The sequence below is a fragment of the Thermomicrobium sp. genome, from assembly GCF_053493975.1.
The window spans coordinates 1-47448 of sequence record NZ_JBRBZA010000025.1 but is presented as its reverse complement, the minus strand read 5'-3'; the positions used below and the strand labels follow the sequence as shown (position 1 = coordinate 47448).

The 47448-nt window shown below is 64.2% G+C and carries 38 protein-coding genes; 20 read left to right on the top strand and 18 right to left on the bottom strand.

The features are described from left to right. The 8 genes from ACWIVK_RS05220 to ACWIVK_RS05185 all read left to right on the top strand — a co-directional run. A partial coding sequence (locus tag ACWIVK_RS05220) for a complex I subunit 1/NuoH family protein (RefSeq protein WP_448575524.1) occupies positions 1-783 on the top strand: 783 nt, incomplete at its 5' end. Positions 784-805: 22 nt separating this feature from the next. Continuing rightward, entirely contained in the window at positions 806-1531 is a 726-nt protein-coding gene (locus tag ACWIVK_RS05215; protein ID WP_448575523.1) for an NADH-quinone oxidoreductase subunit J family protein, read from the top strand. After that, the gene (nuoK, locus tag ACWIVK_RS05210) at positions 1528-1836 is read left to right on the top strand and encodes an NADH-quinone oxidoreductase subunit NuoK (protein WP_448575522.1); all 309 of its coding nucleotides are present in this window, start codon (positions 1528-1530) and stop codon (positions 1834-1836) included. Before ACWIVK_RS05215 ends, nuoK begins: the two co-directional genes overlap by 4 nt. Before the next feature lie 12 nt (positions 1837-1848). Next, on the top strand, positions 1849-3750 hold the full coding sequence (gene nuoL / locus ACWIVK_RS05205) for an NADH-quinone oxidoreductase subunit L (protein ID WP_448575521.1): 1902 nt from the start codon (positions 1849-1851) through the stop codon (positions 3748-3750). 21 nt (positions 3751-3771) lie between these two features. Next, the gene (locus ACWIVK_RS05200; protein ID WP_448575520.1) at positions 3772-5346 is read left to right on the top strand and encodes a complex I subunit 4 family protein; all 1575 of its coding nucleotides are present in this window, start codon (positions 3772-3774) and stop codon (positions 5344-5346) included. A gap of 14 nt (positions 5347-5360) precedes the next feature. Beyond that, complete coding sequence (locus ACWIVK_RS05195; protein WP_448575519.1) at positions 5361-6848, top strand: NADH-quinone oxidoreductase subunit N; 1488 nt, start codon at positions 5361-5363, stop codon at positions 6846-6848. Between the two features lie 25 nt (positions 6849-6873). Continuing rightward, on the top strand, positions 6874-7803 hold the full coding sequence (locus ACWIVK_RS05190; protein ID WP_448575518.1) for a GNAT family N-acetyltransferase: 930 nt from the start codon (positions 6874-6876) through the stop codon (positions 7801-7803). A gap of 41 nt (positions 7804-7844) precedes the next feature. Further along, the gene (locus ACWIVK_RS05185; RefSeq protein ID WP_448575517.1) at positions 7845-9038 is read left to right on the top strand and encodes a class I SAM-dependent rRNA methyltransferase; all 1194 of its coding nucleotides are present in this window, start codon (positions 7845-7847) and stop codon (positions 9036-9038) included. A 31-nt stretch (positions 9039-9069) separates the two neighbouring features. Here the strand turns inward: ACWIVK_RS05185 and ACWIVK_RS05180 are convergent, their stop codons facing one another. The 3 genes from ACWIVK_RS05180 to ACWIVK_RS05170 all read right to left on the bottom strand — a co-directional run bounded on the left by ACWIVK_RS05180 (position 9070) and on the right by ACWIVK_RS05170 (position 11845). Continuing rightward, on the bottom strand, positions 9070-10272 hold the full coding sequence (locus tag ACWIVK_RS05180; RefSeq protein WP_448575516.1) for an aminotransferase-like domain-containing protein: 1203 nt from the start codon (positions 10270-10272) through the stop codon (positions 9070-9072). Continuing rightward, complete coding sequence (alaXM, locus tag ACWIVK_RS05175; protein WP_448575515.1) at positions 10269-11024, bottom strand: alanyl-tRNA editing protein AlaXM; 756 nt, start codon at positions 11022-11024, stop codon at positions 10269-10271. The genes ACWIVK_RS05180 and alaXM overlap by 4 nt, the downstream gene beginning before the upstream one ends. A 146-nt stretch (positions 11025-11170) precedes the next feature. Beyond that, entirely contained in the window at positions 11171-11845 is a 675-nt protein-coding gene (locus ACWIVK_RS05170; protein ID WP_448575514.1) for a phosphoribosyltransferase, read from the bottom strand. Between the two features lie 103 nt (positions 11846-11948). On the opposite strand from ACWIVK_RS05170, the gene ACWIVK_RS05165 reads away from it, so the two are divergent. Next, positions 11949-13610 carry a ribonuclease J gene (locus ACWIVK_RS05165; protein ID WP_448575513.1) on the top strand — a complete coding sequence of 554 codons (1662 nt, stop codon included), beginning with the start codon at positions 11949-11951 and terminating at the stop codon, positions 13608-13610. A gap of 13 nt (positions 13611-13623) precedes the next feature. On the opposite strand, the gene ACWIVK_RS05160 is transcribed toward ACWIVK_RS05165, so the two are convergent. After that, positions 13624-13977 carry a hypothetical protein gene (locus ACWIVK_RS05160; RefSeq protein WP_448575512.1) on the bottom strand — a complete coding sequence of 118 codons (354 nt, stop codon included), beginning with the start codon at positions 13975-13977 and terminating at the stop codon, positions 13624-13626. Between the two features lie 24 nt (positions 13978-14001). After that, the gene (locus ACWIVK_RS05155; protein ID WP_448575511.1) at positions 14002-14532 is read right to left on the bottom strand and encodes a metal-dependent hydrolase; all 531 of its coding nucleotides are present in this window, start codon (positions 14530-14532) and stop codon (positions 14002-14004) included. A gap of 80 nt (positions 14533-14612) precedes the next feature. On the opposite strand from ACWIVK_RS05155, the gene queC reads away from it, so the two are divergent. The 3 genes from queC to ACWIVK_RS05140 are packed head-to-tail and all read left to right on the top strand — an operon-like array spanning position 14613 to position 18927. Then, entirely contained in the window at positions 14613-15293 is a 681-nt protein-coding gene (queC, locus tag ACWIVK_RS05150; protein ID WP_448575510.1) for a 7-cyano-7-deazaguanine synthase QueC, read from the top strand. A gap of 47 nt (positions 15294-15340) precedes the next feature. Next, entirely contained in the window at positions 15341-16444 is a 1104-nt protein-coding gene (ychF, locus tag ACWIVK_RS05145) for a redox-regulated ATPase YchF (RefSeq protein ID WP_448575509.1), read from the top strand. Positions 16445-16464: 20 nt separating this feature from the next. Beyond that, positions 16465-18927, top strand: a complete 2463-nt coding sequence (locus tag ACWIVK_RS05140) for a YfhO family protein (RefSeq protein WP_448575508.1) — start codon at positions 16465-16467, stop codon at positions 18925-18927. Between the two features lie 190 nt (positions 18928-19117). Here ACWIVK_RS05140 and ACWIVK_RS05135 read toward each other — a convergent pair whose 3' ends face one another. The 3 genes from ACWIVK_RS05135 to sucC are packed head-to-tail and all read right to left on the bottom strand — an operon-like array spanning position 19118 to position 21811. Then, positions 19118-19765 carry a class II aldolase/adducin family protein gene (locus tag ACWIVK_RS05135; RefSeq protein ID WP_448575507.1) on the bottom strand — a complete coding sequence of 216 codons (648 nt, stop codon included), beginning with the start codon at positions 19763-19765 and terminating at the stop codon, positions 19118-19120. A gap of 19 nt (positions 19766-19784) precedes the next feature. Then, positions 19785-20660, bottom strand: a complete 876-nt coding sequence (gene sucD, locus ACWIVK_RS05130; protein WP_448575506.1) for a succinate--CoA ligase subunit alpha — start codon at positions 20658-20660, stop codon at positions 19785-19787. 14 nt (positions 20661-20674) lie between these two features. Continuing rightward, the gene (gene sucC / locus ACWIVK_RS05125; RefSeq protein ID WP_448575505.1) at positions 20675-21811 is read right to left on the bottom strand and encodes an ADP-forming succinate--CoA ligase subunit beta; all 1137 of its coding nucleotides are present in this window, start codon (positions 21809-21811) and stop codon (positions 20675-20677) included. Positions 21812-21908: 97 nt separating this feature from the next. Between sucC and ACWIVK_RS05120 the strand changes: the two genes are divergently transcribed. From ACWIVK_RS05120 to ACWIVK_RS05105, 4 genes are all read left to right on the top strand, one after another. Next, a complete protein-coding gene (locus tag ACWIVK_RS05120; protein WP_448575504.1) occupies positions 21909-22046 on the top strand; it encodes a hypothetical protein in 138 nt (45 codons plus the stop codon). A gap of 186 nt (positions 22047-22232) precedes the next feature. Further along, a complete protein-coding gene (locus tag ACWIVK_RS05115) occupies positions 22233-23915 on the top strand; it encodes an FAD-binding protein (RefSeq protein WP_448575503.1) in 1683 nt (560 codons plus the stop codon). Between the two features lie 211 nt (positions 23916-24126). Next, positions 24127-25164, top strand: a complete 1038-nt coding sequence (locus ACWIVK_RS05110) for a thiamine pyrophosphate-dependent dehydrogenase E1 component subunit alpha (RefSeq protein ID WP_448575502.1) — start codon at positions 24127-24129, stop codon at positions 25162-25164. Beyond that, the gene (locus ACWIVK_RS05105) at positions 25161-26180 is read left to right on the top strand and encodes an alpha-ketoacid dehydrogenase subunit beta (protein WP_448575501.1); all 1020 of its coding nucleotides are present in this window, start codon (positions 25161-25163) and stop codon (positions 26178-26180) included. The genes ACWIVK_RS05110 and ACWIVK_RS05105 overlap by 4 nt, the downstream gene beginning before the upstream one ends. 71 nt (positions 26181-26251) lie before the next feature. Here ACWIVK_RS05105 and ACWIVK_RS05100 read toward each other — a convergent pair whose 3' ends face one another. Beyond that, the gene (locus ACWIVK_RS05100) at positions 26252-27127 is read right to left on the bottom strand and encodes a universal stress protein (RefSeq protein WP_448575500.1); all 876 of its coding nucleotides are present in this window, start codon (positions 27125-27127) and stop codon (positions 26252-26254) included. 173 nt (positions 27128-27300) lie between these two features. On the opposite strand from ACWIVK_RS05100, the gene ACWIVK_RS05095 reads away from it, so the two are divergent. Next, entirely contained in the window at positions 27301-28362 is a 1062-nt protein-coding gene (locus ACWIVK_RS05095; protein WP_448575499.1) for an Ldh family oxidoreductase, read from the top strand. A gap of 57 nt (positions 28363-28419) precedes the next feature. Here ACWIVK_RS05095 and ACWIVK_RS05090 read toward each other — a convergent pair whose 3' ends face one another. From ACWIVK_RS05090 to ftsY, 8 genes are all read right to left on the bottom strand, one after another. Next, the gene (locus tag ACWIVK_RS05090; RefSeq protein WP_448575498.1) at positions 28420-29415 is read right to left on the bottom strand and encodes a hypothetical protein; all 996 of its coding nucleotides are present in this window, start codon (positions 29413-29415) and stop codon (positions 28420-28422) included. Between the two features lie 64 nt (positions 29416-29479). After that, positions 29480-29971: a redoxin domain-containing protein gene (locus tag ACWIVK_RS05085; protein ID WP_448575497.1), complete on the bottom strand. Its 492-nt coding sequence runs from the start codon at positions 29969-29971 to the stop codon at positions 29480-29482. Between the two features lie 34 nt (positions 29972-30005). After that, positions 30006-33158 carry a diguanylate cyclase domain-containing protein gene (locus ACWIVK_RS05080; protein ID WP_448575496.1) on the bottom strand — a complete coding sequence of 1051 codons (3153 nt, stop codon included), beginning with the start codon at positions 33156-33158 and terminating at the stop codon, positions 30006-30008. 267 nt (positions 33159-33425) lie between these two features. Further along, positions 33426-36797, bottom strand: a complete 3372-nt coding sequence (locus tag ACWIVK_RS05075) for a vitamin B12-dependent ribonucleotide reductase (RefSeq protein ID WP_448575495.1) — start codon at positions 36795-36797, stop codon at positions 33426-33428. Positions 36798-37173: 376 nt separating this feature from the next. Beyond that, the gene (locus ACWIVK_RS05070; RefSeq protein WP_448575494.1) at positions 37174-37839 is read right to left on the bottom strand and encodes a response regulator; all 666 of its coding nucleotides are present in this window, start codon (positions 37837-37839) and stop codon (positions 37174-37176) included. Beyond that, complete coding sequence (locus tag ACWIVK_RS05065) at positions 37836-38903, bottom strand: HAMP domain-containing sensor histidine kinase (RefSeq protein ID WP_448575493.1); 1068 nt, start codon at positions 38901-38903, stop codon at positions 37836-37838. The genes ACWIVK_RS05070 and ACWIVK_RS05065 overlap by 4 nt, the downstream gene beginning before the upstream one ends. A gap of 24 nt (positions 38904-38927) precedes the next feature. Next, entirely contained in the window at positions 38928-40394 is a 1467-nt protein-coding gene (ffh, locus tag ACWIVK_RS05060; RefSeq protein WP_448575492.1) for a signal recognition particle protein, read from the bottom strand. Positions 40395-40396: 2 nt separating this feature from the next. Continuing rightward, positions 40397-41359: a signal recognition particle-docking protein FtsY gene (gene ftsY / locus ACWIVK_RS05055; protein ID WP_448575491.1), complete on the bottom strand. Its 963-nt coding sequence runs from the start codon at positions 41357-41359 to the stop codon at positions 40397-40399. 258 nt (positions 41360-41617) lie between these two features. Here ftsY and radC point away from each other — a divergent pair, with 258 nt between their 5' ends. Continuing rightward, complete coding sequence (gene radC / locus ACWIVK_RS05050) at positions 41618-42328, top strand: RadC family protein (RefSeq protein ID WP_448575490.1); 711 nt, start codon at positions 41618-41620, stop codon at positions 42326-42328. A gap of 502 nt (positions 42329-42830) precedes the next feature. Here radC and ACWIVK_RS05045 read toward each other — a convergent pair. Then, positions 42831-44939 (bottom strand): N-acetylmuramoyl-L-alanine amidase, encoded by a 2109-nt coding sequence (locus tag ACWIVK_RS05045; RefSeq protein ID WP_448575489.1) that lies wholly within the window; start codon positions 44937-44939, stop codon positions 42831-42833. A 186-nt stretch (positions 44940-45125) separates the two neighbouring features. Between ACWIVK_RS05045 and ACWIVK_RS05040 the strand changes: the two genes are divergently transcribed. Next, entirely contained in the window at positions 45126-45923 is a 798-nt protein-coding gene (locus ACWIVK_RS05040; RefSeq protein ID WP_448575488.1) for a DUF2085 domain-containing protein, read from the top strand. A gap of 16 nt (positions 45924-45939) precedes the next feature. Continuing rightward, a partial coding sequence (locus tag ACWIVK_RS05035; protein WP_448575487.1) for a glycoside hydrolase family 15 protein occupies positions 45940-47448 on the top strand: 1509 nt, incomplete at its 3' end.

Sequence of the window (47448 nt, the reverse complement as noted above, 5' to 3'; positions counted from 1 at the left end):
CCGCTCCTCTCCTTCGCGCTCGCGCCGCTCGGTGCGGCGGTCATCCCGTTCGGTGACACACTGCGGCTTTTCGGAATCGAGATTCCCTTGCTGGTCGCCGACATCAATGTCGCTGTCCTCTACGTGCTGGCGCTCGGCTCGGTGGGGGTCTATGGGATCATTCTCGGTGGGTACGCCTCCGGGAACCGGTACTCGTTGCTCGGCGCACTCCGCTCGACAGCCCAGGTGATCAGCTATGAACTGGTGCTGGGACTCTCGCTCGTCGGAGTTTTCATCTTCTCCGGCTCACTGAGTTTGCAAGAAATTCTGCGCGAGCAACAGCGCATGCTCGTGCTCGGTCCGCTCACGCTGCCGAACTGGTACATCCTGTCGCAACCGCTGGCCTTCGCCTTGTTCCTGATCGCGGCGGTCGCTGAGACCAACCGGGCCCCCTTCGACCTGCCGGAGGCGGAGACGGAGCTCGTGGCTGGTTACATCACCGAATACTCTGGTTTCCGCTTCTCGTTCTACTTCTTGGCAGAATACATCAACATGATCGTCGTCTCGCTCCTCGCGGCCACGCTCTTTTTGGGTGGGATCGATGGGCCTTTCGCTGATGGGGTGTGGTGGCTGGCGCTCAAGGCGCTCTTCTTCCTGTTCTTCTACGTTTGGCTGCGCGCCACGCTGCCGCGCTTCCGCTACGACCAACTGATGGGACTAGCCTGGAAGGTGCTCTTGCCGCTGGCGCTCCTCAATATCGGACTGACCGGTTTGGTGCGTCTGTGGGGCATCGGCGCGCTCTGAAACAGGAGAGGGAACGTTTTCGATGTCGCTCGAGGTCGCAGTGTTCTCCTTGCTCGCGGTGGTGAGCGTTCTCGGCGCGCTCGGGGTGGTGCTCGCCCGGAACCCGGTCCACAGTGCGATCGGGTTGGTGCTCTCTTTCCTCAACGTGGCTGCGATCTATCTCGTCGCACGCGCCGAGTTCCTGGCTGTCGTGCAAGTCATCGTCTACGCCGGAGCGGTCATCGTGCTCGTCGTCTTCGTCACCATGCTGGTGCATCCGGACGATCTCCCGGAGTTCCACGGACGTCGCCCGCTCCGCCTCGCGACCGGTCTGGTGCTCGGTGCGGCATTATTGGCCGAAGTCGCCGCAGCCGTCCTGGCACGGGGTGTGCGCGGGGCACCGGGACCGTGGACGGATGAAGCGGTGGCTGCGGTCGGGGGCAATACGCGCGCGCTCGGTCAGGTCCTGTACGTCGATTACATGCTGGGGATTCAGCTCACGGCTTTGCTGCTTCTGGCCGCGACGATCGCAGCGATCGCGTTGGCTCGTCCCGAAGCGATCGGTGAGCGGATAGCCGCAGCGCGCCGGGTTCTCACCATCTCGCTGGCGCATCCGCGTGGTCTCGACCAACCGGAACTCCCGTTGGCGTTGCCTGGAGCTCAGGACGGTCGGGTCAAATCGGCCGGGGGAGGTCGAGCGATCGTTTTGGCTCGCTCGGCAGACGAGTTCACCGAGCAACCGGCCTGGGGCGAATGGAGGGCGCGATGAGCGAGCTCTCGGCGACGCACTACCTCCTCCTGAGCGCTGCGCTCTTCATCATCGGCATGGTCGGAGTCCTGACGCGACGCAACGTGCTCGTCATCTTCATGTGCATCGAGTTGATGCTCAACGCAGTCAACGTGAGCCTGATCGGCTTCGCGTGGGAGCTCCACCAGCTCACCGGCCAGGTCTTCGCCTTGTTCGTCATCGCGATCGCTGCTGCCGAGGCGGTCGTGGGTCTCGGCATCGTCATGGCGCTCACGCGCCGGACCGATACGGTCGACATCGACGAACTCCGCCAGCTCCGCGAGTGAAGGGGAGGAATGATGGAGCGAACAGTCGGCTGGCTGGTCATCATCCCTCTCGCACCGCTGCTGGCTGCCCTCGTCAACTTTCTCGTTGGTCGCTGGTGGATTCGCCAGCGAGCGCATTGGCTGGCGGTTCCCGCCGTCGGCCTGTCCTTTCTCGTGAGTCTCGTCGCGGCAGTCGAGGTGCTCGGACAGCACCACGTGCTGCGCCAGCCGCTCTACACCTGGATCGCCGCCGGTGACTTCCGTGTCCCGGTCGAGTTGGTCATCGACGAGCTGACCGCCGTGATGCTCCTCGTGGTGACGGGGATCAGCTTCCTCGTCCACGTCTACTCGATCGGGTACATGGCGCACGATCCGGGCTATTACCGCTTCTTCGCTTGGCTACCGCTGTTCGTGTTCTCGATGGTGATGCTGGTTTTGGCCAACAACTTTCTCGTCCTGTTCGTCTTTTGGGAAGCCGTCGGACTCTGCTCGTACCTTCTCATCGGCTTCTGGTTCCGGCGTCGGTCGGCGGCCGATGCAGCGAAGAAGGCCTTCATCGTCAACCGGATCGGTGACTTCGGGTTCGCGCTCGGCATCATGCTGATCTTTACCAGCCTCGGGACGCTCGAGTACCACGCGGTCTTCCGGGCTCTCCCCGAGCTCTCGACCGGTACGGTCACGGCGATCGCACTGCTCCTCTTCACGGGGGCGATCGGGAAATCGGCCCAGCTCCCGCTCTTCGTCTGGCTTCCCGATGCCATGGAGGGGCCGACCCCAGTCTCAGCGCTCATCCATGCCGCGACCATGGTGACGGCTGGTATCTTCATGGTCGCCCGCGCACACCCGATCTTCTTGGCCTCACCGCTCGCGATGGGAGTGGTCGCGACCATCGGTGGGCTCACGGCCTTCGTCGCGGCGACGATCGCAACGACCCAATTCGATATCAAGCGCGTCATCGCCTATTCGACGGTCAGCCAACTCGGCTATATGGCGATGGCTCTGGGAGTCGGCGCCTGGATTCCCGCCATCTTCCACTTGTTCACGCATGCCTTCTTCAAGGCGCTCTTGTTTCTGGGTTCGGGTGCCGTGATGCATGCGATGCATGACGAGCTCGACATGCGGCGCATGGGCGGACTCAAGCGCTGGATGCCGCTCACGTACTGGACGTTCCTGATCGGCGCGGCCGCCAATGCAGGGATCGTGCCGCTCGCTGGCTTCTGGAGCAAGGACGAGATCCTGGTCGGTGCCTGGGTCGCTGGAGTGCCACTCTTGTCTATCCTCGGCTTGGTCGCTGCCTTCTTCACCGCGCTCTACATGTTCCGCGCGGTCTTCCTCACCTTCCACGGGAAGCCGCGCTTCGATCCCCATGAGATCCATCCGCATGATCCGCCGAAGACGATGGCGCTGCCGCTCCTGATCCTCGCGGTCGGTGCCGTCCTAGCCGGATTCGTCGGGGTGCCCCCCGAGAATGGGTGGATCCACCATGCGCTCGAGCCGGTCTTCGAGGGAGCAAAGCATCACGAAGTATCGCTTGCGCTCACGCTCGGTATCGCCGGCGCTTCGACGTTCGTCGCACTCGCCGGTCTCTGGCTCGCGTCTGCTGCCTACGTGCGGGCAGCGATCGATCCAGCTGCGGTCGCGGCGCGACTGGGCCCGCTCTACCGGTTGGCTGCGAACGGCTGGTACTTCGATCTCGTCTACCAGCGAGCCATCGTCCGCCCGCTCGACGCGTTCGCGACTTGGCTGTGGCGGAACGTCGACAGCGCGATCATCGACGGTGCGGTGAATGGAGTTGCCCGGACAGTCGCTGCCACAGCCCAGCTCTGGCGACGGCTCCAGACGGGGTTGGTCGCCAACTACGCTCTCGCCATCGCCTTGGGGACGGTCCTGCTCGTCGGGATCTATCTCGCATTCGGGAGCACCCTGTTCCGGTGAGCGCGCAGGGAGGAACGATCGATGGACAATCTTCCGCTCCTGAGTCTCGTTACCTATAGTCCGCTCGTTGGGGCAGCGATCCTCTTTTTCTGGGGCGGCGCATCCCCGCGTGTGGCACGCTGGATCGCCCTCCTCGCGAGTTCCGTCTCCTTCGTCTTGTCCGTCGTCATGCTGGTCGCTTTCGATCCCCGAGAGCCCTCTCTGCAGTTCACCGAGACGTTCGAATGGCTGCCGGAACTGGGAATCGCCTACCGCCTGGGGGTCGACGGCATCAGCGCGCCCCTGGTCGGGTTGACGACACTGCTGACCGTGATCGCGGTTCTCGCCTCTTGGGATCCCATCCGGCACCGCGTGCGCGAGTACTACATCACCCTCCTGCTCCTCGCGACCGGCATGCTCGGGGTCTTCGTGAGCCTCGACCTGTTTCTCTTCTATGTCTTTTGGGAAATCGTCCTCATCCCGATGGCGCTCATCATCGGTGTCTGGGGGAGCGCCAATCGGGTGTATGCGGCGGTGAAATTCTTTCTCTACACGCTCGCTGGGAGCTTGTTGATGCTGGTCGGGATCGTCGCGCTGTACCAGGAGTATTTTCGCCAGACCGGCATCCGCACCCTGGACGTCGTGCAGCTGGCGCAGGGGCAGTACAGCGAGACGTTTCAGTTCTGGACTTTCCTGGCCTTTTTCCTCGCTTTTGCCATCAAGGTCCCGATGTGGCCCTTCCACACCTGGTTACCAGACGCACATGTCGAGGCGCCGACTGCTGGCTCGGTGATTCTCGCTGGTGTGTTGCTCAAGATGGGGGGCTATGGCTTTCTCCGTTTCAATCTACCTCTCTTCCCCGATGCGACACGACTGTGGGCTCCGTCGATCGTCGTGCTTTCGGTCATCGCCATCCTGTATGGTGCGCTGATGGCACTCGTCCAACAAGACTTCAAGAAACTGGTGGCGTATTCCTCGGTGAGCCACATGGGATTCGTCACCTTGGGGATCTTCGCGCTCAACCAACCCGGACTCAGTGGTGCGATGGTGGTGATGCTGAGTCACGGTTTCGTCACCAGCGCGCTCTTCCTCATCGTCGGTGTCCTCTACGAGCGAGCGCATACGCGTGACCTCGCCGCGTTCGGTGGGCTGGCGCGCAACATGCCGGTCTTCGCTGCCTTCTTCGGCCTCTTCTCGCTGGCGTCGCTCGGTCTTCCCGGACTGAGCGGATTCGTCGGCGAGTTCCTGGCGCTGCTCGGTGGATTCCGTGCCTATCGTTGGGCCGGAGTCTTGGGAACAGCGGTCGTCATCCTGGCCGCTTGGTACATGCTCCGGGTTTATCAGCGGGTCGCGCTCGTGCGTGCACCCGGTGAGCCGCCTGATCCCGACGATCCGGAACGTCGGCTCGCGCTCGCGCCTGGCCTACCACCGATCGCTGGCGGGAGCGATGGTCCTCATGCCTATCCCGATCCGCGGACGTTCCCAGACCTCACCTGGCGCGAAGCAGTGACGCTCCTGCCGCTCGCGCTGTTGACGATCTGGGTCGGCGTCTACCCGCTCCCACTGCTCGAGGTGCTCGAGCCAGCCCTGGCGGCTCTCGTCGCGCATGGGACCTAAAGGGGAGGTCACCGATGTCGCTCCGCTTGGCTGCTCCCGATTGGTCGCTCCTCGTCCCGCCCCTCATCGTCGTGGGCACGATCGTCCTGTTGCTGATCGTAGACGCTGTGCTGCGGCGTCCGCCGGCTCGCCTGCTGCTCGCGCTCGCCTTCGCTGGGCAAGTGCTGGCGCTCGCCTCTCTCTGGACCATCGACTGGGCGCAGGGCGCAACGACCTTCGGACAGAGCTACCGCGCTGACTGGTTCGCGTTGGCGGTCGCGCTCGTGGCGCTCATCGCTGGTGCGCTCTCGGTGCTCGTCTCGGCCGGGTACACCGAGTCGGGACTCGATCCCGAGGGAATCGGGCAGGCCGAATATCTTTCCTTGTTGCTCTTCTCGGTTCTCGGCACCATGCTGGTGGGCGCTGCCGGGGACTTCATCGTGCTCCTCCTCGGCTTGGAAATGAGCGCTGTGGCGGTCTATGCCCTCACGGCGTTCGCTCGTCGGCGCGTGACCAGTGTCGAAGGTGCGCTCAAATACTTCCTCCTCGGTGCGTTCGCCAGTGCCATCCTGCTTTACGGTATGGCCTGGGTGTACGGCTCGACCGGCAGCATCGTGCTCCGCGACGTCGCCGAGACGCTGCGGACTGTCGTCATGCCTGGACAGCCGCTGGATCCCGCTTTGCTCCTGGCGCTCCTGCTCCTCGCTGTCGGCCTGGGGTTCAAGATCGCAGCCGTCCCGTTCCATATGTGGACACCGGATGCCTACCAAGGTGCTCCGACGCCTGTCTCCGCCTACATGTCGGTGGTTCCCAAACTAGCCGGCTTTGCCGCGGTCGCACGGGTGCTCGTCCAGGGTCTGCAACCGCTCAGTGAGCAGTGGACGGGGCTCCTGGGTATTCTCGCTGCGATCACGATGATCTATGGGAACGTCGTCGCGATCGCCCAGCGTGACTTGAAGCGGATGCTCGGCTACTCGGCGATCGGTCATACCGGCTACATGCTGGCGGGCCTCGCTGCCTTCACGACCGGTCAGGCGGGGGATCGGAGTGTCGGCAGTGTCCTTTTCTACCTCTTCGCCTACACCTTCATGAACATCGGAGCCTTTGGAGTCATCGCCTGGTTACAGGAGCGTGGTCTCGGCACGACGCTCGACGATATCGCCGGTTTGGCCGGGCGGGCGCCGCTGGCTGCTCTCACGATGGCCATTTTCATGCTCTCCTTGATGGGTATGCCGCCCCTCCTCGGTTTCTACGCCAAGTACTACGTCATTCTCGCATTGATCGAGGCCGGTCAGCTTTGGTTGGCGGTGGCGATCGTGGTCATGAGCGCGGTGTCCGCTTTCTTTTACTTGCGCGTGGTGACCAGGATGTATTTCGAGGAGCCAGCCGGAGTGTGGCAACCGGCACGGACGCCCGTTTTAGGTTTGGGACTCGCGCTCACGACGCTCGCCACGCTCGTTCTCGGCTTGGTCTCCGGCCCGATCCTCGATCTCGTGCAACGTTGGCCTGCGGCACTCGCCTGACGAGATCCTGCCGAACACGACGCGCATGAACTGGACGCTCGAACCCTACGATGTGACGCAGGCTGCTGCGGTGGCCGCTCTTTGGAATCAGGAGTTCGGCCGCCAGCTGCCACTGTCACCCGCGTTGCTCGCTCTCCGCTGGCAGCCGGCTGACCGCGAGCTGACAGTGGCGCGGATCGCCCGATGGAGGGACCGGGTACTCGGGGCGCTCCTGGTCCGCTTCCCGACGAGCCCGTGGTACCCCCTTGGAACGGCTTTCGTCACCCTGCTCGTCGTCGATCGCGCGATGCGTCGTCGCGGCATCGGTCGCGCGCTCCTCGACGACGCCACGGCGATCGCCCGGAGCCACGGTTATCGTTCCCTCGTCTTCGGTGGGGGGCCAGGGCATCTGGTTCCGGGGATTCCGGCCGATGCTCCCCTGGAGACCTGGCGGTTCCTCCGGCGTGTGGGGGCACTCCCTCGCGAGATTTTCCACGATCTTCTCGTCGATCTCGCTCTTCCCTTACCAGCGGTATCCCCGCAAGCTGGCCTCCGTCTCGAACCTGCACCGCGCGAAGCGATGCTCGCTTTTCTGGCTCAGGAATTTCCCGGCGAGTGGGAGTCGGATGTCAGCGATGCCTATGATGCTGGTGCCACTGTCCTCGGCCTCTACCATGCTGAGACGCTCGTCGGTTTCGCAGCCATCCACTCGCCGGGGCAGTGGCCGCCACCACCGAGCCTCTTTTGGGCAGAGAGCTTGCCCGGTGCAGTAGCCGGCTTGGGTCCTCTCGGTATCGCGCAAGCCTATCGGCGTCGAGGGTGGGGACTGACACTGGTGATCGGCGCGTTGGAACGGCTGCGAGCGACCGGTGCTCGTTGGACGATCATCGATTGGACTGACCTCGCACCGTTCTACGGCCGAGCCGGAGCGCATCTCTGGCGGACCTATCAAGTCGCTGAGCTCGCGTTGACCTGAATCGCTCACAGTTTTGCCTCGGATCGGAACAGGATACGATCATGGCGACGCCGAAGGTCTTTCTTCAGCCTGGTCACGACAAGCCGGTCCGCCGTCATCATCCCTGGATCTTTTCCGGAGCAGTGGCGCGCATCGGTGGACAGCCTGACGATGGCGATATCGTCGAGGTCTACAGCAGCGAGGGCGAGTGGCTGGCGCGCGGTTACCTCAATCGGCGTTCCCAAATCGTCGTGCGTCTGCTGACGTGGGAGCGGGAAGAGGCGATCGACGAAGCCTTCTGGCACCAACGAATCGATCGTGCCGTCCGGGCCCGCGCCTCGCTCGGGCTCGAGAGCGTGACCGATGCCTATCGTCTCGTCTTCGCCGAGAGCGACTGGATTCCAGGGCTCATCGTGGATCGCTATGCCGAGTTTCTCGTCCTGCAGTGCTTGACGCTCGGCATCGAGCGTCGCAAGGAACTCCTCGTTCGCCTTCTCGCTGAGCGGTGCCGACCCGCTGGGATCTTCGAACGGAGCGACCGCGACATGCGGGAGAAGGAAGGCCTGGCTCCCGCGGAGGGCGTGCGCTGGGGGGACGAACCTCCGGACCGTCTCGTCATCCACGAGTACGGTCACCGATTCCGCGTCGATGTCCGGCACGGGCACAAGACCGGGTTCTACCTGGACCAGCGCGAGAATCGACGGCGGACCGCCGCGTATCTGGCCGGTCGCCGCGTGCTCAATGCTTTCTCCTACACTGGGGCCTTTGCGGTGTGGGCGCTGGCTGCGGGTGCTCGACACGTCGTCAATCTCGATTCGGCTGCCGATGTTTTGAGCGAAGCAGCCGTCAATCTCACCCTCAACGGCTTTCCAGACTCGTCGTTCGAGTGCGTGGAGGGCGATGCCTTTCGCGTCTTGCGAGCGTTCCGCTCGAGTGGTCGCCGCTTCGATGCGGTGATCCTCGATCCACCGAAGTTCGCTTTTTCCCAGGCGCATCTCCAGCGAGCGACGCGCGGGTACAAGGACATCAACCTGCAGGCGCTCCATCTCCTCGAGCCTGGCGGGATCTTGGCGACCTTCTCCTGCTCCGGCTTGGTTTCGGCCGATCTCTTTCAGAAAATCGTCTTCGCTGCTGCTGAGGATGCCGGGCGAGAGGTCCAGATTCTGGAGCGGCTGGCCCAGCCACCCGATCATCCCATTCGGCTCTCCTTTCCCGAAGGGGAGTACTTGAAAGGGCTGATCTGTCGCGTCTGGTAGCGGGCGGAGCGGCTCGGGCCCGCGAGCAGCCTCAGCGTCCGCTCACCTCGACGATCGCCTCCCGGAGGACGCGCCCCAACCGCTCTGCGCCAGTCAGGAGCTCCTCGCGGGAGAGCGTGGTGAAGCCCAAGCGAAGGCTCGGGCTCGGTCGATGATCAGGGTAGAACTCCGATCCGGGCACGAAGGTCACCCCAGCAGCAGCGCAACGCGGCAGCAGACTGGCACTCTCTGTCACGCTGCGTAGGGTGATCCAGAGGAAGAATCCACCACTCGGCAACGACCACGCTGCGCGTTCCCCGAGTTCGCGCTCGAGCGCTTCGGCCAGCAGCTGGCAACGCTCCGCATAGATCCGACGCGCTCGAGCCAGATGTTCCTCGTACCAGGGGCTCGTGATGACGGCCGTGATCGCTCGCTGGAGCAAGCGGTCCGACTGGATATCGGCTGCTTCTTTGGCGTCGATCAAGAGCTTCATCAGGTGCACTGGCGCGACCAGCCAGCCCACACGCAAGCCAGGAGCCAGCGTCTTGGAAAAACTCCCCAGCGAGAGCACCTCGTCCCAGAAGGCGCGCAACGGAGGCGGTGGCGGTGTTTCGTACCACAGATCGCCGTATGGGTCATCCTCGACGATCGGGACACCATGCTGCGCGGCCAACTCCACGACCGCGCGGCGCCGCTCGAGCGTCATCGTGACACCGGTTGGATTCTGAAACGTCGGCACGGTATAGAAGAGTTTGGGACGCGGTGAGCGGGCCAGGGCCGCTGCCAATTCGTCGAGGACCACGCCTTCCTCGTCCAGGGGAATCGCCTCGATCCGAACGCGATACGGCTCAAAGACCTGCAGGGCACCGAAATACGTCGGTCCCTCTACGAGGACCCGATCCCCCGGTTCGAGCAACGCACGCGCGACCAGATCGATCGCTTGCTGCGCACCCTGTGTGATCAAGATGGTATCGGGATCCACCGTCGCTCCTCGCTGTGCCATTCGTGCAGCGATGGCTTCGCGCAATGCCCGGTGGCCCTCGGTCTCTCCGTACCAGAGTCCGGTCGGTTCCGTTCGCCAGGCTCGGGCGAGCGCTTCGCCGAGTGGCTCGGCCGGCAAACACTCGAGCGGAGGTGCCCCGCCAGTGAAATGGATGACATCGGGTGGTGTGGGGAGCGACGAGAAATCCGTCCGGATGCAAGGGCGGAACGCTCTAGCCCGCTCGGCCAATATGGTCGACCAATCGATCCTCACGATCCCTCCGTCCGCTCGTTCTCGGCCCGATCGACGAGGGCGATCTCGATCCGTTTGTTGCTGCGTCCCTTCGAGCGGGTGCCGATGACGCGAATACCGCCGATTTCCCGCGTATTGCGGACATGCGTTCCACCATCTGCCTGGAGATCGAGTCCGCTGATCTCGACGACGCGGATCGACTGGATGCTCGGCGGGAGCAAATTGACCTTGGTTCGGATCAAGTCCGGTATCCGCTCCGCCTCAGCACGCGGAATCGTCCACCAGCGGACAGGGAGTCCACGGGCGATCACCTCGTTGGCCAGTTGTTCGATGCGTGCGACTCGTTCCGGGGCCAGATCCTCGAGTTCGAAGTCCATCCGCGCTTTGTCCACATCCAGGTTCGCACCGGTGACCAGAGCACCGAACTCGCGGAAGACCACTGCGGAAAGAACATGCAAGGCGGTGTGAAAGCGCATCAGCCGGTAGCGTCGCTCCCAATCCAACAGACCCCGCACGGACGTGCCTACCGGAGGTGGTTCACGATCGAGGAGATGCACGATCTCGTCCGCAGTCGCCCCGCGTCGCAGCGAGACCACTCGCCACGACCGACCATCGGCGCTCACCAGCTCACCGGTATCGTGCGGTTGTCCACCACCACCTGGGTAGAACGCGGTGCGATCGAGGATGACACCCTGATCCGGCGTCACCGCGAGGACAGCCGCCGTGAACTCGCGGACATAGCTGTCGTTCGCGTACAAAAGCTCCGTCGGCATCCCGACCGGCCTCCCTGCCGCGATGATAGGGTCCACGAGCGGCCACGTCAAACGGCCAGCGATGTCCAGGCGCGGTGCGCGATCGTCGCCCCGCTGACGGGAGTTTCGCTGCCGATTCGTTGCGAAGAGCCGAGCGAGCGCGCCGTTCACTGTTCGCTCATCGCCGCTGAGCCATTCGGCTCGGCTCGCTCCTCACGGGCACGCTCGAGCAACTCGAGCACCTCTTCATCGGTCGCCTGGTGAAAGTCTTCGTACCAAGCACCGACTCCATCGAGCGGTTCGGGCGCGATGAGTACCTCGACGCGATCGACTTCACGGCGCAGGCGCTCGACCGTGGACGGTGGCGCGACCGGCAAGGCCACGACGATCTGCCCCGGATGCTGTTCCCGCACGGCAGCGATCGCTCCCAGCATCGTGAAACCGGTAGCGACTCCGTCGTCGACGAGGATCGCCGCTTTCCCGGTCAAGTCAGGGAGCGGTCGTCCTCCCCGATAGAGCTGGCGTCGGCGCTCGAGTTCGGCCATCAACTTGGGGATCATCCGCTCGATATATTCGCGTGTCGCGACACCCAAGCGGATCTCCTCCTCGTTGACCGAGACGAAGCCGTTCTCAGCGACCACGCCGATCGCATATTCGGGGTTGAAGGGTGCACCGATCTTGCGCGTGAGGATGACGTCCAAAGGGATGCGCAGCGATCGCGCGATCTCGTAACCGACCAGAACTCCACCGCGTGGCAACGCGAGAACGATGGCCGGTGTCCCAGCCAGATCACGCAACCGTTCCGCGAGTTGCCGGCCAGCTTCGAAGCGGTCTCGAAACATCGCCCACCCCCACCAGTTCGTCCGATCGTCGCACTAGGCTATGATTGACACAATCGTGCGGCGACTTCTTCGTGCGCCGCAAACAACAACGGAGGATTTGTCGATGGCCAAACCGCGTCTTCGGATCATTCCGCTCGGCGGCGTCGGTGAGATCGGTAAGAGCATGACTGTTTACGAGTATCGCAACGATTTGATCGTGATCGACGCCGGCGCCAAATTCCCCGAGGAAGATCTCCGTGGAGTCGATCTGATTATCCCCGATGTCGGATACATCAAGCAAAGGCTGAACAAGTTGCGCGCCATCCTGCTCACCCACGGGCATGAGGACCATATCGGTGGGATTTCCTTCATTCTCAATGAATTCAGGAGTATCGCTCCGGTACCGATCTATGGCTCGGAACTCGCGATCGCCTATGCGCGTGCCAAGCTGGAAGACTATAGCGATCCCAAGCTGGCGGACTTCCGGGTCGTCGAGCCGCGCACGCGTTATCGCCTCGGCCATCACTTCGAGGTCGAGTTCATTCCAGTCACCCACAGCATTCCGGGTAGCTACGCCATCGCGCTCAAAACCCCGCTCGGTTGGGTGGTCCATACTGGTGACTACAAGTTCGATCCGACTCCACCGCTCGGCCCGCGGACCGACGAAGAGCGCCTCAAGCAGATTGGCCGGGAAGGTGTGCTGGTTCTCTTGTCCGACGCTGTCCGCGTCGAACGTCCGGGTCGTACTCCTTCCGAGGCGGTGGTCAGCGAGACGCTGGACCGCATCATCGGTGCAGCCGAGGGTCGGGTGGTGCTGACCACCTTCGCCTCCAACATCACCCGGATCGATCAAGCGATCCGGGCAGCGCATCGCCATGGGCGCAAGGTGGCCATCTCCGGACGGAGCATGGAGCAGAGCACTCGCATCGCTCAAGAGCTCGGCTATCTTCACCCACCCGATGGCGTGTTGGTGCCGGTCGAGATCGCGATGACGCTCCCGCGCAAACAGGCGATGCTCCTGACGACCGGTAGCCAGGGAGAAGCGACGGCGGCCCTGGCGCGGATCGCGAGCAGCGATCACCCGCATATTCGGCTCACACCTGGCGATCTCGTCATCTTCTCAGCTACTCCCATCCCCGGTAACGAGCAGACGGTGAGCGAGACCATCGATCAGCTCTTCCGGATGGGGATCAAAGTGATTTACCCCGATATCGAGCCGACCGTCCATGTCTCCGGACACGCGAGCCGCGAGGAACTCAAGCATATGCTTCGCCTGCTGCGGCCTCGCTTCTGTGTTCCCGTCCATGGAGAGTACCGTCACCTCGCGCTTTACCGGGAACTCGCTCTCGAACTCGGCTATTTGCCAGAGCGAGTCGTCATTCCCGAACTCGGGTCGGTCCTCAGCTTCAGCCGGGACGATGTCCGGCGCGAGGGAACGGTCGATTGTGGGCCTGTCCTCGTCGACTTCGTCACGCCGACGCATGCCGTTTTGCGCCGACGGGACGAGGTCGCTTCCAGTGGTGTGATCATCGCCGCCTTCGTGATCGATCGCGAGACGGGGAAGCTCATCGCCGGACCCGAAGTGACCGCTGAAGGACTGAACGGCAAGGTGAGTCCGGAAACCCTCGCCAAAGTGACGGAGGAGTTCAAACGGTTCCTCGCCAAGCAAAAGGGCGGCTTCAGCCACGGTTACCTAGTCAGCCGGACCAAGAGCGTGCTCGGTCGGCAGCTCTATCGACGGGCCAAGTTCCGTCCACTGATCTTGCCGCTGATCAGCGAGCTGTGAGCGTGCTCGGCGGCTAGCGGAGCCGTGCGATCAGAACGTTGACGACGACCAACGCGGCGACGATCAGCGCCGCCAACGCCGTGCTGTTGGCTCGCCCCAACCGGTTGCGCAAGAGCACGGTCAGAAAGAGCGCTGCGAGCGCCAGGTACCCGGTGATCGGATGCCAAATGCTGATGACTTCGGGCGCTCTGATGTAGAGGATCGTACCCAGAACCACCTGGAGCGCGATCAGTGCGTGCGCGATCCCGACCAGCCACATCGGCAGTCCATTTTTCTGCCGGCGCAGCCATGAGCCGACGGCAAGGAGCAGATAGACGACGGCGAGCGATTCACCGAGCATCCCATGAATCGTGACGATCGTTCCCATCGTTCCTTCCTTTCCCTGCCTATTCTATCGCTCGGCGGATTGGCTACGCCGAGCTCCCCACCAACCCAGCGCACTCATGCCAGCCAGCAGCGGGATCATCCACTCCTCGGGGACACTGATCGAGCGTTTGGGTGTCAGGAGGGGAGCCCCACCGGTGGCGAGATCGCGGACGAGATGAGCACCGAGCCCGAGTCCTAGCCCCAGCCCGAGCGCTCGGTCTCGCTGCATCGTCACGAGCGCGAGCAGACACGCCACCGCTGCCGAGTGTGTCGCAGGGCGGGAGGGCATCGTCATGCAGGCGGAAAGACGCAGCGAACGCGCAGCTGCGACGTGATCGAGATCGAGGACGAGGGAACCGACGAGTGCCCCGGCGAGCAAACGACCGGGAGCCGGCAGCTGCCCGGCGATCGGCAGGGCGGTCGCTACTCCCGCTGCCGCGTGCGAGGCAGCATCGCTCATGCCGCGTCGCCACGATCCAGGCGGCGCCGCCGACCATGCGCGATGCGCGATCAAGGCGATACCCCAAGCGAGCAGCGTCGCGAGCCAACGCCGCATGCTCCTGACTCCCTCTTTCCCCGCCCGAGCATACTCGATGGAGCGGACAGGCGGTTCGGTCTCGCCGAGGAGGGTGAAGGGTGGAACCACGCAAGCGACCACAGCGCGCGGTCGTTCTCCTGTCGGGTGGACTGGACAGCACGACACTGGCCTATTTGCTCGATGCCTACGGCTTCGTCCTCTACGGGCTCTCCTTCCGCTATGGTCAGCGCCACGAACGGGAACTGGAAGCAGCGCGAGCCATCGCGGAGAAACTCCGTTTCGCCGAACATCGGGTCGTCACGCTCGATCTCGCGCAGTGGGGTGGATCGTCTCTCGTCGGTTCGGGAGAAATACCCAGTCAGCCGACACGTGGAATCCCTTCCACCTATGTGCCGGTGCGCAACCTCGTCTTCCTCGCGATCGCTCATGCCTATGCGGAAGCGATCGATGCCGATGCGGTCGCGATCGCGGTGAGTCAAGTCGACTACAGTGGGTACCCGGATTGTCGCGGAGAGTTCCTCGACGCCTATCAGCAGGCAGCGGATCTGGCATCGCGGCGCTTCGTCGAAACGCGGCGACGGATTCCGGTCTTGGCTCCGTTCCTCGATGTTCCCAAGTCAGCGATCGTCCGGCTCGGCCTCCGGCTCGGTGTCGATTACGCCGAGACGTGGTCGTGCTATCGTGGCGGTGAGCGTCCCTGCCAAGAGTGCGACTCGTGCCGTTTGCGGGCGCAGGCATTCGCGGAGGCAGGGGTACCTGATCCCTTGCTCCAGCGCTGATTTCTGATGCGTGGTACAACAAGGCCCGGTGCGAGGAGGGGAATCGCATGCCAGTTCAGCTCGTCTTGATCGGGCTTCCCCAAAGCGGAAAAACCACCGTCTTCAATGCTTTGACCGGTTTACAGGCGGCGACCGGAACCTTCAGTGGTGCCGAGGACGAACCGAACCTGGCCACGGTCAAAGTGCCGGACCCGCGACTCGACGAACTCACCCGGCTCTTCCGACCACGCCGGACCGTGCCAGCGGAGATCCAGTACTGGGACGTCGCTGGTCTGGCCAAGGGAATCCATGAGCGAGGACTCGGTGGACGCCTGCTCGGGATTCTCCAGCAGGCCAGTGCGCTCGTCCATGTCGTTCGGGCGTTCCACGATCCAGCGGTCCCGCACCCAGAAGGATCGGTCGATCCGCTCCGCGACATCGCGACGATCGATATGGAGCTCCTCTTCACCGATCTGGCGATGGTCGACAAGCGGTTGCAGCGGATCCGCTCCATGATCCCGAAGCTGCGCGGCCCGGAGCGAGAGGCGCACGAACGCGAAGGAGCAGTGTTGGAGCGCTTGCATCGTGCCCTGAGCGAGGGGAAGCCGATCCGGGCGATCGAACTCCAGCCGGACGAGGAAAAGCTGCTCCGCGGTTTCGGTTTCTTGACGCAGAAACCCATGCTCGTCCTCCTCAATCTCGGGGAGGAGCGATTGGCCCAGGCGGAAGAACTGCTGGCAGCTGCCAGCCAGCAGGTGAGCGGCCCCGGTGTTGCCGTCGAAGCGCTGCCGGGCAAGCTGGAGGCGGAACTGGCTCAGCTCGCCCCGGAGGAGGCGGCTGCCTTCATGCAGGAACTCGGCATCGACGAGCCTGCCCGGAATCGCGTGATCCGGACCTCGTACCGGCTGCTGGGACTCATCTCGTTCTTCACGGTCGGACCGGACGAAGTGCGTGCGTGGACCATCAAGCGCGGTGCCACAGCAGTCGACGCTGCTGGTGCGATCCACAGTGACCTGGCGCAGGGATTCATCCGGGCCGAAGTCGTCCACTACGAGGACCTCGTCCGCGTGGGTGGATTGACCGAAGCGCGCAAGGCCGGGCTCCTCCGTCTGGAGGGGCGGAACTACGTAGTTCAGGACGGCGATATCGTCCACATTCTCTTCAATGTCTGATCGCCGGGAGGGCGACGGTCGTGGATGTCGACCTTTCGCCGCGAACCAGCGGACTCGTCCCGCTGTGGCTCGTAGCCGGCGTGGGGTTGACCTGGCTGGCGGTGACGATCAGCTTGTGGCGACGGCGGCCGTGCTTGGCCGCTGAGCTCGCGGCGTTGGGAGCACTCTTCCTCAGCTGGGTCGCTTTCTTCTGGCGACCGCTCCTGACTGCTGCACAGGTGCCGCGCGGTGGTGGCGACCTGAATTCGTTCTTCTTTCCCCTGCATGCCTTCGCCGCGCGCGTCGTCCAACAGGGGGAGATACCGTATTGGAACCCGACGCTCTTCAGCGGTTTGCCCCACTGGGCCAATTACCAGGCTGGCGTGCTCTATCCACTGAACTGGGTCATGTATCTCCTCGCGCGTCCCTTCAGTTACGGCGCGCTCGAGCTCGTCGTGCTCGCTCACTATCTCGTCGCCAGTTTTGGTGCCTATGCGCTCGCCCGGCTCGGGCTGAGACTCCCACGGATTGCGAGTCTCGTCGCGGGAATCGTCTTTCCGTACAGCGGATTTCTGGTTGCTCATCTCGGTCATTATTCGATGCTGGCTGCTGCGGTCTGGATTCCCTGGCTCTGGCTCGGGCTCGCGCGCAGCGTCGTCACGTCGCGTTGGCGCTGGAGCGTGCTGACGGCCAGCGCGACGTTCTTGCTCTGTACGGGCGGGCACCAGCAGACCGTTCTCTACGGTCTCGGCGCGAGCGCTCTCTGGTGGCTGGCTTGTTTCGTCCGCTGGCGGGCGAGGGAGCTGGCCGCGATCGTCGCTCGCGATCGAGCAGTAGAGGACGTGGAGGTCTGGCGGCGTACCGGGAAACTTCTCGCGGACGCTGCGCGAAGCGGACTGTCGGTCGCGAGCGGTGTGCTCGCGGCAGCACCAGCGTTCCTTCCGTCCCTCGATCTGGCCCGGCGGTCGGTGCGGGCCGGTGGCCTGGGTTACGAGCAAGCGAGCGAGTTCTCCCTCCAGCCGATCGCGCTCGTGAACTTCTTCTTGCCGCGGCTTTTCGGCGACAATCCCACCAACTGGTGGGGGCCCTGGGCGAGCGGCGAAGTCTGGGCGTATGCTGGGGTGGTGACGCTCTTTCTGGCGAGTCTGGCGCTCGCGCTCAGTCGAGAGCCGCTTCGCTGGGCACTCGCCGGGATCGGGTTGGTCGCCTTGCTCCACGCGCTGGGGCCAGCGACACCGCTGCACGGCTGGGTGTATCGCTTCGTCCCGTTCGCGGATCTTCTCCGTGCGCCAGCGCGCTCGCTCCTCTTCGTCGATCTCGTGCTGGCCCTTTTGAGTGCGCTCGGATTGGCAGCGGCCCTCGAGCCTGGTGTCGTGTCGCCCTCGTTGCATCGTCGCTGGGAGCGCCGGCTTCTGCTCGTTCTCACGGCGCTCGCCTTGTTCGCTGCTCCGCTCTTTCTCGACGCGATCGTGAGCGGTTCCACGCTGCCCGAACGGGCCGTGCTGGCCCTGGAGGGGACACTCCTGCTCGTCCTTTGGCTCGGTCTGGCGACGCTCTGGTTCCGCGGTCTCCGAACGAGGTGGCCAGCGCCGCTCCTGGGACTGACTGGCGTGCTTCTCGTCGTCCTGGATCTCTTCAGTGTCACCGCCTCGTTCAATCCGACTCCCGACGATCTCCTCGTCGATTTCCGGCATACGGAGGCAGTCGCGTTTCTCCGGCAAGCGAGTCGGGACGAGCCCTGGCGTTTTCTTTCGCTCACCATCCGCTGGCAGCCGAGCGCGGCGGCTGTGCACGGCCTGGAGGATGCGGGGGGACTCTATGATCCCATGCAACCGGCCTCCATGGCCCGAGCGCTGGAGTGCGTCCGGGCGGAACCCGCTCTCCCGCTCCTCGACCTCCTGAACGTCCGGTTCATTCTGGCTCCGGCAGAGAGTGCAGCACTCGTCCCCGACTGGGAACACCGTCTGCAAACGTCGACTGGACTCGTGATCTGGGAGAACCGATCCGCTTTGCCGCGCGCCTGGTTGCGTGGTCGCGCCGATGTGGCGAGGGTCGACGAGGCGCTCGAGCGTGTCTGTCGCCCTGACTTCGGCCCGCAGCAGGATCTCCTCCTCGCCGAACCGCTACCGTCAGCTGAACCGGATGCGAGCGGGACCGTGCGGACTCGCTGGGATGGTCCCAATCGCTTGTCGCTCGATGTCGAGACGAGCGGGTCAGCGTACCTCGTCGTGGCGATCACCGCTGACCCCGGCTGGCGTGCCGCACTCGACGGCCGACCGACCGAGGTGGTCACGGCAAATGGTCTCTACCAAGCCGTCTGGGTGCCGGCGGGGCAGCATCGCGTCGAGTTCCGCTATCGCCCGCCGTATCTCGAGGGAGGAATCGCCGGTGTGGCTGCAGGTGTGCTCCTGCTGACCCTCTTCCCGCTGCTGCAACGGGTAGGCAGGACTCGCGTCGCGCGAACTGCTGCAGCCTTGCGTGCCTCACTAGCTGGCGAGTCATGATGCCTTCGCTGTGCCACCAGCAAACGGGTGCACGACCTCGACACAGGCGGGTACGTTCTCCGCGGCGATCGGCTCGCTTCCGCGTCGCGTGGCGGTAGAGTGCGACCGATCGAGGTTTACCCAGACGATCAGGTAAAACGTCCTGCTCACCCACCCCGAGCGCGCTCGGCGAGCGGGGTACGCGAACTGCCTACCCTCGTGCCTTGACGCCATAGGATCGGCGGAGGCGCGCGGCGGCGTCGGGACCGATCCGATGCAATTCCAGTCCAGCGCTCCGGGCTGTTACCACCATGCGGCAGAGAAACTCGAGCACCTCGACTCGCCGGAATGCATCGAGCGGAGACTCGCCGACGGTGACCACGCCGTGATTGGCCATGATGACGACCGAGCGCTCCTTGCCGAGCGCCTCGGCGACCGCTCGAGCCAACTCATCGGTCCCGGGCTGAATGTAGGGTACTCGAGCGATTTCACCGAGGTACAACGCTGTTTCTGGAACGATATCGGTCGGGAGTTCCAGGTCGGTGCACGCGACGAGCGTCGTGTAGAAGGGAGAAAGATGGATCACGCAACGCACATCGGGACGTGCCTGGTAGATACGCCGGTGCAACTGGATCTCGGTGGAGGCTTCCGGCGGCTCGCCCAGTTCGCCCTGGAGCGGGGCAAGAACGAAATCCTGCGAATCGAGTTGGTCGAGAGCGGTTCCCCGCATGGTGATGAGGAAGTGCGACTCGCTGCGTCGCAGGCTCAGGTTCCCACCGGTCCCCCAGAGGTACCCGCGACTCCCCGCCAGTCGACCGAGCGCGATGAGACTCTGATGGGGGACGAGTTCGACTGGCATCCGTCTCTCCCGTCTGTCGTCACGTGTCGGTGAGGATCTCGCGAATCAAGTCGGCCACCTGAGCCGGTCGCTCCGCGACGCGGACGCCAGCTGCCTCGAGAGCGGCGATCTTCTCGGCGGCCGTTCCCCGTCCGCCGCTGATGATCGCTCCGGCGTGTCCCATGCGCCGACCAGGCGGGGCCGTGCGCCCAGCGATGAAGCCGACGACCGGCTTGGTCACCTGCTCCCGGATGTAGGCAGCGGCTGCTTCCTCGTCGGCACCGCCGATCTCACCGATGAGCACGATGGCGCGTGTCTCTGGATCGTTCTCGAAGAGCTCGAGCACCTCGACGAAGGAGGTCCCGATGATCGGATCGCCGCCGATGCCGACGGCGGACGATTGGCCGATGCCTGCGCGTGTCAGAGCCCAGACGACTTCATAGGTGAGCGTTCCACTGCGCGAGACGATACCGACTGGTCCGGGCGTATGGATGAATCCCGGCATGATGCCAACCTTGGCCTTGCCCGGCGAGATCAGTCCGGGGCAATTGGGGCCGATGAGTCGCACGCCGCGCTGACGGACAGCGTGGTAAACCCGGATCATTTCCAAAACAGGAATTCCCTCGGTGATGCAGACGATGAGCGGGATGCCGGCATCGGCCGCCTCGAGGATCGCATCGGGAGCGAACGGCGCCGGAACAGCGATGAAAGAGGCATTGGGCTGGGTGGCAGCGACGGCATCGGCGACCGTATCGAACACTGGGACACCGTGCACGACTCGTCCCCCGGCTCCCGGTGTGACGCCCGCTACGACCCTGGTCCCGTACTCGATCATCTGCCCGGTGTGGAACGAGCCTTCCTTGCCGGTGATTCCTTGCACCAGTAACCGCGTCGACTCGTCGACCAGGATCGCCATCTCCTGCCCCCGCCTTACTGACTGTGCGCGAGTGCAACGGCTCGCTGCGCTGCTTCTTCCATCGTGTCCACGACCGTGAAACCAGCTTCCTCGAGCAGACGACGTCCCTCTTCCTGACGCGTCCCGACGAGACGGATCACCATCGGCACGCGAACCTGGACTTCGCGCAGGGCCTCGAGGATTCCTTGCGCCACCACATCGCCGCGCGTGATGCCCCCGAAGATGTTGACGAGAATGGCGCGGACGTTGGGATCAGCGACGACGATCCGCAAAGCCGCAGCCACCCGTTGTGCCGAGGCTCCTCCACCGATGTCCAGGAAATTCGCTGGCTCCCCCCCATACAGTTTGATGGCGTCCATCGTCGCCATGGAGAGCCCTGCTCCGTTGACGATGCACCCGACGGTCCCGTTCAGGCGCACGAAACTGATCCCTGCCAACCGGGCCTCCCGTTCCAGCGGGTCTTCTTCCTCGGGGTCGCGGAGTTCGGCCAGATCCGGATGCCGGAACAATCCGTTGTCGTCGAGCACGATCTTGGTATCGAGGGCGAGCCAGGAGCGATCCCGGGTGAGGACCAGCGGATTGATCTCCGCCAAAGAAGCATCGTTGTCGACGAAGGCGCGGTAGAGTTGCCGGGCGATCGTCGCGAAGCCCCGCACCAGGTCCGGCTCGATGTCGAGTCGGAAGGCGAGCCGCCGTGCCTGGAATTCGAGGAGACCAAGGAAGGGATCAGCGTGCTCACGGGCGATCGCGGCCGGGCGTTCGCGGGCGACTTCCTCGATATCGACGCCACCCGCGCTGCTCGCCATCACCACGATGCGACGACTATCGCGATCGAGCACAGCCCCCAGGTAATACTCCCGCTCGAAGGCGACTGCTGGCGCAACCAGCACTTTGCGGACGATCCGCCCGCGAATCTCCATCCCGAGGATCTGCCGGGCAACGGCCTCGGCCTGGACTGGATCATCGGCCAAGCGGATTCCGCCGGCTTTGCCGCGACCTCCGGCGTGGACCTGCGCTTTCACCACGACCCGGCCGCCCAACTGTTCGGCTGCAGCGCTGGCTTCCTCTGGAGTCCGGGCCACGATCCCACGGTTGACCGGAATCCCATACCGTGCAAAAAGTTCTGCTGCTTGATATTCGTGGAGATCCATCGCCCCGCCTTCCGACTCGACTACCGCGCCGATCATACCACGTGGCGTCACCGTTTTCGGCTCACGTTCGCCATGACTGAAAAGGTGGTCTTATCCCGTGGTGCCGACTCTTGCTCTCCTCTCTTGGCTGTCATGGCGCCAGTATCCAGGGGCGATCGGTCTCGTCGGAAGAAAGGGACAACGAGGATCCTTCCCCGGCGTGGTCGGCGAGTTGGGCAGCTGGCTGGTCGAGTGATCGCCAGTCGATACGATCGACGATCGGCAGGGGGTAGCACGATCCGCAGCGGGATGCAGCGGAGTGCGTTCCGATTGCGTGGCTCTCGTCGGTATCCGGTTGAGCGATGCCGGATCGCTCGATTGACTCCACAACTGTCCGGCGCCATGATCGACGTACACGATTCGATGCCAGGGGAGGTGCAGCATGCCGGATTTCGATTATCAGACCGATGTCTTGGTCGTCGGCAGTGGCGGGGCGGGATTGGTCGGTGCGCTCGTGGTGAAAGAGCACGGCTTCGAGCCGCTGGTGATCGAAAAGACCGCCTTCGTCGGCGGGACGACTGCCTGGTCAGGAGGAGGGCTCTGGATCCCGAACAACCCGGTGAGTCGCCGAGCTGGCTCGCAGGACTCGTTCGAGAGTGCGTTGCGTTACATGGACGAAGTGATCGGCGACGTTGGACCGGCGTCCTCGCCGCAAAGACGACGAGCTTTTCTCGAGTTCGGGCCACAGATGGTCGAATTCCTCGAGCGCCTCGGATTCCGCTGGCGCGCGGCCGTTGGTTATCCGGATTACTACCCGGAGAAGCCGGGGGGATCGACCTTCGGCCGTGCGATCGAGGGCGCGCTCTTCGACGGGCGGGAACTCGGACCCTGGCTGCCGCGTCTCCACCGGTATCCCAGCGTGCCGAGCGTACCGCTCCACACCAACGAGGCAGCGCAGTTCGCGCTCGCGTTGCGTACCCTGCAGGGGGTCGTGACCGCGGCTCGCGTCACCTGGCGCCTCTTTTCCTGGCGCCTGCGCGGACGCGTCCCCCTCACACTCGGTGCCTCGCTGGTCGGCCAGCTCCTCCGGTTGTGCGTGCAGCGGAGCATTCCGATCTGGCTGGAAAGTCCGCTGGTCGAGCTCCTGATCGACGGTGGCGCCGTCGTCGGTGCGGTCGTCCAGCATCAGGGGAGACTGGTACGCGTGCGGGCGCGTGGTGGCGTCCTGCTCGCTGCTGGCGGTTTCGCGCAGAACCGCGAAATGCGCGAGCGGTATCACCCGCATCCGATCACGACCGAATGGACGAGCGCTCCGCCGAGCGACACCGGCGATGCGATCCGGGCCGCTCAGGCGATCGGGGCAGCGCTCGCGCTCATGGACGATGCCTGGTGGGGCCCGACCGCCATCATGCCGAATGGACGACCGCTCTTCGTTCTCTGGGAGCGTTCCTTTCCGTTCAGCATCATCGTCGACTCCAGTGGGCAACGCTTCATGAACGAATCTGCCTCCTATGTCGACTGCTGCCATTGGCAATACGAACGGCACCGAACGGTACCGGCGATTCCTGCGTGGCTGATCATCGACAGCAAGCATCGTCGCTTCTATCCCTTCGGATTCGTGCCGCCCATGATCACTCCGCGGTCGATGACGAGCGAGCGTTTCCTCGTGCGAGCGGAGACCGTGCGTGAACTGGCTCACCGCTGTGGCATCGATCCCGACGGATTGGAGCGAACGATCGAGCGGTTCAACCGGATGGCTCTCGTCGGGCGCGACGAGGATTTCCACCGCGGCGAGAGTGCCTATGATCGGTTCTACAGTGATCCGCGAGTCCGGCCCAATCCCAATCTCGGCCCGCTCGACAAGCCGCCGTTCTATGCGACGGCCATCTACCCCGGTGATTTGGGAACGAAGGGTGGGTTGCTCACCGACGAGTGGGCACGCGTGCTGCGGGAGGACAGTCAACCTATCCCGGGCTTGTATGCGGCGGGGAACACGACTGCTTCCGTGATGGGGCGGACCTATCCAGGGCCCGGTTCGACGATCGGCCCAGCCTGCACCTTCGCCTATATCGGGATGCTCCATGCGGTCAGACAGCTCAGCGATGCGTTGGCGAGGGAGCGATGAAGCGAGTGGCGCAGAAGCGGAAATATCCGATCGACCGAACAGGTGTGCTGTCCGCTTTGGCCTGAAGAGTCGCTTCGAGAGGCTTTCGTCTAGGTTCTCGTTCGGATGAGTGCTTCTCCAGTCGCCCCTTGACAGGTGAGCTGGACAGCTTACACTGGAGGGTAGAGAACCCCACGAAGGGAAAGCCGCGGTGCAGTGAGGGAGGTGCGGCATGTGGAAGCCGGAGCCGAGTCTCGCTGACTTGCGGTACACCGTCGAGAAGGCTGGTCTCTCCCCGGAGACCCTGCTCGCGGCGTACCGCCAGATGTGCTTGATTCGTTTCTTCGAGGAAACGATCGCTGACCGCTATTACATCGGGAAGACTCCGCAATTCAACATGGCGGCTGGACCGATCCGTGGCGAGATGCATCTCGCGGTCGGCCAGGAGGCGGTAGCGGTCGGGGTCGGCATGCACCTGCGGGAACCCGATGCGGTGGTCAGCACGCACCGCCCGCATCATCATGCACTCGCCAAAGGAGTTCCGGCTGACAAGTTGGCTGCCGAGATCTTCGGCAAGGTGACCGGGTTGTGCCGGGGCAAGGGCGGGCATATGCATCTCTTCGATGCTGAGCACCGCTTCTCCTGCAGCGGGATCGTCGGGGCTTCCTTCCCGCAAGCCGCTGGTGCGGCGTTCGCGTTCCGCCACCGTGGCGAGCCACACGTGGCGGTCGCTTTCGCCGGGGAGGGAGCAGCCAATCATGGGACGCTGGCCGAGACGCTCAATGCCGCGGTCCTGTGGCGCTTGCCGTTGGTCATCGTGATCGAGGACAACATGTATGCCGATTCGACGCCGAAGTGGCAGGCGCTCGCTCAACCGCATCAGTTCCAGCGCGCTCTCGGCTTCAATGTTCCCGCCTACCTGGTCGATGGCATGGACCTCATCGACGTCTGGCGGGCAGCCAGGGATGCTGTCGAGCGTGCCCGTGCCGGGTATGGTCCCAGTCTCATCGAGGCAGTGTGCTATCGCTACCGCGGCCACTTCGAAGGGGACGGCGAAGAGTATCGGACGCGTGAAGAAGTGGAGCGATGGCGCCAACTCGACCCGATCCCGCGATTGGCGGAGCGGCTCAAGCGACTCGGTTGGGCCGATGACGCGACGCTGGAGCGGTTGCGCCGAGAGGCAGAAGAAGAGGTGGCGCGAGCCGTTGCCTTCGCCGAACAGAGCCCATTGCCGGATCCGCAGGAAGCGCTGGTGGGGGTGTTCCGATGACGCGGACGATGAAAGGGATCGCCTTCGCGATCGCCGAAGCGATCGATCAGGAAATGGCTGAGCGGCCGGACATCGTCGTCCTCGGTGAGGATGTCACCTACTGGGGCGCGGTGTTCGGCTTCACGCTGGGTCTGTATCAAAAGTACGGTCGCGATCGCGTGATCGATACACCGATCACCGAGCAAACGTTCTTCGGCATGGCTGCTGGCGCCGCATCGGTCGGGATGCATCCGGTCGTCTCGCTCATGTTCGTCGACTTTCTCGGGGCTGGTTTCGACCAGATGTACAACCATATCGCCAAGAACCACTACATGTCCGGCGGCCAGTTTGCGATGCCTGTCACCATTCTCACCGCGATCGGCGGTGGGTACGGCGATGCTGCTCAGCACTCGCAGGTGCTCTATGGACTCTTCGCCCATGTGCCGGGCTTCAAGGTGGTCGTCCCCGCGACCGCCTACGATGCCAAGGGGCTCACGATCAGTGCCCTGCGTGACCCGAATCCGGTCGTCATCTTCGGGCACAAGCTGTTGACTGGTCTACCGTTCCTACCCTTCGAGGGCCAGGAAGAAGAGGTGCCGGAGGAGCGCTATACCATCGAGTTCGGCAAGGCTGCGGTGCGCCGGGAGGGGAGCGATCTCACGATGATCGCGGCTGGCCTCATGGTGCATCGCTGCCTCAGGGCTGCCGAAGAATTGTCGCGCGACGGTATCTCGGCCGAGGTCATCGACCTGCGGACGCTCGTTCCGCTCGATAGCGAGACGCTCGTGGCTTCTGCCCGCAAGACCGGGCGCGTCCTCATCGTGGATGAGGATTACCAGAGCTACGGGATGACCGGCGAGGTCGCTTTCCGCGTGCAAGCCGGTGCGTTCGATGCGCTCAAAGCGCCGATCCGTCGACTGGCGGTTCCGGACGTTCCCATTCCCTTCTCAGAACCGCTCGAGAGCGCGGTCATTCCCAGTGTCGAGCGTATCGCCAACGAAGCGAAAGCATTGCTCGCAGCTGGTACGCGAGCCTGAGCGAGTCAGCACCAGCAGGCGCCGGGGAAGAACAGCCCCGGCGCCCGTTTGTGCTCACTCGGCCTTCTCCTTCAGCTCGCTTGCGCTGCTTCGGGGGGACGAATCAGGAGCAATGGAACCGTTCCCTCGCGGAGTAGCCGCTCGGCCACGCTGCCGAAGACCACACGACTGAAGCCGCTCCGGCCATGCGTCGCCATCACGACGAGATCCGGCTGTCGCTCGCGCTCGAAGGCCAAAAGTTGTTCGGGCGCGATCCCTTCCAGTACGTGGGTTTCGACCCGCAGGCCTTCGCCCCGTAAGCGCTCGCCGAGTTCTTGTACGTAGGTCGTGGCAGCTTCGACGAGTTGCTGAGCCAACTGGTTCAGCACATCGGCCGAAGTCGGAGCACCAGCTGGGACACTGAGCAAGCTGTAGATCTCCGGCGTCTCGGCCACTCGTACGAGGTGGATCGTCGCGTCGAACCGGCGCGCCAATTCGCTCGCATAGGGAATCGCAGCTTCCGCCAGCGTCGAGCCGTCGACCGGTAGGAGGATCGAGCGTACCACACCCGGCTCACGCTGCGGCATGGAGGAGCGAATCAGCAGGACGGGCGCACCGGCCCCACGGACGACACGGTCAGCCACGCTCCCGAAAAGCCAACGCCCGAGCCCGCTCCGCCCGTGTGTCGTCATCGCGATCGCGGGATCGTCGAGTTCGAGAACGAAATCGATGATCTCTGCTGCTGGATCGCCGTAGCGGACCGTGATGTCGGTCTCTCCCCCCAGCTGACGTGCGACGCGCGCGAGGTAGTCGCGGGCATCGGCTGCGATTTCGGCCGGCGCATCGATATCGACCACTCGGACGAGGTACAGCTTGGCTCCGAACCGCTCGCTGAGGGCCCGTCCGTACGGAAGCGCAGCTTCCGCCAGTTCCGATCCATCCAGTGGTACCACGACCGAGCGAATCATCGTATCCCCCTTCCCACGGCTGTTCTACCCGATACTGCACTTCTCCCGATCGGTGGTGTGCTCGCTCCACTGATCCCCGAGCAGTTGCAGCGTACCATGCACGCGCTGAGCTGTCAGCATGCGCTATCATGCCGACGGGTCGGTGCGTCGGTTCAGCTCTGAGGAGGATGCCAGTGGCGGTTCGCCTTCCGGTCGAGGAACTGCAACGCTTCGTCGCTGAAGTCTTTCTCCGCACGGGCCTCAGCGAGGAGGACGCAGCGATCAGTGCGGAGATCCTCGTGGCCGCTGACGTCCGTGGATTCGATTCGCACGGTGTGGCGCGATTGGACTACTACGTCCGCCGGATCGAGGCCGGTGCAGTCAACCTGCGCCCGCGTTTTCGTGCGGTGGCGGAGACACCGGCGACGATCGCCTTCGACGCCGACAACGGGATGGGCTTTCCGAGTGCCTACCGTGCGATGCGACGGTGCATCGAGAAAGCGCAGGAGAGCGGCTTCTGTCTGGCAACCGTGCGTCGCAGCAATCACTACGGGATCGCTGGCTACTACGCGACGATGGCGCTCGAGGTTCCTGGGATGATCGGCGTGTCGATGACCAATGCCACGCCGCTCGTCGTGCCACCGTACGCGCGCGAGGCTCATCTCAGCACGGCACCGATCGCATTTGCGATTCCGGCGGGCAAAGAGCGCCCACTCGTCTTCGACGGTGCGACCAGCACTGTCGCCTGGGGCAAGATCGAGATCGCCCGGCGCAATCGCCAGCCGATCCCCCTCGGCTGGGCACTCGACGCCGAGGGACGACCGACGACCGATCCGTTCGCTGCGCGCTCTTTGACGCCGCTCGGTGCATTTCCCGAACTGCGCAGCCACAAGGGGTATGCGCTCGCGCTGCTCGTCGAGGTCCTGTGTGGCCAACTGTCGGGTGGCGTGTGGGCCAAGTACGTCGGTGGCTCACGCTCCGAGACGATCGGCCCTTCCAATACGGGTCATGCGTTCATGGCGATCCGCATCGACGCCTTTCGCCCGCTCGAAGAGTTTCTGGCCGATATGGACGACATGCTCGGAGAACTGCGGCGTGCTCGTCCGGCGGACGGTGCCGAGCGGGTCTTGGTGCCCGGTGATCTGGAAGCGGAAACGGAAGCCGAACGGCGAGCCAACGGTATTCCGGTGCATCCCGAGGTACTGGAGACACTGCGCGCGATCGCGACGCGTTACGGTGTGCCGCTGCCCGCGTGAGGAGACTGCTTTCCGGCGAGGCAGAGGAAACGAGCGCTTCTCGCTCAGGCGCTCGGCTCACTCGCTCTTGCGGCCACGCAGGGTGATCGCTTTGCCGAGGATCTCGCTCGTCACGACGATCATGACGAGCGAGAGCAATGACGCCACGGCCAAGACGACGAGCATGATGCCACCTTCCAACACCCGGTCCCACAAGGACCGTTGGTCAGCGAGATAACGTGCCCATGCGTCGACGAACCAAGACGAGAGGCGAGAAAGGCCTATAGCTGCACCAGCGGCAGCGAGGAGCGCCAGGATTCCCTCGAGCAGCAACCCGTAGGCCGTCGAGGACTCGCGACCCAGACTCGCGACTTGTGCTCGGACTGTGGCGAGTCCACGTGCTCCGCTCGCGGTGTTTCCGTTCTCCGGTATCGGTCGCACGCGACCGATGACGAAGAGTTCGCTGCCGATCGGAAGATATTCCTCGTGGACTTCGATCGACCGCGCTGCAAACCCAGCGTCCTCCCAATCGGCGATCGTGCCCTCGTGCAGTCGCCTCAGTTCTTCGTAGCGTTGCCTCGCCCAATCCGGTGCCTCGTCGATCTTCCAGCTAGCGATGTTCGACAACCAGTACCGGTGGGCGTCCGATGCATCGACGAGGATCTGTCCTGTCCCGTCGTCGAGGATGATGTGGTGCAGGAAGGATTCCTCGTAATTCAGAGAGCGGAATCGATCGCGCCAGGGGATGCTTCGTTGCCAGGTGACCTTCGTTGTCCGCTTACCGGCTGCGGCCAGCGTGTCGGTCAGGAGCATTCGTTCCGGTGTTGCACTTTTCGCTTCTCCGCGCAGCTCGACTAACCGGTCGACTGTGTCTGTCAGAACTGTCCCGATCGGCTCGGTTGGGAGACGACGGATCTGTCGAAATCGGCGCAGGCGTACGAAGCCGAACCAGAGGCCCGAGACTGCCATCGTCAAGAACGATCCGGTCGTGACGAGTACGAGGAGTGCATCGAACCAGGGATCGCACGTCGGACCACACGTTTGGGCGAGGATCGGAAGAAGTCCGGGCTCCATGCGAAGCCACATCCCGCTGCATCCAGATCCGCCCGATGTCTGCTCTCGCCCTCGTCGGTCGTGGTCATGGCCAGCGCTGGCGGTCCCAGCATTCCGGGCACTGGTAGGAGACGTACTCCACCGTCTCCAGCAGATCGAGCTGGTCCGGAAGGTCGTGCTGGTCTTCTGTTCGCCAAACCTCCCAAACGGTTCCCGTGTCGTCGGTCACGACGACGGCGGCGACTGGTCGTCCCGCTCCGTCGAGGAGACCGAAACGGCGATGCAGCTCCTCTCCCTCGGTCAGGAGGAGCGGAAAGGGTGGTGGTTCGTCAGCAGGCCAGTGCACGGCTAGCGTCCGACCGAGCGGGACCAGTGCGAGGAGCTGACTGCGAGCTCGGGCGATCTCGTCGGCGATGGAACTGAGCCGGCGGAGGTAGGCAAGGCAATCAGCACATGGCCACTCGTGCAGAAATATGAGCACGAGACCACGGCGCAAGTAGAAACGACGCGTCTCGATGCGCCTCCCGGCCAGATCTTCGAGGGCGAAATCGACGATGCGGTCACCGACAGCGATCATCGGGTCGGTCACTGATGGGAAGGACTCACCGTTCTCAGGGGCGATGATACTCGGACTCCTCCGCCGGTTGCCAGTTCGCTTGCACCCGTTCCGTGGCTCCATCAGGGTGTGCTTCTGCTGGCGTCGCGGCGTGGCTTGCCAACTCACTCCAGTGCGCACCGTCGTGCGCGGCTGCGATCACCCGCGCGCGAGCGAGTTCGCCCCCGAACAGTGGACCCACCCCATAGGTGCAGCCAGAGCGGGCCAACCCAACGAAGGTCGCGAACTCGTCGATGCCGTCGGCTAGGCTGACGAGCGAGAGATCATGCGTGACCTGGAGCAAGGCGCGGGTCAAGACCGCTGCCCGCGGATCCATGAAGAGAGAACGGACAAAACCCTGAGGGATCCGGATACCAGCACGCGGCAGCGACAGGACCGGTTCGATCCCTTCCGGCGTGAGCAGTGGATCGCGCACGAGGATGCCGATTCCTTCTGACGGGAATGCCTGAAGCGCCTGCCGGTCGTGGGGCGAGCGCAGCAGCGATGTGGGGAGATCGAGCCAGAGCTGTTTTTGGTCACGTGCCAGCTCGTCCAGGAACTCGCGCAAGGTCTGTAAGATCTCGTCTGTCAGCACTGCTCGGCCGGGAAAGCGCAGGATGACGAACGAGCGCTTCGGCAACTCCCGCAGCCAGTCGAGGCTTTCCTGGATGCCGCGGAGAGCGAGAAGGTCAGCGAGTCCAGTGCGCTCGGCCAACGCTGCCAGCTCTTCTCCCCGGTAGGTCCCGTGCTGGGGATCGCTCCATGCGGGAATGAGCTCGATGCCAGCGACCCGACCGGTCCGGAGGTGAATGACGGCTTGCGCTGCGAAACGGATCGCGTTGCTCTCGCACGCCGCGCGGAGTGCTTCGCCGAGAACGACCAGTTGCGTCGCCTCCTCCGCGAGCTCAGGCGAGAACAGGACGACGCGCCCTTTGCCGCGTCGCTTGGCCTCGTAGAGAGCGAGATCGGCTGCTCGCAGCAGTTCGCTGGTCTTGCACGGCTGATCATCGCAGAACGCGATGCCTATACTGGCCCCGAGATGGATCGTCTGCCCGTCGATGCGGAACGGGTGGTTGAGGGCTACCAGGATCCGGGTGGCGAGTTCGCGCGCACCTTGTTTGTCGCGCACGCGGGCGAGGACCAGGAACTCGTCGCCACCCAGTCGCCCCACCAGATCATCGTGGCGAACGCTGCGCTGGAGGCGCTGGGCGACCTCGCGCAAGACGGCGTCTCCGATCAGATGCCCGAGTGTGTCGTTCACCGCTTTGAAACCGTCGAGATCGATCAGCAGAGCGGCGAACGGTTCGCCTGCGCTGGCCAGGTGCTCCAAATGCGCCAAGAGCGCGGCGCGGTTCGCGATGCTCGTCAGCTCGTCGGTCGTGGCGAGCCGCTCCAGTTGCTCGCGTGCTCGCACCTCGTCGGTGCTGTCGAAGGCGATCCCGATGACACCGGTGATCGTCCCGTCCGGATCGCGCAACGGTTCGAGGCGGACGCGGAAGAAGCGGTCGTGCCAGGAGAACTCGTACTCTTGCGGCTCCCCGGCGAGCGCGAGCCGGTGAGCGCAGATCACGGGATGATCCGGGTCGCTCGTGCCGAGGTACTCGAACAAGCTTTGGCCCACGACTTGGCCTGGCCGGAGACCGAGATGCGCCAAACCAGCTCCCTCGCTGGAGGTAAAGACGAGATCGCGATCGACGGTCCACACGATGGCGGGCAGCTGCCGCAGGAGCACGCGTAGCCGGGCCTCTCGTTCGGCCAGCAGCCGCTCGATCGTGCGGCGCTCGTCGATCTCGTCACGGAGTTCGGCACTCAAGGCGCGCAGGCGCTGGTTGGCTTGTGCAGTGCGCCAGCCGACGGCGAGCGCGAGGGCTGTCGCCAGCGTGGCTAGCAGGATCGCTGCGCCGATGACGAGCGGGAGCGGACTGAGGAGCGGCTGCACCCGCGCTGTCCCGAGTTGGGCACGGAGACGCAGGACACCGAATCCCACCTCTTTCGACGGTACCCGCACCGTGAGCGGTGCGGTCCGTGGATCGCCTTCTCCGCTGCGAAGAAGCAGCTCGCCGTTCAGGTAGAGAGTGAGCGCGACATCACGGTCAGTCGCTGCCTGGACTACTGGAGCGAAGAACCGCTCGGGGTCGATCAGCGCGCGGATCTGCTCGGTCGGTGTCCACCACTGGGCGAGGAGCCCCGGACGCCCGTCCGGAAGGACGATCCGCAAGAGCGCAGCCCCGTCGGTCGGTCCGGCCAGTCCGGGCGCCTGCTGTGCCAGAGTCGCGAGTTCTTCGACCAGGTGCGCAACTCCTGGTGCAACGAAGAGCGTCTCGTGCTCGCGCGGAGTCGTTCGACCGTACCAAAGGAGTCCTGGGACCATGCGGTCGTCGACGGTAGCGCGTTGCTCAGAGGTGGGTCGGAGGCGCGCGAGGCGGTTATCGAGCAGTGTGCCGAGTTGGTTGGCTGCTGCCAATGTTTCCGTCCGTACCTGATCGGCCAGTGCGGTCTGTTGCCAGCGTTGGAGCGTCGCGACCGTGACAGTTGTGACGAGCAATCCGGTCGCGAGCGCGGCCCATGGTGCCCAACGCAGGGTCGAGCGTCCGACCGCGTGATCGCTCCGTACCGCAGCGAGATGGGCCAACAGACTCGCGACCGTCAGGAGGAGGATCGTCCAGGGAGACAGCCACGTGGGAAGGGCATCGCTGACCAAGTGCAGTGGGACGAGCTGCGCGAAGAGGAGCGTGAGCCAGGTGCTGGCGGCGAGCGTCGCGCTCACGCCGGCGAGGCAGATGCTGCGCGGTCGTCGAGCGAACACCGAGGCGACATTGCTCAGGCCGAGCGAGGCGAGTCCAGTCGCAGGTAGTGCGGTGAGAAGAAAAACATCCGCTGGGTGCTGCGCCAGGTCGAGAGCAGCGGCAGCGGTGAGGGCGAGCGTGCTGCTGCCAGCGAGGAGACGAGCGAGTTGCCGGGCCTTGGCGGGTGCTCGGGGAGCGAGCGAGAAGCCGTGACCGATCACCGTGAGCAACGCGCCGACCAACGCGATCGACGCGCTGAGTGCCGCGTGTCGCGAGAACGCGATGATGCCGAGCGCGAGCGCGCCGGCGAACGTCAGGCTGTTGGCCAGAGGCCGCTCGCTCGCATCCTCGGCGCGTGTTTCGTGTGCGTCGATCGTCACCATCGATCCCATCGTCACCTGGCCAGCCTAGCGCCTTCTGACGGAAAAACGCAGCGAGTACGTCACTGCTTTCAGCTCGGCGACTGCTCCATGCCGAGCTCTGCTGTACCGCAGGTCGATGAGGACACTCGCCGCGCCTGCGGTGAGATTTCCTTACGGCACCGAGCCGACCATTTTCCATAGCCTGTTCGTCGGGGATCGACAGATGCGGAAGGGCCGCTCTTTCCGCGCGAAGAGCGGCCCTTTTCGGGAGAACGAAGGCGTGACCGTTCAACTGCAGCCCAAGCTGTTCCCGCAGTTCAAACACTTGTAGCACGATCCGTTGCGCACGGTGAGGTGACCACAGATGTCGCAGAACGGCGCATCACCCATGAGCTGCGAGAGTTGCTCGTCCAGTGCATCGTGCAGAGATCCGGTACGAACCGTCCCGTTGACGGCCGCGGCAACCGTCGCGAGCGCGGCGGCCAGTTCAGCCTGGCCGTTGACGCGCGGCTTCGGGCTCGGAGTGAGAGGCGCCGGCTGGTCGCTCGCCTCGTTCGCTTCTCGGTCGATTTCCGGCTGCACCGTGGGAGCAGAGCTCTCGGTGGCTTGGCGCGTCGCTGGCTGGTCAGCTGGTGGGACGTGGACGAGGTCAGTGCGACCGAGGTACTCGTACCCGAGGACGCGGAAGATGTAGTCGATGATCGAGGTCGCCATCTTGATGTTGGGGTGGCCCTCGACGATCCCCTGCGGTTCGAAGCGCTGGAAGGTGAAGGTATCGACATACTCTTCGAGCGGGACACCATACTGGAGACCCTTGGAGATCGCGATGGCGAAGCAGTTCATGAGGCTGCGGAAAGCAGCTCCTTCCTTGGCGACATCCACGAAGATCTCGCCGAGCGTCCCGTCCTCGTACTCACCAGTGCGGAGATAGACCTTCTGCCCACCGACACGGCCCTCGTAGGTGAACCCGCGTCGCTTCGGCGGCAAGGGGCGCCGCCGCGGCCGCTCGACGACCACGACCTCGACCTGTCGCTCGGTCTGCGGTGCCTGGCTGGGCGCTGTGCTGGCTCGCTCGCTCTTGTCCTTCTCGCTGCTGCTGCGTGTCGAGAGCGGTTGGGAAAGCTTGGAGCCATCGCGGTAGATCGCCAGCGCCTTGAGACCGAGCCGCCAACCCTCGAAGTAGGCGTTGGCGACGTCTTCGACGGTTACCTCGTGCGGCATGTTGATCGTCTTGGAGATCGCTCCGGAGAGGAACGGCTGCACGGCTGCCATCATCCGGATATGGCCCATGTAGTGGATGAAGCGCGTGCCGTGCTTGCCGCACTTGTTGGCGCAATCGAAGACCGGCAAGTGCTCGGGCGCGAGATGCGGCGCCCCCTCCACGGTTTGCCGTCCACAGATGACGTCGTTCGCTTCTTCGATTTCCTCAGCGGTGAAACCGAGCGCGGCCAGAAGATCGAAGCCCGGCTGATTCCACTGCTCGGGCGAGAAGCCGAGACGGCGCAACGCTGCTTCGCCGATGACGTGCGGCGAGAAGGCATGCCGGAGCTCGAACACGCTGGGCAGAGCAGCCTCGATGCGCTGCAACTCGTCTTCGGTCAAGCCGCGCGCGCGCAGCGTCTCGCGGTTGATGTGCGGGGCGCCGTCGAGCCGGAGCGTGCCGAGCACGTAGGTGAGGATGTCCCGAATCTGCTCAGGGGTATAGCCCAGGCGCTCGAGCGCAGGCGCGACCGAGCGGTTGACGATCTTGAAGTAGCCACCACCGGCGAGCTTCTTGAACTTGACGAGTGCAAAGTCCGGCTCGATCCCGGTCGTATCGCAGTCCATGAGCAAGCCGATCGTCCCGGTCGGTGCCAAGAGCGTCGCTTGAGCGTTGCGATACCCGAAGCGTTCCCCGAGTTCCAGGGCTCGATCCCAGGCCTCGCGGGCAGCCGCGACGAGTTCGGGTGGGCATTGCGTGGCATCCAGCCCTTGCGGTGCGATGTGCAACCCCTCGTATTCCTCGGGGTGCGCGTCGTAGGCGGCACGGCGGTGGTTGCGGATGACGCGCAACATGTGCTCCCGGTTCTCCGGGAAAGCAGGGAACGGTCCGAGAACCGCCGCCATCTCGGCCGAGGTCGCGTAGGCCTCGGCGGTCATGATGGCGGTGAGAGCAGCAGCGACAGCGCGCGCACGATCCGAGTCGTAGGGCAGTCCCATCGTCATCAAGAGGGAGCCCAGGTTGGCGTAACCCAGTCCGAGTGTGCGGAAGCGGTAACTGTTCCAGGCGATCTCGCGGCTCGGATACTGCGCCATGAGGACCGTGATCTCGAGCACGATCGTCCACAGCCGCACGGCGTGCCGGAAAGCCGCGATGTCGAAGCGACCGGTCTTCGCATCGTAGAACTTGAGCAGGTTGAGCGAGGCGAGATTGCAGGCTGTGTCATCGAGGAACATGTATTCGGAGCACGGGTTCGAGGCGTTGATGCGCCCGGACGCTGGGCAGGTGTGCCAGTCGTTGATCGTCGTATCGTACTGGATACCTGGATCAGCGCACTGCCAAGCCGCCTCAGCGATCATCTGCCAGAGTTCGCGTGCGCGGACCGTCTTGGCGATCCGGCCATCGGTGCGCCAGCGCAAGTGCCAGTCGCGGTCCTCGAGCACGGCGCGGATGAACTCGTCCGGAACGCGAACGGAGTTGTTCGAGTTCTGTCCCGAAACGGTGGCATACGCCTCGCCATTGAAGTCGGCCGAGTAGCCGGCGGCGACGAGCGCCGCGACCTTCTTTTCTTCTTCGGCCTTCCAGCGGATGAACTTCTCGATGTCCGGATGGTCGATATCGACGACGACCATCTTGGCAGCCCGCCGGGTCGTTCCACCGCTCTTGATGGCACCAGCAGCGCGATCGAAGACTTTGAGAAAGCTCATCAAGCCGGACGAGGTGCCGCCACCAGAGAGTGGTTCCCCCTCCGCGCGGATCTTGGAGAAGTTGGTCCCGGAACCGGCCCCGTACTTGAAGACGCGCGCTTCCCGAAGAACCAGGTCGAAGATGCCGCCTGGATTCACCAGATCGTCCTCGACCGACTGGATGAAACAGGCATGGGCAGAGGGATGGGAATAGGCGTCCGGAGACTGCCGCAGTTCCCCCGTCTCGGGGTCGACGTACCAGTGACCCTGCGGTGGACCAGCGATCCCATAAGCCCAATACAGACCAGTGTTGAACCACTGGGGAGAGTTGGGTGCGCCGATCTGGTGGAGCAGCATGTAGGCGAGTTCGTCCTCGAATGCCTGGGCGTCTTCTGCTGTGGCGAAGTAGCCGTAGCGCTCCCCCCAATCGCGCCAGCAGCCGACCAGCCGACGCACGACTTGCCGGACACTGCGTTCCGGGCCGAGGACCGGATTGCCCTGATCGTCGAGGATCGGTCGACCCTGCTCGTCCAGCTGTGGCACCCCGGCCTTGCGGAAGTACTTGGAGACGACGATATCGGTTGCCACCTGTGACCAGTGTTCCGGGACCTCGGCATCGGTCATCTCGAAGATGACCGTGCCGTCCGGATTCGTGATGCGCGAGGTCCGCCGGACCCATTTGACCGTTTCATAGGGATCCTGTCCGGCCTCGGTGTAGAAGCGTGGAATCTTCAGACCGCGACGCTCCTGGCCGTTCGTATGCTCTGCTCGCATGCTTGCCCCCACAATCCCTTCCGCGTTCGAACCAGGCACCAGTTCGGAGAAAAACCGGCGATGCTACTAGATCTGGCACCTGTCGGGTTCATTCGACTCAAGCTCTAGTGTAGTCGCCCTGACCGGAGCTGTCTAGATGTGTCTTCCGGTCAAATGTGCGACTCGTCTCTTTGTCGTTTCCGCTGTACGTACAGCCTGCGGGTAGTGTACCAGTGTCCCCTGCATGATGCAAGAGAGTCAGCGTACGGACGCGCCCAGACCGAAAATGACGAGCGGGTCGCTCTCCCGCGCACGTCCTGCTTGCCGACGAGCGTGCTGTGCTGGCCGGGAGCCGCGCCGGCTTCCGCTCGCGGATCGCGCGTTGTGCCGAGCTGGCTCACTCAGCTTGAGGGTCCAACAACCCGATGCGGAGCGCGAAGCGGACGAGTTCGGAGCGGCGCGAAAAGCCCAGCTTTTGCATGACGCGATGCCGATAGGTCTCGACCGTCTTGGGGGAGAGGAACAGCTGGTCCGCGATTTCTTGCGCCGTGTACCCGGCCGCAGTGAGCCGAAGCACTTCCCGTTCCCGCTCGGAAAGGAGTTGTGCTGGGTCTTGCACCTCGCCGGTCCGCGCATGGTCCAAGTAGCCCTGCAGTAGGGTGCGGGCGGCCGCTTGGTCGATGAAGACCTCGCCGCGGGCGACCATGCGGATCGCCTCGACCAGGTCGGTGTGCAAACTCGACTTCCGCACGTATCCTGACCCGCCTGCCTGCAGGACCGGCAAGAGGTACCGTTCTTCAGCGTGCACGGTGAGAATCAAGGTGCGTGTGGGGAGGCCGAGATTAGCGATGCGGCGCAAGGCTTCCAGGCCGTTGCCGGGCATGCTGATGTCCAAGACCGCCACGTCGGGTTGCAGCGTGCGAGCCAGCTCGACCGCTTCGTCGGCCGTCCCGGCTTCACCGACGACGGCGATATCCGGTTCGGCTTCCAAAAGAGCGCGCAGCCCGACGCGCACGATCGGGTGATCATCAGCCAAGAGAACGCGGATCTTGTTCGTCGTCATGGTCGGACTCCTGTCATGCTCGCGAACTCGCTTCGCGGCTCGAGCGGCACCGCGACCGTGATGCGGGTTCCGTGGTTGGGCTGGCTCTCGAGGGCGAACGTCCCGTGGACCAGTTCAGCGCGCTCGCGCATCCCGAACAGTCCGAGCCCACGTCCGGGGCCCTCTCGCGGATCGAAGCCCCGGCCGTCGTCCTCGATCTGCAATGAAACCGTACCCTCCTGGAACTGCAGGTCGATCGTCGCGCGCGTCGCGTCCGCGTGCTTAGCCACATTGGTCAATGCCTCTTGCGCGATCCGATAGAGTGCGAGCTCGATCTCTGGTGAGAGTCGCTGCCGTTGCCCGCGGACATGGACATGAACCGGGAGGCCGAAACGTTGCCGGTATTGCGCTGCCAAGCCTTCCAGCGCTGCGGCGAGGCCAAAGTCGTCCAGCACAGGTGGGCGCAGTTCCTGCGCGATGGTGCGGATCGACTCGAGGGTTGCGGTCGTCAGGTCGATCAGTTCCTGAAGGGCTCGTCCATCGGTCGGCTGTTGCCGATCGTGCAGCATCTTGAGCAGGACCAGCAGTGCGGTCAGGCTCTGTGCCGGATCATCGTGCAGCTCGCGGGCGATCCGCTGTCGCTCCTCTTCCTGCGCGGTCAGGACGCGCTGGGAGAGTTCCCGCAGGCGTTGCTGGTAGCCGACGAGCGTATCCAACATCGCGTTGAATGTCGCGGTCAAGTTCTCCAGATCGGGATCGCTGAGCGGAACGAATGGCGCCCGGACGTGGAAGTTGCCGCGTCGCACCTCGTCGGCTGTCTGCTCCAAGACATCGATGGGGCGAAAGGCCGCGCGCAGAACGATCCAGTTGATCAGGACCGAGAGAAAGGTTCCCGTGATCGCGAAGAGGGCGACGAGTTCGAAAAGATGTTCAGTGTTTCCCGTGCTCAATAGCGTGAGCGTGGTTCCGGCAACGGCCCCGGTGACCACGATCAGGGAATTGGCGATCAAGACCTTGTAAAAGATGGGAAGATGAGCGAGCGATCGAACGAGATAGCCAGTGATCGTCGCGATGCGTGTTTTCATGGTCAGTCGCGGCCCTCGTGCCGCTCAGCGGCGCTTCTTCTTTTTCTTCTTGCTCTGGTGTCGACCGTGGTGGGCTGACGGTTGCGGTCGAGCTGGTGCGGTACCGATCCCGGGGAAACCGTCCAGCCCGGGCAAGCCCGGGAATGCGTTGCCGGCTCCGAGCAGACCGCGCAGCGGGCCTCGGCTGCGTCCAGCGGCCAGCTGGCCGAGTTCGGCCATCATCCGCTGCATCTGCTTGAACTGTGTCAAGAGCTGCGCGACCTCGGCGATCGTCGTGCCGCTTCCTTGGGCGATGCGTCGGCGCCGACTGTAGTTGATGATGTCCGGGTTGCGTCGCTCCTCGGGAGTCATCGAAAGGATGATCGCCTCGATCCGCTTGTACTCGTCGTCGCTGATCTGCACCTGCTGCTGGCGCAGCAGCTGCCCCATGCCGGGGATCATCTCCAAGAGCTGCGTCAGCGGGCCCATCTTCTTGACCTGTTGCAACTGCCGTAGGAAGTCTTCCAAATCGAAGGTGCCCGCGAGCAGTTTTTCTTGGAGTTTCTTCCCCTCTTCCTGACTGATCTGCTGCTGGGCTTTTTCGATCAGCGAGAGGACATCGCCCATCCCCAGAATGCGGGTCGCCAGCCGATCGGGATAGAAGGGTTCGAGCGCATCGACTCGCTCACCGGTTCCGATGAACTTGATGGGAACCCCGACCACAGCTCGAATGGAGAGCGCAGCACCACCGCGTGCGTCGCCGTCCATCTTGGTCAAGATGAGGCCGGTCAGCGAGAGACGCCGGTGAAACTCTTTGGCGACATTGACTGCCTCTTGCCCGGTCATGGCGTCGGCGACGAGCAGGATCTCGGTCGGGCGGACTGCCTCGACGATCCGCTCGAGTTCCTCCATCATCGGCTCGTCGATCTGCAACCGACCAGCGGTATCGACGATGACCGGGTTGTAGCCCTGGTCGCGGGCGACCTTGACCGCATGCTTGACGATCTCGACCGGATCGGCCTTGGTCCCCTCGTCGTAGACGGGAAGATCGTGTTGCTTGCCCAGCTGCCGCAACTGCTCGATCGCAGCCGGCCGGTAGACATCGGCCGCGACGAGCAGTGGCCGGCGTCCCTCCTTGCGCAGGTGATAGCCGAGCTTAGCGACTTGCGTCGTTTTGCCTGAACCCTGCAAGCCGACGAGCATGATGATCGTCGGCGGCTGGGCGGCCCATTGGAGCGGAACCCGCTCGCTGCCGAGCACGCGGACGAGCTCCTGGTGGACGATGGCGATCACTTGCTGGGCTGGCGTCAACGAGCGCAGGACCTCCTCACCGACTGCACGCTCGCGGACCGCCGCGATGAAGTCCCGCACCACCGTGTAGTGGACGTCGGCTTCCAAGAGAGCGCGCCGGACCTCGCGCAGTGCCTCGTCGACGTCCTCTGCGGTGAGGCGCCCCTTGCGACCGATACGTTGGAAGACTTGGGTCAAGCGGTCCGTCAGCGCCTCGAACATCGTCAGTCCTCCTCGTCCCCGAAGAACAGGGCGTCGACGTAGGCTTCCGGATCGAACTCGGCGAAGTCGGTTGGCTTCTCACCCGTCCCCACGTAGGCGATCGGGATGCCGAGTTCGCGGGCGATGGCGAAGGCGATCCCTCCCTTGGCCGTTCCATCCAACTTGGTCAGCGCGATGTCCGTCACGCCAGCCGCTTCCGTGAAGACCCGAGCCTGGTTGAGGCCATTTTGCCCGGTCGTCGCGTCGATGACGAGCAACACCTCGTGCGGGGCGTCCGGCACGTGTCGCTGGATGACGCGTCGGATCTTGGCCAGCTCCGCCATCAGATTCGACTTCGTGTGCAGCCGGCCAGCAGTATCGATCAGCAGGACATCGATGCCCCGATTGTGAGCTGCCTGCATCCCATCGAACACGACGGCGCCCGGATCCGCGCCCGGTGCGTGCGCGATGACCGGCACACCGAGCCGTTCGCCCCACGCCTTGAGCTGATCGATCGCCGCCGCGCGGAAGGTATCGGCTGCGACGAGCAGGACCGTCCGCCCCTGATCCAGGTGATAACGGGCCAGTTTGGCGATCGTCGTCGTCTTTCCGGTCCCATTGACGCCGACGACCAGGGAGACGAACGGAACTCCTCGCTGGTAGATCTTCACCCGGCGGTTACGCATCGCCGCCTCGAGCAGAGCGACCATCTCCTCACGCAGCGCCTCGCGGGCCTCGACCGGGTCGCGGATCTCGCCGCGTCGCACGCGCTCTTGGAGACGTTCCAGCAGGGCTTCGGTCGTCGCCACACCGAGGTCGGCCTGAATGAGCAACGCTTCCAAGTCGTCGAAGAGTTCGCGGTCGATTTGCGAACGCTCGAAAAGCTGGACGATCTGGCGAAAGATTCCCTGCCGGCTGCGCTTCAAGCCCGATTCCAGTTGTGGGCTGGGTGGGGTCCGCCGGCGGAAAAAACGACTGAAGATCACGCTCGTCTCCTCGTTCCGGGATACTTCCCTGGAGTGTGGCGCCGCAGCGATTGCCGCGGCGCCATCGGTAAGTATAGCAGTCGTGGTGCGCTGGCTCTTTGGTTCGCTGGATTGGCCCTGTCACGCTGGCGAGCAGGAAGTGCACTCCGGCGAGACGGTGAAGCGCACCAGCATGCCTGGCCCTTGACGAACGTCTCGTCGAGCGGCACACTGGCGGCATCGGTCGCATCGGGCTCTCTCTTCGCGAACGAAGGAACGATGAGCGGCAATCGTGCAACCTATCACTCGATCAAGGAGTTGCCAGCGAGCGAGCGACCGCGCGAGCGGATCCAGCAGTATGGACCGGAAGTACTGACCAATGCGGAGCTCCTGGCCATCATCCTGAACACGGGGATACGTGGCGAGTCGGTGCTCGACCTGGCACAGCGCTTGCTCGTCGAGTTCGGTGGACTCGTCGGCTTGGCCAGAGCTGATCTCGCCAGTCTGCGGCGGTTTCACGGACTCGGCGAGGCGAAGGCTGCCAAGCTCAAAGCGGCACTCGAACTCGGACGGCGGCTGGCACTGGCCCAACCGGAAGAGCGCCCGGTGATCCGCACCCCGGAAGACGTGTACGCGATCGCCGGGGCGGAAATGGCGACCTTGGAGCAGGAGCAGCTCCGCGTCGTGCTGCTCGATACCCGGAACCGCGTGTTGCGCACGGTGACGGTCGCCCAGGGGCACGTGAAGGGTGCCCAGGTTCGGATCGCCGAGTTGTTCCGGGAGGCGATCCGTGCCAACGCACCGGCAGTCGTCTTGCTCCACAACCATCCGTCCGGTGACCCGACGCCGTCTCGTCAGGATATCGAGCTGACCGAGAGTGCCATCGAGGCGGGAACCCTGCTCGGGATCGAGGTGGTCGATCATCTCGTGATCGGGCATGGGCGCTTTTGCTCGCTGCGGCGGCTCGGGCTGGGGTTCGCGGCAACGTAATGCTGCAAAAGGAGGTGCTGCGGGCCGGGGGACAACGACTTCGAAGGACGGAGGATTTCCTGACGAAAGAGGTTCCCCCTGGAGAGGCCCCCTTCGGATCGACCCGATGATGCGGCCGAACATCCCGGATGCCCTCGACTCCGACCCAGGACGGAAGACGACCGGTCCATCGGGGCACTCGCCTCCATCTTGTGGTGTCGCTGATCCTTCTCCTCACCGATCGCCGGCGGAATGCGTCCGTCACCGTCCATCCCTTGCTGGGTCTCATCTTCGGTGGAGCGCGAATCGTCTCCTGCTTGTTTTCCGCATGCCCCACCGTTGCACTCACGGCGATCGTGTCGCTCCTCGGTTTGTGTGCGGTGGAGCGGTTTCTCGCTTTCCCGTGGACGCGGGTGCTCCGGCGCCGATCGATTCGCGACAGTGAACTCGGTCGAGTTCGGTATCCTGAGCGAAGTGACCTGCTCGCTCGTTCGGCAGCAACTCGCTCGTGAGCTGACCAAGTTCAAGCGCCGGGAAGCCAACCGCGGTCGATCAGGGTCTCGCGGCCAAGATGGCCGAGCAGGATCTCGAAGCGGGTTCCGGCCAGTTCAGGGTGGTATTCCATGCGATTCCGTTCGAAGTACTGGACGAGGTAGCGTTGCCCGTCCGTTTTGCTCACTTCCTCGAACGGTTCGCTGATCGGATACCCGAAGACAGCGGGACCTCCGCGGCTCCACCAGTACGCCTGGAAGGGGGGCCGCAAGGTGTGGCGTGTTTCGACGAAGTAATCGATCTGGGGATCGGCTGGCCGCTCGACCGGCCGAAACGCTGGCTCGTTCTCGCGTCCGCGTGTCCGCTCGACGCCGAGCAGCCCCAGCAAGACCTCGAAGGGTGTTCCCGCCAACTCGGGGTGGTGCTCGAAGCGCGCTCGCTCGAAGTACTGCACGAGATACTGTTGCCCATCGGTCGCGGAGATCTCCACGAACGGTTCGGTCAGTGGATAGCCGAAGCGCTCGAGTCCCCCGTTCGCTCGCCAGTACTCGTAGAACAAGCGCGGAACATTGTGTTGGGTGACCTCGAAGTAGATCATGTCCGGATCGCTGCTCGGTGGGACCGGAGCAGTCGGAGGCGGCAGGGTGGTGAGAACTTTCGGGAAGACACCTTGTTGCTCGTAGCGCACGTACTCGCGCACCAAGCTGGCGGTCAAGCGCCAGCTGCGCACGGACCGTAAGCGGATGAATCCGGTCACGGTGGCCTCCTGTCCGGGTGGGAGCGGGGTAGGGAGTCCCCACCGGAACGGGTTGGGCACGCCAGTGTTGCCCTCGAAGTCGACGCCGACGCGAAAGGCTCCTTCCTCCTTCGGAAAGCCCACACTGTCGAATGTTTGTCCTTCTTCGTAGATGAATCCTGGCGGCGGTCCTTGGGTGGGCAGCTCGATCGGCCCGACATTGCGGACGACTGCGTCGACCCGGACGAGTGTGCCGGCGTACAACTCGCTCGCTGGCGTGAAAGTCACGCTGACCAGCTGGGCCTTGGGTTCCAAGCGTCGCGGCTTGGAGGGGAAGACGATCGGGCCGGTTCCTTTGAGCATGCCGCGGAGGAGCGGCAACTGTGCAAAGAGTCGGTCACCCGGGCATTCGGTGATGTTGTAGTCGCGGTGTCCACCGATGTTGGGAACATCCACGAGATCGCGGAACGGACCGATGCCGGCTGGGTCGAGATGGCCTGCCCGTGTCCGGATGAGACGCGCCAAGGCGTCGAGGACCACCCGCGGGGGATCGGTCGTCGTGAAGTCTCCCAGCACGGCGATCCCGAGCGTCCCGGTATTGTACCCGGCGGTATGGGCACCGACGACAGTGGGACCACCGTATCGTCCTTCGTAGACACGTCCTTGCCAGTCGACGACGAAGTTGTAACCGATATCGCCCCAACCGAGCGTGACCGCGTGATAGGCGTAAATGGCTCGGATCGTCGCGGCCGGATCAGGTGGATCGTTTCGCGTCGCGGTATGGTGGATCACGACCTTCTCGATCGGTGCGTAGCGCGGTGGCCAGATTTCCTTCCCATTTTCGTCGAAACGCAGCGATTCGTCCGCTCCCCATCCGGCTCGAGGAACGATCCAGCCATCGATGAGCTCGTCGTTCGCCAACCACTGGAAGTCGCTCGACGAGACCTCGACCGCGGTCACGCGGATCGCTTCGATTCGTGGTCCTGCTCCCCCGATGCCCGGCTCGCAGGCGATCCCGAGTTGGACGGCTCGTCCGCTGGCGAGGATCGGTGGAGCATAGGTCCAGCCGTCGTCCCGGGCTGGTGACGTATGCGGATCGGCGGCGAGCGGGATCCAGTCGCTCCAGGTCTCGCTGTCGCTGCGCAGGCGGACCGCGATCTGGAACAGCGCACCCTGGGGAACCGAGGCCTGCCAACTCACCTCGACGCTGCGGAAGGAAAACGGCAACGGATAGACCGGTGTGAGGATCTGGCCAGCAGTGGGAAACGGACCGTCGACGAACCAACTGGTTCTTCGGATCACGCCGCCACGCGCCTGAGCGCTCCGCAACTCCGTGACCGTCGCTGCGATGACTCCGCCAGCCACGCGCAGGAGCATCCGTCGCGTCAGTCGGCTCCCCTGCATCGCGTCCCCCTCGGATGGCCCGCCTCACCGGCCGGCACGGCCGCAATCGTACGCCACGCTGAGTGTACGATCAACCTGTCCGGACAGGCCCATCGGTCCTCGTCGGCAAGGAGCGTGCCGCATGCTATGCTGGAGTGCTGCGAAAGCGAGCGCGTGATGGAGCGGGGCGATCACAGCAGACAGCGGATGCCTGTCGAGTGGGCGTCGTTGTTACCGCCGCTCGCTCTCCTGGTGGTGGTCGCGCTGCTGTGGTCCGTTGCGCCGAGCCAGCTCGAACTGGCGACCCGTGCGGCTTTGCAGGGGTTGTGTGCCCAACGGCCGAGTCATTCCTTTTGGTTCGGCCCCTATCAGCTACCCTTCGATGCTCGGATGACCGGTATCTACGCAGGATCCGCGACGACGGTCGCCTGGCTCGCCCGGCGAGCGGCTCGCCGGTCAGCCGCGCCCCCCTCTCCGCTCGCGATCGGGTTCCTCGCTACCGGGGTCGTGGCGCTCGCCGTCGATGGTCTGAACTCGCTGGTGCTCGACCTTAACCTGGGGTCGCTCTATGCGCCGCACAACCTGCTGCGTTATGCCACCGGTGCCTGGACCGGCGTCGCGCTCGGCACCATGCTCTGGTGGATCTTCCAGTCGACGAGTTGGCGCTCCGATCTGCGCGACTCGGGCACCGTGTTTCGGTTGGGGCGCGATGGTATCCCGCTCGCTGCAGCGCTGGCCGCGTTCGGCTGGTTCGTCTGGCAGGGGCCGGTCTTCTGGTTTCCGGTGGTGGCAGTGGGGCTCGTCCTGGCAGCGCTCCTCACGTTGGCGCTGCTCACCTGGCCGGTCGTCCTCGTTCTGATCGGCCGGATCGAGTGCGCAACGACTTGGCAGGAACTGCGCCGTCCTGCCCTGGCTGCACTAGCGAGTGCGCTCGCGATCATGGTGGTGACGAGCGTCGCCCGCGCTGGACTCGAGCGGGTCCTCGATCTCTCCGCGCTGTCTTGACGAAAAGGGTACGGCGATGCCGCGCGATCTTCCGATCGGCAATGGACGCTTGCTGCTCGCCTTCGACCGGACGTATACCCTGCGCGATGTCTACTTCCCGCGGGTGGGGCAGGAGAACCACACGCAGGGGCGCCTCAATCGCTTCGGGATCTGGTGCGATGGTGAATTCGCCTGGTTTTCCGACGAGGGGTGGGAGCGCGATCTCCGCTACGAAGAACGCACGCTGGTGACGGACGTTCGCGTGCACCACCCGCGACTCGGCCTGACGCTCGTCTGTCAGGATGCCGTCGCCCTCGAGCATGATCTCTGGATCCGACGGGTGACGGTCCGGAACGAGCAGCCGATTCCGCGGACGGTGCGTCTGTTTCTCCATTTCGATGGGTACCTGTGGGGCTATGCTGATGGTGAGACAGTCTACTACGAGCCCACGGCGCGAGCACTGGTGCACTACAAGGGAAAACGGTACTTCTGGTTTTCCGGTTGGGCCGGCGATCGTCCCGGTTACCACTGCTTCGCGTGTGGGAACAAGGCGTTCCGTGGACACGAGGGGACTTGGCGCGATGCCGAGGACGGGGTGTTGAGCGGGAACCCGATCGCGCAGGGCTCGGTCGATTCGATCGGCGGACTGGAACTCGCGCTTCCGGCCGGCGGTGAGGAGACGGCTGCGTTCTGGATGGCAGCCGGGCTCCGCTTCGCCGATGTCTACCGGTTGCACCAGACAGTGCTCCAGCTGGGTCCGGACGCATTGTTGACCCGCGTCCGACGCTATTGGCAGAGTTGGATCGAGCCTGATCCCCCGGGATTGGCCTCTCTCTCGCCGACCCTCCAGCGCCTCTACCGGCAAAGCTTGTTGATCCTGCGGACGCAGATCGACGAGGGTGGAGCGATCTTGGCGGCCAATGACTCCGATATTCTCCAATTCGGTCGCGATACGTACAGCTACGTCTGGCCGCGCGATGGCGCGCTCATCGCCAGCGCGTTGTTGGATGCCGGCTATCCGGAACTGGCGCGGCGCTTCTTCACCTTCATCGGTGACCTGGTCACGCACTACGGATTTTTCTTGCACAAGTACAACCCAGATGGCTCTGCCGGATCGAGTTGGCATCCCTGGGCGAGTCCGACCGGTGACCTCCAGTTCCCGATTCAGGAGGACAGTACTGCTCTGGTGCTGATGACGCTCTGGGATTACTATCGCAAGACTCGCGACTTGGAGCTCCTCCGCGGCTTGTACAGCTCAGTGGTCGTTCCGTGCGCGCGTTTCTTGGCTTCCTATCGCGATCCAGTCACCGGATTGCCCGCGCCCTCGTACGACCTTTGGGAAGAGCGACGTGGTATCCACACGTTCACCGTGGCAGCTGTCGTGGCCGGGTTGCGCGCTGCGGCACGCTTGGCGCGCATCTTCGGTGACGACCAGTTCGCCGAGGGGTGGGATCGTGCTGCCGATGGGATCCGTGCCGCGGCGAGCCGCTACCTCTTCCGATCGGATCTCGGCCGCTTCGTCCGCATGCTCACGGTCGATGCGCAG

Excerpts from the sequence above, each read along its gene's own strand:
- nuoL (WP_448575521.1), top strand. The coding sequence starts at position 1,849 with ATGGAGCGAACAGTCGGCTGGCTGGTCATCATCCCTCTCGCACCGCTG.
- radC (WP_448575490.1), top strand. The coding sequence starts at position 41,618 with ATGAGCGGCAATCGTGCAACCTATCACTCGATCAAGGAGTTGCCAGCG.
- ACWIVK_RS05185 (WP_448575517.1), top strand. The coding sequence starts at position 7,845 with ATGGCGACGCCGAAGGTCTTTCTTCAGCCTGGTCACGACAAGCCGGTC.
- sucD (WP_448575506.1), bottom strand. The coding sequence starts at position 20,660 with ATGGCGATCCTGGTCGACGAGTCGACGCGGTTACTGGTGCAAGGAATC.
- ACWIVK_RS05090 (WP_448575498.1), bottom strand. The coding sequence starts at position 29,415 with ATGGAGCCCGGACTTCTTCCGATCCTCGCCCAAACGTGTGGTCCGACG.
- ACWIVK_RS05170 (WP_448575514.1), bottom strand. The coding sequence starts at position 11,845 with ATGTTTCGAGACCGCTTCGAAGCTGGCCGGCAACTCGCGGAACGGTTG.
- ACWIVK_RS05135 (WP_448575507.1), bottom strand. The coding sequence starts at position 19,765 with ATGCCAGTCGAACTCGTCCCCCATCAGAGTCTCATCGCGCTCGGTCGA.
- ACWIVK_RS05040 (WP_448575488.1), top strand. The coding sequence starts at position 45,126 with ATGCCTGTCGAGTGGGCGTCGTTGTTACCGCCGCTCGCTCTCCTGGTG.
- ACWIVK_RS05100 (WP_448575500.1), bottom strand. The coding sequence starts at position 27,127 with ATGATTCGCTCGGTCGTGGTACCACTGGATGGATCGGAACTGGCGGAA.
- ACWIVK_RS05200 (WP_448575520.1), top strand. The coding sequence starts at position 3,772 with ATGGACAATCTTCCGCTCCTGAGTCTCGTTACCTATAGTCCGCTCGTT.
- nuoK (WP_448575522.1), top strand. The coding sequence starts at position 1,528 with ATGAGCGAGCTCTCGGCGACGCACTACCTCCTCCTGAGCGCTGCGCTC.
- ACWIVK_RS05215 (WP_448575523.1), top strand. The coding sequence starts at position 806 with ATGTCGCTCGAGGTCGCAGTGTTCTCCTTGCTCGCGGTGGTGAGCGTT.
- ACWIVK_RS05065 (WP_448575493.1), bottom strand. The coding sequence starts at position 38,903 with ATGAAAACACGCATCGCGACGATCACTGGCTATCTCGTTCGATCGCTC.
- ACWIVK_RS05115 (WP_448575503.1), top strand. The coding sequence starts at position 22,233 with ATGCCGGATTTCGATTATCAGACCGATGTCTTGGTCGTCGGCAGTGGC.
- alaXM (WP_448575515.1), bottom strand. The coding sequence starts at position 11,024 with ATGCCGACGGAGCTTTTGTACGCGAACGACAGCTATGTCCGCGAGTTC.
- ACWIVK_RS05075 (WP_448575495.1), bottom strand. The coding sequence starts at position 36,797 with ATGCGAGCAGAGCATACGAACGGCCAGGAGCGTCGCGGTCTGAAGATT.
- sucC (WP_448575505.1), bottom strand. The coding sequence starts at position 21,811 with ATGGATCTCCACGAATATCAAGCAGCAGAACTTTTTGCACGGTATGGG.
- ychF (WP_448575509.1), top strand. The coding sequence starts at position 15,341 with ATGCCAGTTCAGCTCGTCTTGATCGGGCTTCCCCAAAGCGGAAAAACC.
- ACWIVK_RS05190 (WP_448575518.1), top strand. The coding sequence starts at position 6,874 with ATGAACTGGACGCTCGAACCCTACGATGTGACGCAGGCTGCTGCGGTG.
- ACWIVK_RS05155 (WP_448575511.1), bottom strand. The coding sequence starts at position 14,532 with ATGCGGCGTTGGCTCGCGACGCTGCTCGCTTGGGGTATCGCCTTGATC.
- ACWIVK_RS05105 (WP_448575501.1), top strand. The coding sequence starts at position 25,161 with ATGACGCGGACGATGAAAGGGATCGCCTTCGCGATCGCCGAAGCGATC.
- ACWIVK_RS05110 (WP_448575502.1), top strand. The coding sequence starts at position 24,127 with ATGTGGAAGCCGGAGCCGAGTCTCGCTGACTTGCGGTACACCGTCGAG.
- ACWIVK_RS05045 (WP_448575489.1), bottom strand. The coding sequence starts at position 44,939 with ATGCAGGGGAGCCGACTGACGCGACGGATGCTCCTGCGCGTGGCTGGC.
- ACWIVK_RS05160 (WP_448575512.1), bottom strand. The coding sequence starts at position 13,977 with ATGGGAACGATCGTCACGATTCATGGGATGCTCGGTGAATCGCTCGCC.
- ACWIVK_RS05165 (WP_448575513.1), top strand. The coding sequence starts at position 11,949 with ATGGCCAAACCGCGTCTTCGGATCATTCCGCTCGGCGGCGTCGGTGAG.
- ffh (WP_448575492.1), bottom strand. The coding sequence starts at position 40,394 with ATGTTCGAGGCGCTGACGGACCGCTTGACCCAAGTCTTCCAACGTATC.
- ACWIVK_RS05070 (WP_448575494.1), bottom strand. The coding sequence starts at position 37,839 with ATGACGACGAACAAGATCCGCGTTCTCTTGGCTGATGATCACCCGATC.
- ACWIVK_RS05195 (WP_448575519.1), top strand. The coding sequence starts at position 5,361 with ATGTCGCTCCGCTTGGCTGCTCCCGATTGGTCGCTCCTCGTCCCGCCC.
- ACWIVK_RS05085 (WP_448575497.1), bottom strand. The coding sequence starts at position 29,971 with ATGATCGCTGTCGGTGACCGCATCGTCGATTTCGCCCTCGAAGATCTG.
- ACWIVK_RS05080 (WP_448575496.1), bottom strand. The coding sequence starts at position 33,158 with ATGGTGACGATCGACGCACACGAAACACGCGCCGAGGATGCGAGCGAG.